The 55,684-nt window shown below is 36.0% G+C and carries 65 protein-coding genes and 1 tRNA gene (2 of these 66 only partly in view); 30 read left to right on the plus strand and 36 right to left on the minus strand.

The annotated features are described in order from the left end of the window. A protein-coding gene (locus tag PWU04_RS02940; RefSeq protein ID WP_274474318.1) for a cytochrome-c peroxidase crosses the window boundary here: on the plus strand, nucleotides 1–936 show its 3' portion. 114 nt of this gene lie to the left of the window's left edge; only the last 936 of its 1,050 coding nucleotides appear in the window; its start codon lies beyond the left edge, outside the window; it ends in the stop codon at nucleotides 934–936. Further along, nucleotides 914–1,903: a transporter family protein gene (locus tag PWU04_RS02945; RefSeq protein WP_274474319.1), complete on the plus strand. Its 990-nt coding sequence runs from the start codon at nucleotides 914–916 to the stop codon at nucleotides 1,901–1,903. Before PWU04_RS02940 ends, PWU04_RS02945 begins: the two co-directional genes overlap by 23 nt. A 38-nt stretch (nucleotides 1,904–1,941) precedes the next feature. Here the strand turns inward: PWU04_RS02945 and PWU04_RS02950 are convergent, their stop codons facing one another. Then, complete coding sequence (locus PWU04_RS02950) at nucleotides 1,942–2,886, minus strand: LysR substrate-binding domain-containing protein (RefSeq protein WP_274474320.1); 945 nt, start codon at nucleotides 2,884–2,886, stop codon at nucleotides 1,942–1,944. A 109-nt stretch (nucleotides 2,887–2,995) separates the two neighbouring features. Here PWU04_RS02950 and PWU04_RS02955 point away from each other — a divergent pair, with 109 nt between their 5' ends. Further along, nucleotides 2,996–3,475: a Dps family protein gene (locus tag PWU04_RS02955; RefSeq protein WP_274474321.1), complete on the plus strand. Its 480-nt coding sequence runs from the start codon at nucleotides 2,996–2,998 to the stop codon at nucleotides 3,473–3,475. A gap of 48 nt (nucleotides 3,476–3,523) precedes the next feature. Here PWU04_RS02955 and PWU04_RS02960 read toward each other — a convergent pair whose 3' ends face one another. From PWU04_RS02960 to PWU04_RS02990, 7 genes are all read right to left on the minus strand, one after another. Then, complete coding sequence (locus PWU04_RS02960; RefSeq protein ID WP_274474322.1) at nucleotides 3,524–3,961, minus strand: DUF2141 domain-containing protein; 438 nt, start codon at nucleotides 3,959–3,961, stop codon at nucleotides 3,524–3,526. Between the two features lie 95 nt (nucleotides 3,962–4,056). Beyond that, the gene (locus PWU04_RS02965; RefSeq protein ID WP_274474323.1) at nucleotides 4,057–5,328 is read right to left on the minus strand and encodes a DUF58 domain-containing protein; all 1,272 of its coding nucleotides are present in this window, start codon (nucleotides 5,326–5,328) and stop codon (nucleotides 4,057–4,059) included. A 75-nt stretch (nucleotides 5,329–5,403) separates the two neighbouring features. Continuing rightward, nucleotides 5,404–6,381, minus strand: a complete 978-nt coding sequence (locus tag PWU04_RS02970) for an AAA family ATPase (RefSeq protein ID WP_274474669.1) — start codon at nucleotides 6,379–6,381, stop codon at nucleotides 5,404–5,406. An 87-nt stretch (nucleotides 6,382–6,468) separates the two neighbouring features. Next, a complete protein-coding gene (locus tag PWU04_RS02975) occupies nucleotides 6,469–7,665 on the minus strand; it encodes a DUF4350 domain-containing protein (RefSeq protein WP_274474324.1) in 1,197 nt (398 codons plus the stop codon). Continuing rightward, nucleotides 7,662–8,423, minus strand: coding sequence for a DUF4129 domain-containing protein (locus PWU04_RS02980; RefSeq protein WP_274474325.1), 762 nt, complete (start codon nucleotides 8,421–8,423; stop codon nucleotides 7,662–7,664). The genes PWU04_RS02975 and PWU04_RS02980 overlap by 4 nt, the downstream gene beginning before the upstream one ends. Beyond that, nucleotides 8,416–9,360 (minus strand): hypothetical protein, encoded by a 945-nt coding sequence (locus PWU04_RS02985; RefSeq protein WP_274474326.1) that lies wholly within the window; start codon nucleotides 9,358–9,360, stop codon nucleotides 8,416–8,418. Before PWU04_RS02985 ends, PWU04_RS02980 begins: the two co-directional genes overlap by 8 nt. Further along, the gene (locus PWU04_RS02990; protein WP_274474327.1) at nucleotides 9,347–10,324 is read right to left on the minus strand and encodes a stage II sporulation protein M; all 978 of its coding nucleotides are present in this window, start codon (nucleotides 10,322–10,324) and stop codon (nucleotides 9,347–9,349) included. Before PWU04_RS02990 ends, PWU04_RS02985 begins: the two co-directional genes overlap by 14 nt. A 24-nt stretch (nucleotides 10,325–10,348) precedes the next feature. Between PWU04_RS02990 and PWU04_RS02995 the strand changes: the two genes are divergently transcribed. Beyond that, nucleotides 10,349–11,095: an RDD family protein gene (locus PWU04_RS02995; protein WP_274474328.1), complete on the plus strand. Its 747-nt coding sequence runs from the start codon at nucleotides 10,349–10,351 to the stop codon at nucleotides 11,093–11,095. After that, on the plus strand, nucleotides 11,095–11,709 hold the full coding sequence (locus PWU04_RS03000; RefSeq protein ID WP_274474329.1) for a trimeric intracellular cation channel family protein: 615 nt from the start codon (nucleotides 11,095–11,097) through the stop codon (nucleotides 11,707–11,709). The genes PWU04_RS02995 and PWU04_RS03000 overlap by 1 nt, the downstream gene beginning before the upstream one ends. On the opposite strand, the gene PWU04_RS03005 is transcribed toward PWU04_RS03000, so the two are convergent. Further along, nucleotides 11,699–12,409: a peptidylprolyl isomerase gene (locus PWU04_RS03005; protein WP_274474330.1), complete on the minus strand. Its 711-nt coding sequence runs from the start codon at nucleotides 12,407–12,409 to the stop codon at nucleotides 11,699–11,701. The genes PWU04_RS03000 and PWU04_RS03005 overlap by 11 nt on opposite strands. A 1-nt stretch (nucleotide 12,410) precedes the next feature. Here PWU04_RS03005 and PWU04_RS03010 point away from each other — a divergent pair, with 1 nt between their 5' ends. Both PWU04_RS03010 and PWU04_RS03015 read left to right on the plus strand, forming a co-directional pair. Then, nucleotides 12,411–13,052 (plus strand): NUDIX hydrolase, encoded by a 642-nt coding sequence (locus tag PWU04_RS03010; protein ID WP_274474331.1) that lies wholly within the window; start codon nucleotides 12,411–12,413, stop codon nucleotides 13,050–13,052. 66 nt (nucleotides 13,053–13,118) lie between these two features. Then, a complete protein-coding gene (locus tag PWU04_RS03015) occupies nucleotides 13,119–13,916 on the plus strand; it encodes a lysophospholipid acyltransferase family protein (RefSeq protein ID WP_274474332.1) in 798 nt (265 codons plus the stop codon). Here the strand turns inward: PWU04_RS03015 and PWU04_RS03020 are convergent, their stop codons facing one another. The 3 genes from PWU04_RS03020 to PWU04_RS03030 form a co-directional block, all read right to left on the minus strand. Beyond that, on the minus strand, nucleotides 13,917–14,555 hold the full coding sequence (locus tag PWU04_RS03020; protein ID WP_274474333.1) for a hypothetical protein: 639 nt from the start codon (nucleotides 14,553–14,555) through the stop codon (nucleotides 13,917–13,919). 4 nt (nucleotides 14,556–14,559) lie between these two features. Next, complete coding sequence (locus PWU04_RS03025) at nucleotides 14,560–15,054, minus strand: RNA polymerase sigma factor (protein WP_274474334.1); 495 nt, start codon at nucleotides 15,052–15,054, stop codon at nucleotides 14,560–14,562. 106 nt (nucleotides 15,055–15,160) lie between these two features. Continuing rightward, the gene (locus tag PWU04_RS03030; protein ID WP_274474335.1) at nucleotides 15,161–15,844 is read right to left on the minus strand and encodes a lysoplasmalogenase; all 684 of its coding nucleotides are present in this window, start codon (nucleotides 15,842–15,844) and stop codon (nucleotides 15,161–15,163) included. Nucleotides 15,845–16,023: 179 nt separating this feature from the next. On the opposite strand from PWU04_RS03030, the gene PWU04_RS03035 reads away from it, so the two are divergent. The 3 genes from PWU04_RS03035 to PWU04_RS03045 are packed head-to-tail and all read left to right on the plus strand — an operon-like array spanning nucleotide 16,024 to nucleotide 18,525. Then, entirely contained in the window at nucleotides 16,024–17,379 is a 1,356-nt protein-coding gene (locus tag PWU04_RS03035) for a 2TM domain-containing protein (protein ID WP_274474336.1), read from the plus strand. 12 nt (nucleotides 17,380–17,391) lie between these two features. Continuing rightward, entirely contained in the window at nucleotides 17,392–17,742 is a 351-nt protein-coding gene (locus PWU04_RS03040; RefSeq protein ID WP_274474337.1) for a 2TM domain-containing protein, read from the plus strand. Nucleotides 17,743–17,769: 27 nt separating this feature from the next. Continuing rightward, entirely contained in the window at nucleotides 17,770–18,525 is a 756-nt protein-coding gene (locus PWU04_RS03045; RefSeq protein ID WP_274474338.1) for a LytR/AlgR family response regulator transcription factor, read from the plus strand. Nucleotides 18,526–18,528: 3 nt separating this feature from the next. On the opposite strand, the gene PWU04_RS03050 is transcribed toward PWU04_RS03045, so the two are convergent. After that, on the minus strand, nucleotides 18,529–19,725 hold the full coding sequence (locus PWU04_RS03050) for an LETM1-related biofilm-associated protein (protein ID WP_274474339.1): 1,197 nt from the start codon (nucleotides 19,723–19,725) through the stop codon (nucleotides 18,529–18,531). 135 nt (nucleotides 19,726–19,860) lie between these two features. Then, the gene (locus PWU04_RS03055; protein ID WP_274474340.1) at nucleotides 19,861–21,192 is read right to left on the minus strand and encodes an adenylate/guanylate cyclase domain-containing protein; all 1,332 of its coding nucleotides are present in this window, start codon (nucleotides 21,190–21,192) and stop codon (nucleotides 19,861–19,863) included. Nucleotides 21,193–21,657: 465 nt separating this feature from the next. On the opposite strand from PWU04_RS03055, the gene PWU04_RS03060 reads away from it, so the two are divergent. The 8 genes from PWU04_RS03060 to PWU04_RS03095 all read left to right on the plus strand — a co-directional run bounded on the left by PWU04_RS03060 (nucleotide 21,658) and on the right by PWU04_RS03095 (nucleotide 29,844). Next, nucleotides 21,658–22,542 (plus strand): SdiA-regulated domain-containing protein, encoded by an 885-nt coding sequence (locus PWU04_RS03060; protein ID WP_274474341.1) that lies wholly within the window; start codon nucleotides 21,658–21,660, stop codon nucleotides 22,540–22,542. A 432-nt stretch (nucleotides 22,543–22,974) separates the two neighbouring features. After that, a complete protein-coding gene (locus tag PWU04_RS03065; protein ID WP_274474342.1) occupies nucleotides 22,975–24,525 on the plus strand; it encodes an arylsulfatase in 1,551 nt (516 codons plus the stop codon). Nucleotides 24,526–24,672: 147 nt separating this feature from the next. After that, nucleotides 24,673–24,864, plus strand: a complete 192-nt coding sequence (locus tag PWU04_RS03070; protein ID WP_274474343.1) for a hypothetical protein — start codon at nucleotides 24,673–24,675, stop codon at nucleotides 24,862–24,864. Between the two features lie 280 nt (nucleotides 24,865–25,144). Continuing rightward, nucleotides 25,145–25,315 (plus strand): lmo0937 family membrane protein, encoded by a 171-nt coding sequence (locus tag PWU04_RS03075; protein ID WP_274474344.1) that lies wholly within the window; start codon nucleotides 25,145–25,147, stop codon nucleotides 25,313–25,315. Between the two features lie 149 nt (nucleotides 25,316–25,464). Continuing rightward, on the plus strand, nucleotides 25,465–27,183 hold the full coding sequence (locus tag PWU04_RS03080; RefSeq protein WP_274474345.1) for an amidohydrolase: 1,719 nt from the start codon (nucleotides 25,465–25,467) through the stop codon (nucleotides 27,181–27,183). Between the two features lie 229 nt (nucleotides 27,184–27,412). After that, nucleotides 27,413–28,270 (plus strand): VOC family protein, encoded by an 858-nt coding sequence (locus tag PWU04_RS03085; RefSeq protein ID WP_274474346.1) that lies wholly within the window; start codon nucleotides 27,413–27,415, stop codon nucleotides 28,268–28,270. A gap of 23 nt (nucleotides 28,271–28,293) precedes the next feature. Then, nucleotides 28,294–28,473 (plus strand): hypothetical protein, encoded by a 180-nt coding sequence (locus PWU04_RS03090; protein ID WP_274474347.1) that lies wholly within the window; start codon nucleotides 28,294–28,296, stop codon nucleotides 28,471–28,473. Nucleotides 28,474–28,968: 495 nt separating this feature from the next. Then, nucleotides 28,969–29,844, plus strand: a complete 876-nt coding sequence (locus PWU04_RS03095) for a helix-turn-helix domain-containing protein (RefSeq protein ID WP_274474348.1) — start codon at nucleotides 28,969–28,971, stop codon at nucleotides 29,842–29,844. 84 nt (nucleotides 29,845–29,928) lie between these two features. Here PWU04_RS03095 and PWU04_RS03100 read toward each other — a convergent pair whose 3' ends face one another. Both PWU04_RS03100 and PWU04_RS03105 read right to left on the minus strand, forming a co-directional pair. Beyond that, a complete protein-coding gene (locus PWU04_RS03100) occupies nucleotides 29,929–30,297 on the minus strand; it encodes a rhodanese-like domain-containing protein (protein WP_274474349.1) in 369 nt (122 codons plus the stop codon). A gap of 31 nt (nucleotides 30,298–30,328) precedes the next feature. Further along, nucleotides 30,329–30,697, minus strand: coding sequence for a DsrE family protein (locus PWU04_RS03105; RefSeq protein WP_274474350.1), 369 nt, complete (start codon nucleotides 30,695–30,697; stop codon nucleotides 30,329–30,331). Between the two features lie 208 nt (nucleotides 30,698–30,905). Here PWU04_RS03105 and PWU04_RS03110 point away from each other — a divergent pair, with 208 nt between their 5' ends. After that, complete coding sequence (locus tag PWU04_RS03110) at nucleotides 30,906–31,889, plus strand: phosphotransferase (RefSeq protein ID WP_274474351.1); 984 nt, start codon at nucleotides 30,906–30,908, stop codon at nucleotides 31,887–31,889. 40 nt (nucleotides 31,890–31,929) lie between these two features. Here the strand turns inward: PWU04_RS03110 and PWU04_RS03115 are convergent, their stop codons facing one another. The 3 genes from PWU04_RS03115 to recF are packed head-to-tail and all read right to left on the minus strand — an operon-like array spanning nucleotide 31,930 to nucleotide 33,746. Next, on the minus strand, nucleotides 31,930–32,226 hold the full coding sequence (locus PWU04_RS03115) for a DUF721 domain-containing protein (protein WP_274474352.1): 297 nt from the start codon (nucleotides 32,224–32,226) through the stop codon (nucleotides 31,930–31,932). Beyond that, on the minus strand, nucleotides 32,226–32,642 hold the full coding sequence (locus PWU04_RS03120) for a hypothetical protein (RefSeq protein ID WP_274474353.1): 417 nt from the start codon (nucleotides 32,640–32,642) through the stop codon (nucleotides 32,226–32,228). Before PWU04_RS03120 ends, PWU04_RS03115 begins: the two co-directional genes overlap by 1 nt. A 15-nt stretch (nucleotides 32,643–32,657) precedes the next feature. Continuing rightward, nucleotides 32,658–33,746, minus strand: coding sequence for a DNA replication/repair protein RecF (recF, locus tag PWU04_RS03125; protein WP_274474354.1), 1,089 nt, complete (start codon nucleotides 33,744–33,746; stop codon nucleotides 32,658–32,660). A 132-nt stretch (nucleotides 33,747–33,878) separates the two neighbouring features. On the opposite strand from recF, the gene PWU04_RS03130 reads away from it, so the two are divergent. The 8 genes from PWU04_RS03130 (at nucleotide 33,879) to PWU04_RS03165 (ending at nucleotide 40,525) form a co-directional block, all read left to right on the plus strand. Continuing rightward, on the plus strand, nucleotides 33,879–34,652 hold the full coding sequence (locus PWU04_RS03130; protein WP_274474355.1) for a tetratricopeptide repeat protein: 774 nt from the start codon (nucleotides 33,879–33,881) through the stop codon (nucleotides 34,650–34,652). A 1-nt stretch (nucleotide 34,653) separates the two neighbouring features. After that, nucleotides 34,654–35,139 (plus strand): 6,7-dimethyl-8-ribityllumazine synthase, encoded by a 486-nt coding sequence (gene ribH, locus PWU04_RS03135; RefSeq protein WP_274474356.1) that lies wholly within the window; start codon nucleotides 34,654–34,656, stop codon nucleotides 35,137–35,139. Between the two features lie 218 nt (nucleotides 35,140–35,357). After that, nucleotides 35,358–35,609 (plus strand): hypothetical protein, encoded by a 252-nt coding sequence (locus tag PWU04_RS03140; RefSeq protein ID WP_274474357.1) that lies wholly within the window; start codon nucleotides 35,358–35,360, stop codon nucleotides 35,607–35,609. A gap of 16 nt (nucleotides 35,610–35,625) precedes the next feature. After that, a complete protein-coding gene (locus PWU04_RS03145) occupies nucleotides 35,626–35,916 on the plus strand; it encodes a riboflavin synthase subunit beta (protein ID WP_274474358.1) in 291 nt (96 codons plus the stop codon). Next, nucleotides 35,917–37,794, plus strand: a complete 1,878-nt coding sequence (mutL, locus tag PWU04_RS03150; protein WP_274474359.1) for a DNA mismatch repair endonuclease MutL — start codon at nucleotides 35,917–35,919, stop codon at nucleotides 37,792–37,794. Next, nucleotides 37,795–38,619, plus strand: a complete 825-nt coding sequence (locus PWU04_RS03155; protein ID WP_274474360.1) for a rhomboid family intramembrane serine protease — start codon at nucleotides 37,795–37,797, stop codon at nucleotides 38,617–38,619. Next, nucleotides 38,616–39,491: a rhomboid family protein gene (locus PWU04_RS03160; RefSeq protein WP_274474361.1), complete on the plus strand. Its 876-nt coding sequence runs from the start codon at nucleotides 38,616–38,618 to the stop codon at nucleotides 39,489–39,491. The genes PWU04_RS03155 and PWU04_RS03160 overlap by 4 nt, the downstream gene beginning before the upstream one ends. Before the next feature lie 5 nt (nucleotides 39,492–39,496). Further along, nucleotides 39,497–40,525 carry an endonuclease/exonuclease/phosphatase family protein gene (locus PWU04_RS03165; protein WP_274474362.1) on the plus strand — a complete coding sequence of 343 codons (1,029 nt, stop codon included), beginning with the start codon at nucleotides 39,497–39,499 and terminating at the stop codon, nucleotides 40,523–40,525. Here PWU04_RS03165 and PWU04_RS03170 read toward each other — a convergent pair whose 3' ends face one another. The 13 genes from PWU04_RS03170 to PWU04_RS03230 all read right to left on the minus strand — a co-directional run bounded on the left by PWU04_RS03170 (nucleotide 40,526) and on the right by PWU04_RS03230 (nucleotide 52,777). Further along, nucleotides 40,526–40,837: a DUF6122 family protein gene (locus tag PWU04_RS03170; RefSeq protein WP_274474363.1), complete on the minus strand. Its 312-nt coding sequence runs from the start codon at nucleotides 40,835–40,837 to the stop codon at nucleotides 40,526–40,528. Nucleotide 40,838: 1 nt separating this feature from the next. Continuing rightward, entirely contained in the window at nucleotides 40,839–41,462 is a 624-nt protein-coding gene (locus tag PWU04_RS03175) for a WbqC family protein (RefSeq protein WP_274474364.1), read from the minus strand. A 17-nt stretch (nucleotides 41,463–41,479) separates the two neighbouring features. Further along, nucleotides 41,480–43,099 carry a signal peptidase I gene (lepB, locus tag PWU04_RS03180; RefSeq protein ID WP_274474365.1) on the minus strand — a complete coding sequence of 540 codons (1,620 nt, stop codon included), beginning with the start codon at nucleotides 43,097–43,099 and terminating at the stop codon, nucleotides 41,480–41,482. Between the two features lie 60 nt (nucleotides 43,100–43,159). Continuing rightward, nucleotides 43,160–43,861: a 4-hydroxy-tetrahydrodipicolinate reductase gene (gene dapB / locus PWU04_RS03185; RefSeq protein WP_274474366.1), complete on the minus strand. Its 702-nt coding sequence runs from the start codon at nucleotides 43,859–43,861 to the stop codon at nucleotides 43,160–43,162. Between the two features lie 2 nt (nucleotides 43,862–43,863). After that, on the minus strand, nucleotides 43,864–44,463 hold the full coding sequence (locus PWU04_RS03190) for a DUF5683 domain-containing protein (RefSeq protein ID WP_274474367.1): 600 nt from the start codon (nucleotides 44,461–44,463) through the stop codon (nucleotides 43,864–43,866). Next, complete coding sequence (locus tag PWU04_RS03195; RefSeq protein ID WP_274474368.1) at nucleotides 44,453–45,358, minus strand: ParB/RepB/Spo0J family partition protein; 906 nt, start codon at nucleotides 45,356–45,358, stop codon at nucleotides 44,453–44,455. The genes PWU04_RS03190 and PWU04_RS03195 overlap by 11 nt, the downstream gene beginning before the upstream one ends. A gap of 3 nt (nucleotides 45,359–45,361) precedes the next feature. Further along, on the minus strand, nucleotides 45,362–46,126 hold the full coding sequence (locus PWU04_RS03200) for a ParA family protein (protein WP_274474369.1): 765 nt from the start codon (nucleotides 46,124–46,126) through the stop codon (nucleotides 45,362–45,364). A gap of 119 nt (nucleotides 46,127–46,245) precedes the next feature. After that, a complete protein-coding gene (locus tag PWU04_RS03205; protein ID WP_274474370.1) occupies nucleotides 46,246–47,127 on the minus strand; it encodes an SDR family oxidoreductase in 882 nt (293 codons plus the stop codon). An 86-nt stretch (nucleotides 47,128–47,213) separates the two neighbouring features. After that, nucleotides 47,214–49,340 carry a methylmalonyl-CoA mutase gene (scpA, locus tag PWU04_RS03210; protein ID WP_274474371.1) on the minus strand — a complete coding sequence of 709 codons (2,127 nt, stop codon included), beginning with the start codon at nucleotides 49,338–49,340 and terminating at the stop codon, nucleotides 47,214–47,216. After that, nucleotides 49,333–50,709, minus strand: coding sequence for a methylmalonyl-CoA mutase subunit beta (locus PWU04_RS03215; protein ID WP_274474372.1), 1,377 nt, complete (start codon nucleotides 50,707–50,709; stop codon nucleotides 49,333–49,335). The genes scpA and PWU04_RS03215 overlap by 8 nt, the downstream gene beginning before the upstream one ends. Then, complete coding sequence (locus PWU04_RS03220; protein WP_274474373.1) at nucleotides 50,702–51,031, minus strand: FtsB family cell division protein; 330 nt, start codon at nucleotides 51,029–51,031, stop codon at nucleotides 50,702–50,704. The genes PWU04_RS03215 and PWU04_RS03220 overlap by 8 nt, the downstream gene beginning before the upstream one ends. Continuing rightward, nucleotides 51,031–51,636 carry a uridine kinase gene (gene udk, locus PWU04_RS03225; protein ID WP_274474374.1) on the minus strand — a complete coding sequence of 202 codons (606 nt, stop codon included), beginning with the start codon at nucleotides 51,634–51,636 and terminating at the stop codon, nucleotides 51,031–51,033. Before udk ends, PWU04_RS03220 begins: the two co-directional genes overlap by 1 nt. Nucleotides 51,637–51,670: 34 nt before the next feature. Further along, nucleotides 51,671–52,777: a PQQ-dependent sugar dehydrogenase gene (locus PWU04_RS03230; RefSeq protein ID WP_274474375.1), complete on the minus strand. Its 1,107-nt coding sequence runs from the start codon at nucleotides 52,775–52,777 to the stop codon at nucleotides 51,671–51,673. An 86-nt stretch (nucleotides 52,778–52,863) separates the two neighbouring features. On the opposite strand from PWU04_RS03230, the gene PWU04_RS03235 reads away from it, so the two are divergent. From PWU04_RS03235 to PWU04_RS03240, 3 genes are all read left to right on the plus strand, one after another. After that, nucleotides 52,864–52,938, plus strand: a tRNA-Pro gene (locus PWU04_RS03235). A 334-nt stretch (nucleotides 52,939–53,272) separates the two neighbouring features. Continuing rightward, entirely contained in the window at nucleotides 53,273–53,401 is a 129-nt protein-coding gene (locus tag PWU04_RS13310; protein ID WP_406600937.1) for a class I SAM-dependent methyltransferase, read from the plus strand. Between the two features lie 42 nt (nucleotides 53,402–53,443). Further along, nucleotides 53,444–53,689 carry a hypothetical protein gene (locus tag PWU04_RS03240; protein ID WP_274474376.1) on the plus strand — a complete coding sequence of 82 codons (246 nt, stop codon included), beginning with the start codon at nucleotides 53,444–53,446 and terminating at the stop codon, nucleotides 53,687–53,689. Nucleotides 53,690–53,727: 38 nt separating this feature from the next. Here PWU04_RS03240 and PWU04_RS03245 read toward each other — a convergent pair whose 3' ends face one another. The 4 genes from PWU04_RS03245 to PWU04_RS03260 all read right to left on the minus strand — a co-directional run. Then, nucleotides 53,728–54,594, minus strand: coding sequence for a sigma-70 family RNA polymerase sigma factor (locus PWU04_RS03245; RefSeq protein WP_274474377.1), 867 nt, complete (start codon nucleotides 54,592–54,594; stop codon nucleotides 53,728–53,730). Between the two features lie 10 nt (nucleotides 54,595–54,604). Continuing rightward, nucleotides 54,605–55,345 (minus strand): NYN domain-containing protein, encoded by a 741-nt coding sequence (locus PWU04_RS03250; protein ID WP_274474378.1) that lies wholly within the window; start codon nucleotides 55,343–55,345, stop codon nucleotides 54,605–54,607. A 5-nt stretch (nucleotides 55,346–55,350) separates the two neighbouring features. Beyond that, on the minus strand, nucleotides 55,351–55,545 hold the full coding sequence (rpsU, locus tag PWU04_RS03255) for a 30S ribosomal protein S21 (protein WP_274474379.1): 195 nt from the start codon (nucleotides 55,543–55,545) through the stop codon (nucleotides 55,351–55,353). A gap of 65 nt (nucleotides 55,546–55,610) precedes the next feature. Further along, nucleotides 55,611–55,684: the final stretch of a cold-shock protein gene (locus tag PWU04_RS03260; protein ID WP_274474380.1), read on the minus strand. The gene runs 121 nt beyond the window's last position; the window shows 74 of its 195 coding nt (coding positions 122–195); its start codon lies off the right edge, out of view; the stop codon is at nucleotides 55,611–55,613.

The raw sequence follows: 55,684 nt of genomic DNA on the forward strand, positions 1-55,684 counted from the left end.
TTTCCTGAGCTGCTTTATAATGTTGACTTAAATCCGCCAACACAGGAAGGTTTTGAATTGGGAAAGACTTTATTTTATGATGGAAACCTATCATCTAATGGAGTAATCTCCTGTGGGTTTTGTCATGAGCAGGCTTTTGCTTTTACTCACCACGGACATACTGTAAGTCATGGAGTAGATGGGGGTTTGGGATTCAGAAACTCGCAGCCTATACAAAATTTGGCGTTTTTCAATGAGTTTACTTGGGATGGTGCAGCCATTCATTTAGATATGCAGCCTGTTATCCCTGTAACCTCTCCTTTTGAAATGGGGGAGACAATATCTTCTGTGCTGGATAAACTACGTGCAGATGCCAATTATAAGAAACAATTTGAACGTGCCTTTGGTGATTCTGAGATAAATTCAGAACGCATGCTTAAAGCATTGTCACAGTTTATGGTAATGATGATTTCCTCAAACTCTAAATACGATAAGTACGTACGTCAAGAGGATGGAATAACATTGACTCAAACCGAACTTGACGGGAAAAACACCTTTGAGCAAAAATGCGCTAGTTGCCATGCAACAGATTTGTTTACCGATCAGACATACCGTAATAATGGCTTACCATTTAACAGTCAATATCCAGACGAGGAGGGGAGGCAACGCGTTACGGGTTTTGCTTCCGACTTTTACAAGTTTCGTGTGCCAAGTTTGCGTAACGTGGAGCATTCGTATCCATACATGCACGATGGTCGTTTTGGAAGTTTGGAAGTTGTATTGGATTTCTATGACAGTGGAATGGTAGACAATGGTAATGTAGATCCTGCATTGCAACGTGAGGACGGCACTTTTGGAATAGAGCTTAGCGATTACGAAAAGAACTCTATAATCACCTTCCTTAAAACTTTAACAGATAATGAATTTTTAAACGATGAACGTTTTTCAGAATATTAAAAGAGTATTTCTAGTATTTGTATTGGGTCTATTGAGTTTCCAAAATTATGCTGGAAACAATCCGCCAATCTATCCTTGGGATTACCCAGAGGAGTTTTTTTGCGACCTGTGTGGTTGTTCTACCAGCAGTGGGAGTTTTGGTTTTGGAACTTTGAATAATACCAACTTTTTAGGAGCTCGATATATTTATCAGACTTTCGAATCGAAAGATGGTATTTTTAACAACTCACCAAACAGCAACGAAAGTTTTAATACCTATCAGGTTTGGGGACAGGTGCCTATTTACAAAACGTTTTATGCTACTGCTATTGTGCCTTATCAAGACCTTTACAGGAATTTTGAAGACCACCAAGAACATATCAAGGGCTTGGGGGATATAAACCTAATGGGGTGGTACCGTTTAACGTTCTATAAAAAGAAGAAGGAAGGTGAACTGTATTTAACAAATGAGCCTGAAGAATCTGGACATAAACTTCAGTTTGGTATTGGTGTGAAACTGCCAACTGGTGAGTTTGAAAATGCCTATGCCGATAGGATTAATCTTGGTTTTCAGGTTGGGACCGGAAGTTGGGACGGCATTTTTTCCATTGCTTATAATTATAGCGGAAAACGATTTGGACTAAGTACATTGACTACCTATTATCTAAAGGGGGAGAACAAGTATGACTACCGTTTTGGAAATCAATTCAGTTATTCTGCTAATGTGTTTTATAACATAGCAGGAAAAAAGACAAGTGTTATGCCATTTGTTGGTTTAAATGGAGATGTTTATGATTCAATAGTTCAATACGATCAGATAGTGCCAAATACGAACGGAGGAATTACCAACGGAACTTTAGGCGTTGAGGTAATACTGAAGAAGTTTGTAATAGGCGGGAATTTTACCAAGCCTATATATCAAAAGTTGTTTGGGGGAAATGTTACTTCTAAAAATAGGATGTCGATATATCTTAATTACCAAATATAAAACTTAAAAGCCGTTTCTAATTTGAAACGGCTTTTATTTTATTTTTTTGTAGGCAAGGGGCTGATGATTTGTACATTATGAAAAGCAATAGCGCCTCTGATTATTCCACTAATGACATCTCTGATAGCTTCTATGATCTGCATTTTTAGTTCGCTTTTGTGATAAATAATACTTACTTCTCTTGCTGGCGAAGGTTCGTTAAAATGGTGCAGATAAACTTTTTCCTGTTCTTTAATATCTAATGTATGCAAATAGGGTAGTAGGGTCATTCCAAGTCCTTCGTTAGAGAGTTTTATTAGGGTTTCAAAACTTCCGCTTTCCAATTGGAATTTTTCATTTTCAAGGTCCTTAAACGTTTTGCAGAGGTTGATAACACCATCTCTAAAACAGTGTCCGTCCTCCAATAATAACATATCGTTTAGGTCTAAATCTGAAGTGTCTAAATTCTTTTTGTCATGTAATCTATGGTTCTTAGGGACATAGCCTACAAATGGTTCGTAATAAAGTACACGTTCTTTAATGGACTCATTCTCTAAAGGGGTTGCAGCTATAGCCGCATCAAGATGGCCATCGTTTATTCTGGCAATGATTTCTTCTGTAGTAAGCTCTTCAATTTTGAGTTTCACCTTAGGAAACTTTTTAATGAAGGTTTTGAGGAACATTGGCAGTAAGGTAGGCATGACGGTTGGAATAATGCCGAGTTTAAATTCCCCACCGATAAATCCTTTTTGCTGATCAACAATATCCTGAATTCTATACGATTCGTTGACAATGTTTCTGGCTTGGTTTACTATTTTTTTTCCTACTTCAGTAAGTTCAATGGGTTTTTTGGACCGGTCAAAAATCAGTATGTCCAGTTCGTCTTCCAGCTTTTGTATTTGCATACTTAAAGTAGGCTGGGTTACAAAGCATTTTTCGGCTGCTTTGGTAAAGTTTTGGTGTTCTGCTACAGCAAGAACGTAATATAATTGAGTAATTGTCATCTTAATTGGTTTGGACTATAAAAATATAAAAACTATCAATAAAACTTATGATTGAAAACGTTTATTATAGGCTACCTTTGTTATAAATAAAATAAAAAAACAATTAATTATGACATTAAACAGCTTAGGATTAGATATTAAAAAGACAAAAGATTTAGCAAAAGACCTAAATGTTCTTTTGGCTAATTTTCAATTGTATTATCAAAACCTGAGAGGGATACATTGGAATATTAAAGGGAAGCGATTTTTTGATCTGCATGTGAAATTTGAAGAACTTTACACCGATGCCAATATAAAAGTTGATGAAATTGCTGAACGTGTGCTTACACTAGGTGAAACTCCATTACATACATTTGAAGACTATACCAAAGCAGGGAAGGTACCCGTTGGAAAAAATATATCACAAGATGAGAAAGCAGTAAAATTGATTGTAGACTCATTAACAGAGCTATTAAAGATAGAGCGTGATATTCTGGAAAAATCAGGTGATGCCAATGATGAAGGTACTAACTCAATGATGAGTGATTTTATTACAGAACAAGAGAAAACTGTTTGGATGATGAAGGCTTGGTTAAACGAAACCGTTTAAGAGCCAATTGATAGTGTGAAAAAGCGGCTAGTAGCCGCTTTTTTGTGTTTAAAAACGAATGTGGATATCTAGATTTTCATCTTTTAATTCAAACTTACCGTCGCTGAATATCGGTGGACCAAACAGCATACTATTGTTGGAAATTCCATATGATTCCTGTGGCATACCATTTGGACCAAAATCCATACGGCGATTATCGTTTTCGTCGTGGAGCACTAGGATAGCATAAGTTCCGGGAGATACATTTTCGAAAGTAATCGTCATAGCTCCTTTTTCGGCTTTAAGTTTGCTGTGCATAATACCAGGACCTTTCATAAAGGTTTCTACAGTATGTAAAGAAATTAAAATATTGCCATTATCGTTAAGGACATTATCGACTGTAACGGTAATTGTTTTTGTGTTTAAAGTATCTGTTCTAGTAGTGTCTTGGGCATTTGAGACTAAAGATCCTAATATAAAGGTGAGCAATAGCGAAATGGTTTTCATGATTAGAAGTTTTTAAGTTATAGAACAAATATCCAACGTATTATAGTCTGTTAAAAGAAAACTCTACCGAACTGTGGTTAATAAGTGATGAGTTGTTATAGCAGTCCTCTAGCCTTAATCTCCAAATACTTGTTAATAGTATCAATGGTTAGGTTTTCGGGGGTAGTTAAAATAGAATGAATTCCGTATTTTCTTAGCTCGTTAACAATAAGACGTTTTTCGAAAGCGAATTTTTCAGCAATAACTTTATCGTAAACATCCTGAATGGTTTCTACTTTGTTGTCTATGAAGTTGTTAAGTTCAGTATTCTTGAAAAAAACAACTACTAGTAGGTGACTTTTAGCAATCCCTTTGAGATAAGGTAGTTGTCGATTTAAGCCGTCCAATGTTTCGAAATTGGTATACAACAGAATTAAGGATCGTTGGGTGATATTACGTTTTATATCGGCATACAATCGGCCAAAATCACTTTCAAAAAAATCAGTGTTTATATTGTATAGGGTTTCCAGAATCAAGTTCATTTGAGAAGTGCGACGTTCGGCCACTACCATGTTCTCAACTTTTTTAGAAAAGGCAAAAATACCTGCTTTATCCTGTTTTTTAAGTGCAACATTTGAAATCACCAATGAGGCATTGATAGCATAATCCAACAATTTTAAACCATGAAAGGGCATTTTCATTACACGGCCTTTGTCGATTACAGAATACACCGGTTGTGACTTTTCATCCTGAAACTGATTGACCATCAAATGGTTTTTCTTGGCTGTGGCTTTCCAGTTTATGGTGCGTAGGTCATCACCGCTTACATACTCTTTGATCTGTTCAAACTCCATGGTATGGCCAATACGACGAACTTTCTTTATACCATATTGATGTAGATTATTGCTAATGGCCATTAAATCGTACTTGCGTAATTGGATAAAGCTTGGATATGTTGGAACCATAGCGTTATCGCAAAAGCTATAGCGTCTTGCAATTAAACCAAAGGGAGTAGTGATGTAAATGTTTAATTTCCCAAAATGATACCTCCCTCGTTCAGTAGGTCTTAATTCATACTGTAAAGTGGTTTTTGAAGCAGCTTTTAGTTTTCTGAAAATCTCAAAGTCTCGTTGCTGGAATTGTTCTGGTATTTCATCAATTATTAAGGCGTTTACAGCAAACGTGTATCTGTTTTCCAAAGTGATTTCGATGGGGTTTTGGTCGCCATTCGATAGTTTTTCAGGGAGGGTTCTTTCGGCATGAAGACCTTTTCTAGCCATGAACAGTATCAAGGTGTCCAAAAAAGAAAAGGCTAACAATGCCAATAGGAGTAATTTGATGATGTTAAACCATTTAGGATATATATAACTAATTACAAACAAGACCATGATGCCTATTATGACATAGAAAAATCTGTTCTGTATATAAAATGGTTTAAGTCGCTTTAGCATGAGGTATGTGCCTTATCTTGGGATTTCAACAGTTTCTATAATCTGTTTAATGATTTGTTTGGTGGTAACGCCTTCCATTTCGCGTTCTGGAGTAACAATCACACGGTGCTGTAATACCGGAACAGCAGCTTGTTTAATGTCTTCTGGAGTCACAAAATCACGACCTTTCATGGCTGCAAAAGCCTTACTGGCACGTAACATGGCAATAGAAGCTCTTGGTGATGCTCCTAAGTACAAAAACGGATTGTTACGAGTGTTCACAATAATATCTGCGATATACTTTATTAGATGAGATTCTACTCTTATTTGGTTTACCAATGCTTGGAATTTGGCAATTTGATCTTTTGATAAATGAGCAGTTACTTGATTAATTTTTGTTGCGCCCTGAAGAGTTTGTTCTCTGTTAATAATCTCGATTTCTTCATTAAGATTTGGATAATCGATATCTATTTTGAAAATAAAACGATCTAATTGCGCTTCAGGTAGGCGATAGGTTCCTTCCTGCTCAACAGGGTTTTGAGTTGCCAGTACAATAAATGGTAAATCCATAGTGTATTTTTTACCATCAATGGTAATCTGACGTTCTTCCATCACTTCGAACAGGGCGGCCTGTGTTTTTGCTGGAGCCCGGTTTATCTCGTCGATAAGTACCATATTCGAAAATATTGGCCCGTGTTTAAACTTAAATTCTGATGATTTCATATCAAACACCGATGTTCCCAAAATATCACTAGGCATTAGGTCTGGGGTAAACTGTATGCGACTAAAACCAACATTCAACGATTTGGCCAATAACTTCGCAGAAATGGTTTTTGCAACACCAGGTACACCTTCAATAAGTACATGGCCGTTGGCTAGAATAGAAGCGATAAGCATATCGATCATTCCTTTCTGCCCAACGATAACCTTGCTAATCTCCTCCTTGATTAAATCTATTCCTTTTTGGAGTCCAGAAAGGTCTATTCGGTTTTCAAAATGCAGGTTTTCCATGCCGTTGTCTGGGTGTGATAATGGTGATTCTTGTTGTGAAGAAGTTTTGTATTCCAAAGGGGAGGTGTTTTCTGTATGCTCCATAGTCTATTTTTTATGAAAATCCTCGATTACATTATTTAAGCGTAACAAGTCATCTTCCGTACACTGTTGTTTTGCTTTGAGGTGTAATATGAGGTCTATTAATTTTTTTGTTTGAAAGTGATCTCTTCCAGATTTTAACGCTAGGGTTTTTATGAATTTTTCATCCAATAATTGTGTGTCCAAATAGTAGGCGTTACGAAGGTATTCTAGAAAGTAATTGATTTTCTTTCCTATTAGATTGTCGTGATCTTTGGTTTCAAAATAAAGGTTTCCAATGGTTTTTGTAAAGGCGATGGTTGTATTTTCCAAAGGCTTTACCACCTTAATTACCCGCTGTTTTCTTTTGGCGTTGAAAATCATGAAAATCACTAAAGAGATTAATCCTAATGTCCAAGCCCAACGTAAAGCAGGTTGACTCAATATAAACCTTACAGGTGAGTCTCCCAGATCACGACCTTTTTTTGACTTCGAATCGAAATAAATGATATCATCAGCTAAATAGGATAGGGCAGCGGCTGTATAGTCACTATTATTATCCTTTAATAAATTATAGTTAGTGAAGGTAATAGGTTGTAAATGCAACAGGACATTCCCTAGACCGTATTTAACTTTTATAAAGTTTATACGCCTAATGGAGTCTATGGTTTGGTAGCCAAGAACAGTAGTGTTTTTTGAATCTAGTTCGCTAAAGTAAATGTTGTCAATACCTTTGTTCAGTGTAATGCTTCGGTCTTCAAATTTAGGGTTTGATAAACTAAAAGTAGCAGTTCCTTTATAGCTAAAGTTGTGTTTAGTATCTGCTTTTAGGCTATCCATTAACAGCTGGGGGGGGTAGGGCGAAGCAATAAAAATAGTATTGCCCTGACTGGCAAAGTTCAATAACTCTTCAGCAGATATGTCATCTATAACAGAATGATTTTCAATGCTAATATAGTTTCCTGTGGTAAGGTATGTGCTGTCTTCCCAAACGTAAAGCTCATCAAAATATTCATAAGGAGAGACCGTTACATTTTCAATTTTACTTTTAGGGAACAACTCAGGTAGTTGATCGTACAAAACATACGTGCCAAATGGGATTTTGTGTTTTTCGTTATAAGTTTTAGACCAATCTATTGGTGTTGGTGTTGAAAGTTCGAAAGCTACTCCTGCCACTAAAAGCACAATCAACAAAGCAAGATATATTTTCAGCGTTTTGTTCATGATCTTACAGAATTTAAGAATTGATCAAAAGCTGTTTTGGCCTTGTAAAATTGCTCGTCAGTAACATTAAATTCACCGTACCATATATAGTTGTAGAGATATGACGTGTATGCAAACTCTTCCCGAATAGATTTTGATTTAATTTCGTTTTGGTAATCGCTGTTGGTTTTCTCAACATCATATTCTATCCATTCTGCTTCGGTCATTACTTTCAGTAGCCATAAGTAGTAATATCTAATGGCCAAGCGAAAGTTGTTGACGCTTTCGGCCTCGGCAATTAAGCTCTTAAAATCTGTAGCGTGTATGTTGTTTTCAATATCGGTTACCGGAATAATTTTTTTAGCTGAGGATTTTCCGAAAACCCATTGTCCTTCATTATTCATAACCGCTTTTACAATAAAATAGATTACCAATAAGAAAATAACAACGTAAAAAATTTTCATACCAATATCTGCCATTTTGGAAGCTTCTCCAGCACTTTTAAGGTTGAAAAGGTCTTGTATGAAATCGATAAACCATTGTTTGAACCGAGACCATAAGCCATTATTGTTTATGGTTTGATCGTAATTAAATTCATCTGAACCATATCGTTCCTTTAAATTTGAAAAGAATTTAGGGGTAATGTTTGATTGATCTATCGTTAGAGAGTCCTTCACCAAACCCATATCCTCAGAACCATTGTTAATGGCTTGAGTTGAAGCACTGCATAGCAGTCCAATACAGAGTAAAATGCTATGTGTCCATTTAAGGTTACTCACCAGCACCTATTTGATCGATAATACTTTTAGATCCAATATTTTCGTTTTCCTCCTTAAGACCATAGAAAACGATACCTTGATTGATTTCTATTAATTGTCCAACAAAAATGCTAAGCATGGAGTTTAAAATAAACATAATTAGCATCATAGTTGTCATGGTTGAGCCGACTTGAGTAGTGGCATTAACGCCACTTTCCTCAATGGTAGTAAAAATACTGACCATTCCAAAAATGTAAGGAATCATGGAAATAAGGGTTTGGCCAATGTAACACATCAGGAAAAATAGCCCTACACTACCTATTGCCGCCCAGAATTTCTTGGTCATTAAAGACCAAGAATAGCCATAGCATTCAAAAATTCCCTTATCACCTTCAATATATTCCATAAAGGTCATACCATAGAATAACATAAGTGCTCCAAATAATACCGGAATCAATAAGATGCCAATTATAGTAATTGCCAAAATCATCCCAATGATACCGACAACAATTATCAAAGGAATACTTATAAGAAGACTTGATATTAGAAAAACGAATAGTTTTCCAATATTTGATTTATAAATGTTTACAATTTCATTGGTGCCAAAATTCTTACCTCCGTGTTCATTATACAGCTTTAAATAAATAGGGGAATAGGCATATAGAATTAAACCAGAAAGCAATCCAACAGTAAGGAATAAGATGATAAGTAAACCAAACATTCCAGCATTATCATTTAAATAGCTGTCCATCACCAAACCTTGATTTGCTCCACTTAAGGCTGAATTAAAAATACCTGTGTACATTTTGGTCATGAAATAACCTAGGGTCATTAAAATCAAAATGAAGAAACCGGTAACAACAAAAAGGTGCTTAAAGTAATGGCCTCCACATAATTTTATAAATGTAAAGGTGTCTTGAAAAAAGCTGCTAAAATCTCGCGATTTATATAATTCCATATTTAGAGGTTAGTTTTTTATGTAGAATAAAGGGGTAAATCAAATAATAAAATGCAATAATACCTAATGTTATTAAAATGATACCTATGGATAGTGCATTGGGCATTGTGTTAGAGTAACGTGTGATGTATCCTTCCAGAAAGCCTGCTGCAATCGTAAAGGGAAAAGTACTTATCAATATTTTTACGCCATCTTTAAAGCCTAGTTTAAATGAAGTCATTCTGGAGTAGGTTTTAGGAAAAAGAATGCTTGCTCCCAAGATAAGCCCTGCAGCTCCCTCAATAACAATAGCGAAAATTTCCATGGAACCATGAATCCAAATGCCACGCACACTTTCCCAAAATACACCTTGTTCGTAGAAAAAGTATTGAAAGGCTCCTACCATTATACCGTTGTAAAGCATCACTAAACCTGTACCAAAACCTCCAAAAACACCAAAAATGAAGTTTTTAATTCCTACATAGAGGTTGTTCAGCGTTATGCCAATAAAGCTTCCCCAATTGCTACCACTTTTGTATACAGCGACAGGATCGCCAGCTTCAATGTTCTCTAGTGTTTGGTTTACATAATGGTCACCAAGAATAAGTCTTACAAAAGTGTCATCGTGGGCAGCAGAAAGTGCTCCCATAGCTAAAAAGCAACCAAAAAGCAAGAATGCATAGAGCACATACCTTCTGTTTTGATATACTATTAAGGGAACTTCGGTTTTCCAGAACCGAACAAGAGCATTAGTGTCTTCACGCTTGGTTTTATAAATTTTCTGAAAAGCCTTGGCTGCTAAATTGTTTAAGTAAAGAATTGTTTTACTTTTGGGATAGTAAGTTTGGGCGTAGGATAGGTCGTTTACCAAATGAATGTACAAAGAGGCGAGATCGTCAGGGTTTTTCAGGGATTTTCCAAAAATTGCCTTTTCAAAACTCAACCATTTTTCTTTGTTTTGTTTAATAAATGCTACCTCTCTCATAAGCCATCCAAAATAAAAGAATTAATGGTAGAGTTACAAATAAACACCACTCAAAATGTTAATATAAACTTTACGGCCGCTAGTATTGGTGAGCGTATCTTGGCCTATATAATTGATTTAGTAATAAAAATCGCATATTTAGTGGTAATCTACCAAATTGTATTTAACCTCTTCGAGTTAGACAAATGGATGAATACATTAGATAATTGGTCTCAAATGGCTGTGGTAGCATTATTTGCCATGCCTTACATATTCTACACTTTATTATTTGAAACATTATTAGATGGACAGACACTTGGGAAACGAATTCTAAAAATTAAGGTTGTAAAAATTGACGGCTATCAAGCTAAGTTGGGCGATTTTGTTGTTCGATGGTTTTTCAGAATTGTTGATATCGATATTATGTCTGGTTTAATAGGTATGTTTTCTATTATTTTAAGCGACAAGAACCAACGTTTAGGGGATATGACTGCAGGAACTTCGGTTATCAGTGTTAAAAATAAAGTCGATATTAGCCATACCATCTTAGAAGAACTTGAAGACAATTATATACCAACTTATGCTAGTGTTATAAAGCTAAGCGATAATGATGCTCGAATTATCAAGGAAACTTATAAGAAGGCTAAAGAGTCGAAAGATTACCCTACCTTAATAAAACTTCGCGATAAGATTATGGAAGTAACGGGCATTAAGGAGAGATTACATGCTGATGATATTTCCTTCATAGATTCTGTTTTAAAAGATTATAATTACTATACCCAAAACATGTAATGTTTTACACTATAGACATTTTAGGTACTATTGCTTTTGCTATTTCTGGGGTTTTAGTTGCATTAAATAAGCGATTTGATCCCTTTGGAATTTTAATTATTGCTTTTGTAACTTCTGTTGGAGGGGGAACATTGAGAGATGTACTTATTGGTCAGACACCAGTAAGCTGGATGCAAAACATAACATATACCTATGCTATTTTAGGAGCTACGGTTTTTGCTGTTGTTTTTAGGAAAAAAATAGATTATCTACGGACTTCGCTTTTGCTTTTCGATACAATTGGGATTGGCCTTTATACAGTGGTTGGTGTTGAAAAGGGGATTTCAGCAGGACTCAATCCACTTATTTGTATTGCTTTGGGAACTATGTCGGCCTGTTTTGGTGGAGTAACCCGAGATATTTTATGTAATCAAATTCCGGTAATATTCCGAAATGAAATTTATGCCACAGCCTGTATTCTTGGAGGGGTAACTTACTTTTCGTTAAGTGAATTGCCTATAGATAACAGTTTAGTGTTTATTATCTCCGGTTTGGTAGTTATTATTGTAAGATTGCTGGCTATTAGGTTTAAGATAAGTTTGCCCAGTCTTTATAAGGATGAGACTATTCAATAATTTCTGTTTTATTAATAAATATGTTTTCCAAAGGCCATTCTCTACCATCAGTTGGTTGGTTACAGATAGAGTCTACTACATCCATTCCGGAAATGACTTTTCCAAAAATAGTATAATTTCCATCCAGGTGATGGGCACCTCCCTTTTGGGTTACAATAAAGAATTCATAGGGTGAAGCTAGTTTGTGAGGATTGTCAATGTCGCTACTGGGCATGGAAATTACGCCCCTATCGTGTTTAAATCCTTTTTTAGTGTCATTAGGAAGTAAATAACGCCCTATATCAGAACGTCTTTTTGCTACTTCAGGATCATCAGTGTTTCCTCCTTGAATTATAAAGTTCTTCACTACCCTGTGAAACTGAGTATTGTCGAAATAATGTTGTTTAGTCAAGAAGATAAAGTTAGAACGATGGAATTTTGTTTCATCAAACAACAAAATATCAATATTACCATAATCTGTATAGAGGCGTACTTTATTTTCTTTATTGCGCTTGTCGTAATCCATAAAGAAATCCATAACATTTTTGTCAGTAAGTTTGATGAATTCTTTTTCAGATGTATCAACAGTGTCCTTTTTTATGATTCTTGGCTCTTTTTTTACAGAGGTTTGGGGCTCTGAGGTACTCTTCTTTTTCTTAGATTGACTATCTTCACAGTTCGAAACAAGCAATAAAAGGCAAAGTAAAAGTATAGGTCTCATAATGAATTTTGATACGTTCTTAAAATCGATTTCAAAAATAGAAAATATACCGCTACCGGCCGAAGCTTCGCAGTTTAAAATGTCTCCGCCATTTAGGGAGCAGCTCATGAGCCAAAAAGGAGATGTTGTTAAGAAAGCGAAGCAAGCGGGTGTGCTAGCTTTGTTTTACCCTGATAGTGGCCAACAAACCTCATTAATCTTAATTTTAAGGAAAACTTATAAAGGGGTTCATTCTGCACAGGTAGGATTTCCAGGGGGGAAGGTTGAGAAACTGGATAATAGCATTATGGAAACTGCAATTAGGGAGACATATGAAGAAATAGGAGTACCCAGCAAGGAAATAGAAGTTTTAAAAACGCTAACCAAATTATATATCCCTCCCAGTAATTTTTATGTGCATCCATTTTTGGGAATTTCACGAGTAACTCCTAACTTTATTAAGCAAGATGATGAAGTTGAAGATTTGATAGAAGTGCCTCTTTATCAGTTTCTTGATGATGCTAATGTGATTACCCAAGTAGTGTCGACCTCTTACAAGGTAGATGTTACTGTACCGGCCTTTAAACTGTGCGATTATACAGTGTGGGGTGCAACAGCGATGATGCTCAGTGAAATAAAAGACTTATTAAAAGTGATGTTATAACTGTCAGATTCCTTACTTTTGCACTAAATTTTAACTGACTATTCTCAATAACGCAAAACACCGATTATGGGCTTGTTCAAGAAAAATCCCTTTGGACATTATTTATTTCTTAAAAAATGGCTCATCAGGGTATTTGGTGCCTTAACTCACCGTAGGTATAGAGGGTTTAATGAACTTCAGATAGAGGGGTCGGAAATTATTAAAGACCTTCCAGATACCAATGTGTTATTTATATCCAATCACCAGACCTATTTTGCAGATGTTGTGGCTATGTTTCATGTATTCAATGCTAGTTTGAGCGGCAGGGTAGACTCTATTAAAAATATTGGATACTTGTGGCAGCCAAAATTGAATTTATATTATGTAGCTGCTAAAGAGACTATGAAGTCTGGATTACTTCCAAAAATATTAGCTTATGCGGGATCAATAAGTATTGAGCGTACTTGGCGCTCAAAAGGACAGGAAGTGAACCGTCAGGTTAAAATGAGTGATATTTCGGCAATTAGAAAAGCCTTGGATGATGGTTGGGTTATTACCTTTCCGCAAGGAACTACAACGCCCTTCAAGCCAATAAGAAAAGGTACGGCACACATCATAAAACATTACCAACCTATAGTTGTCCCTATTGTAATTGACGGTTTCCGTCGTTCATTTGACAAAAAAGGAATACGAGTGAAGAAGAAAAATATTCTTCAATCTATGGAAATAAAACAACCTTTGGATATCGATTACGAAAATGATAGTATTGCCGATATTGTTGAGAAAATAGAATACGCTATAGAGCAACACCCTTCTTTTTTAAAGGTAATTCCAAGAGCAGAACTTGAAGCTCAGGAAAAACTCAACGAAAAACGCCGTTGGTAGTTATACCTCTAATTTTTTTAATTCGCGATAGTTTTTGTTGAGGCGTTTCAATAGAATACCGTAAACAAGCCAGTAAAACAGTAGCAAAACACCTATTGTTACAACCAATAGAACAAGTGTTATACCTATTATTTTGGCATAAAACATTAAGATATCTCCATTGGCTGCAGCAGAGTTTACTTGCTCAATCAGGAGATTATCTTTTTTGAATTCGATAACTAAAACTACTATTGTAGATATTACCAGATAGATTAGGTTAAAAGCTACATATTGTTTAACAGTTCTTCTGGTCCGTAAAATATTTTCCATAAGTATTTTTGCGCTATCTGTAGAAGAAATGGTTCTATAGTTTTTGTAAAATAAATAAAAAAAGTAGGCCAAGATAATATATCCTATTACAGCCAAAGGAATCATGATGGATTCTGCATTGTAGGTTTTAAATCGTTGCATGGATTCACTGTCCTTAAAGGCAAATGCTATAATTGCCCAAAACGCAAATTCAAGTAAGCTGATAATAAATATCCATTTTACAATTGAAGACGATTTTTTTAAGATCATCTTGTAAATATCGTTATAAGACAGTTTAGGAAACTGGTCCTGCTTTTTCCAATCTTTTTTGAGCAAATCTAATTCATCCATAGTATCACGGATTTAAAATGGTTTTTAGTTTGGTTTTTACCCTGTTCATCTTCACTCGTGCATTAACCTCGCTAATACCCAATGTTTCACTTATTTCGCGGTAATTTTTGTCTTCTAAATACAAAAACACCAATGCTTTTTCAATATCGTTTAGTTGGTGAACGGCTTTGTACAGTAGCTTTAGTTGTTGCTCCTCGGTGTCGTCGTACTCTTCGGCTTTTATTTTGAATTGTACGCCGTCGAAATCCTGTGTCTGTACCCGTCGTTTTGATTTTCGATAGAGGGTGATCGCGGTATTCAAACCAACGCGGTACATCCATGTGCTAAATTTGGAGTCGCCTCTAAACTTAGGGTAGGCTTTCCAAAGCTGAATAGTGATTTCCTGGAACAAATCGTTATGTTCATGGTAGGTATCAGTATATATCCGACATACTTTATGGATAATATTCTGATGCTTTTCCAGTAACTCAACAAAGCTATGTTCTAACTCTTTATTCAAATGGATTGATTAGTTGCCTTATTGGTATCGATATTGTAATGAGTGTTACAGTCCGGAATAAAAAAATGTAAAAATTTTCTTGTTGACTATATTAAGTGATTGATTTTTATATTCTTGCTAATTGTTGTTTTTGAATGCCTAATACAATCAGTAACTGTGCTATAGCATAGGTTACAATAATACTAATATTAGCAAATGGTAAGGGATCGTGAAACTTGTTAATAGCCAAAAGGCTATCGGATACCATAAAAAGTATTGCGCCATTAAACACCAATATAAAGCTTAATGAAGGTACATGTCCCTTTCTTAAAAAAGCCGTAGTGGCCATTGCCATTATTGTTGCCATGTAGATTATAACAGGTATCATTAGGTTTCCAAGTTTATCTTTAAGAAGGTAAAATAAAGCGCATGCATAAACTACAGTAAACAGTAAAAATGGTATTCCTTTACGCATAGGACTTTTGTTTTTTGAAAAAACGTAAATGTAAATTACATGGGTTAACAGAAATGCAATTAGACCTATAATGAAAAACATTTGATTGAAATGGGTAAACATAAGTAAAATGTCTCCCAAAACTGATGCGCAAAGTGCTAGCATGGTAAGGCGACGGATTGCAGAAGGGAGGTGCTTGCTGTTTTTCCAAAAAAACAATAGCAAGGAAGCCATTAAAGCAGGTTTTGTAAGATAATGAAGCGAGAATAGTTTCTCTGAACTGCTAAAGATAATTTCTGCAATTAGGATAAGAAAAAATCCCAAAGCAAACTTTTTGTCGTTGATGGTTAGTGTCATAGGATGAGTTATTAGTTTTATAAATATATTCAATTCATCTTGAAAAACTTACAATTCGGTTTATTTCATTTTAAATTTATAAGCCACAACTCCATCTTTGCTGTAAAATTAAAGGTATTGGAAGACATTAGTTTGATTACCTTTAAAGCAAGAAATTTCCTTTTTATTAAGTTTAATCTATGAAGAAGATCATAAAGCAAATAATTCTATTACTCTTTATTGGAACACTTATTTTTTTTGTAGGGATTGCTTTTACGGGAACAACCCATATAAAAAGTGTAAACGGCTGGATTCTGCATTTTTTGTTTTACCAGTTGTATACTTTCGTTTTAGGGTTTTCCAATTTGGCATTCTTCAGAAAGATGGACCAATTGCAATGGAAAGGCAAAGAACCGAACCGAACCATACGCAGAGTTCTTATTGGGATAATAGGCTCGGTTGTTATTACGCTCACGGGCTTATTTGTATTAAGATTACTCACTGATGTATTTGTAAATGGAAATACACTAGGTGAATTCTTAAGTGAAGAAAAACTGAAAAATTATGTGTTTGGATTGTGGATAACCTTAACCGTTGTGATAGCTTTCCATGTGGTCTATTTTTATAATAAGTACCAACAGCAAAAACTAAAGCAGTCACAGTTTGTTGCAAAAACTGAAACGGCTAAGTTCGATGCCTTAAAGAATCAATTAGATCCTCATTTTTTGTTTAACAGTCTAAATGTATTGACAAGCCTTATAGATGAAAACCCCAAGAGTGCTCAGGAGTTTACAACGGGATTATCTAAAGTATATCGTTATGTCTTGGAGCAAAAAGATAAAGAGTTGGTAACGGTAGATGAGGAATTGGACTTTGCTAGAACCTATATGTCGCTTTTAAAGATGCGTTTTGAGGACAGTTTAATGTTTACTATCCCTGAGCGATCTCAAAATCCTGAAAGTAAGGTCGTACCATTGTCATTACAGTTATTGTTGGAGAATGCTGTAAAACACAATGTCGTGACCTCTTCAAAACCGTTGCATATAACAATCTATGAAGAAGCTAATAATTTGATAGTAGAGAATAACCTTCAACCCAAACAAACGTTAAAAAAAAGCAGTGGTGTGGGGCTCAGCAATATAGTACAGCGTTATGCCTTGCTAACTTCCAGAGAAATAAATATCAATCAGAATCAGAGCAGGTTTAGTGTTGCTATTCCAATGCTCACAAAACAAGTAAGTATTATGAAACCATTAGAAGAATCTAGAATAGACAATAATTACCTTTACGCTAGAAAGCGTGTAGAAAGCATTAAGGAGTTTTACACAGGGTTAATCGCCTATTGTTTGGTAAACCCTTTTCTTATCTTTATTAACTTCAAGACCTATTGGGGATTTCAATGGTTTTGGTTTCCGTTGTTGGGTTGGGGAATAGGCTTGGCCATTCACGCTTACATGGTTTTTGTTAACGATGGTTTTTTTGGCCGTAGTTGGGAAAAGCGCAAGATAGAGCAGTTTATGAAGGAAGAAGAACAAGGGAATAATCGTTGGAGTTAATTTGATAGAAAGATGGAAAATTACAGTAATAAAAAGAAAAGTTTAGGCTATGACCAGCGTTCCATTGGTCAGGATGAAGCTTATTTAAGGGCAAAAAAGAAGGTGAATAAGATACTTGGGTTTTATAAACACGCTGCAGTTTATGTTGTTATCAACCTGTTTTTAATTGCACTGGTAGCAATAAATACAGATTCTGAAGCTTCATTTTGGTCCTTTGGAACCTTTTCTACTGCTTTCTTTTGGGGCATAGGTTTGGCTTTTCACGCCTTGGGTGTTTTTGGTTCAGACCTGTTTTTTGGAAAGAAATGGGAAGAGCGCAAGATCAAGGAATATATGGATCGCGACAAACAGTTTTGGGAGTAGACTTTAGTTATAATTATAATTTTTTAAATGAACATAATAATTATTGAAGACGAAAAACCATCCGCTAGGCGTTTACAACGTTTGGTCGAGGGGTTGGGAATGGAGGTGAAAACTCTGTTGCATTCGGTTGAGGAGTCTATTGAATGGTTTGAGAGCAATATCCATCCCGATTTAATATTTTTAGATATTCAGTTAAGTGATGGCTTATCTTTTGAGATTTTTGAAACTATATCTATTTCATCTGCAGTAATATTTACTACAGCTTACGATGAGTATGCCCTCCAAGCATTTAAACTTAATAGCATCGATTATCTTTTAAAACCAATTGATGGAGGGGAGCTTGCTAAAGCCATAGATAAATACAAGACAAGGATTCCTGAGAAACAGGTTGTTAATCTTGATTTTAACGATATAAGAAAACTGTTGGTTAATCCAATTGATAGAGAGTTTAAGCAGCGCTTTTCGGTTAAGGTTGGGCAACATTTAAAATTGGTGGCTATTGATGAGGTTGAGTGCTTCTACAGTGAAAATAAGGGGACTTATTTGTACACGAATGATGGGAGGAATTATCTTTTGGATACCATTTTAGAGGAACTGGAAGAAGAGCTGGATCCCAAAGCTTTTTTTAGGGTAAGCAGAAAGTTTATTGTAAACGTTGAGGCCATTAGGGATATTATAAGTTATACCAATTCTCGACTGAAAATAAAACTCCAGTCGTATAATGAGCAGGAAATAATCGTATCCCGAGAACGGGTGAAGGATTTCAAGGGGTGGTTAGAATAAAGTCTAGTTTTTGGTGGTCTTTTTCTTTTCCTCGATTATTCTGTTGTCGTCAAAGGCAGAAGGTAATAGTTTAGGAATAAATTTTACGAAAAGAGGTAATAGTATAGCTCCTCCCGGCAGAATGAATATAGCCAAGCTTGGAATGGATTTAATAATATCCATAACTTGCTCCTGCACTTTTTTCTGTTCTTCATCAGTAAGTTCGCGAACGGTACTTTGTGTAATCAAAACCATAAGCTCCTTACTTTCCCTTAACTCTTTTAGAAGACGTTTACTGTTTCTGGAAATGAGTTTGCCTACCATAGCACTGGAGTTGTTGTAAAAACTCTGAACCAGGTTTTTAGAACTCAGTAATGGTATTTTCTCATGGTAAGCAGAATAAAACTTGTTAATAGCTAGTTTTGCCTGTTCTATGGATTGCTCCGAAAGATTTAGGGATTTTCCCAGTCTGCTCAAAAATTCATCCTCACTTTTATCGATTTTCAAATCGGTCCAAACGGACATACAGGCAATATCTAAAGCATATCGTGCTTCTATAGGGTTTTTTACAAGACTAACGGTTTGTTTGAAACTGAGTTCTGTTTTGTTTTGATAACGCAACGACGATTCAAAAAGCTTAATTAAACTTCTATCGTATTTACTTTTTCTGTTCTTGGTATTAAGAGCGGCAATAGCAGTGTTAAGAATAATGGATTCAAGTCGCTCTAAATACCTTGAAGTAATCTTACCCGTTTCCAAAAACTCATGAAAGGCTAGAATATCCACATAGAGAAGGGCGTTGGTAAGAAAGTAGTTGAAGTTTTTAGTGATTACGTTGTCGTCTATCTGAACACGCTTATGAATAATTTTCTCCAGTTGTGAAAAAGTGTTTTTCCCTATAAGAAGTCCATCGAAAAACGTTGGCTTGTGGGCGTCGATGGCCTTATAGAAAGCTATGGTGTTCTCAATAAAGTTGTCAATTCCTTTACAGTGGTAATGGGTATGGTAAAGCCCCAGGCATAAATTAAGTTTACTGATTTCTTCCCTCGTAAAATCGTAATTGTTACTAATGCTAACCACGGTCTTTACATTGCTGCCGTAGATAAATCCGCACTCTCTTAAAGCATGGTAAAAGCCTGCTTCGGAAACGGTAAAACTTTCCTTTTGTTTGTCTACTTCTTTAAGAAGTTTTTTAATCCAACCATTGGTAGATGGGTTCATGTGCTCGAAATAATAGGATATAAAGATAAAGTATAATGGAGTATTAAAAAGTAGTTGCCTAAATTTTAGAGTCTATAATAAATGGAAAAAAATAATTTAACATATTGTAACCCCAAATACTCCTTGGTTTTGCTATTATTCTCCAGTATACTTTTTCATTTCATCAGTTACCGAAAGTAAAGCTTTATACCATGCTGTTCCTATTTGTTCGGTATATTGCTCACCCAATTGCTCTTTTATTGTGGCCATTAAACAATCCAAAACTATAGGGTAGTATTCCTCTCGAACGCCATATCTGTAGTGATTCTTTCCAAGAGTTTTTAGCCCCATTTCCAGATATTCTGGTCTACTCATTGAATAAACAATACTGCCCAACATATGGGTTAACAATCGCCCTTGAGCTTTCATATTATGTTTAAAAAGGGCCTCAATCTCATTCGATTTATCAAAAACCCGTCCATAAAACTTTGCGGCAAATTCATCCTCATTTCTGAGTAAATAGTCAAGAGAATGCTGCAGTTCTAATTGGATGTCCATGTCGTGAAACCCAAACAATTCATAAATTTTAGTTAGATGTTCATGTCCCTGTAGTTGGATCTCGAATTCACGTCCAATGTTTAAAGTAGAGGGATTAAAGCTTCTTAGTATGGTTTCAGAAATTAATATATTGGTTCCGGCAGTTTTATTGTAATCTTGTATTCTACTTGTTGTATTTACCGGATCACCAACTACGGCAAATTGCTTGTATTTGGGATGTCCTAAATTGCCAATAAATGCCCTTCCAAAATTAATGCCTATACCAATTTTAATTTCTGTATCGAAATCAACCAATTCAAATTTATTTAAACGTTCAACGGCATATTGCATGCCTAAAGCAGCCCTAACGGCATCACTGCAGGTTTTGTGCTTAACTCCACCAGAAACCCCAAAGAGTCCTATAATTTCATCACCTGCATACTGGTAAATTACACCATTGTTAAACAAAATAGGATCACCAAGTACGGTATAAAACCTATTAAGGATATGTGCGGTATCGAAAGTTTTGTTTTCTAAGGCTATTTTAGTAAATCCTCTGATGTCGCAAAATAAAAACGCGATAGCGCGTTCATCGGCAGTATGGTCTAATAGGGTTTCCAGTTGCAATTTGTTTATCTCTGCACTGTTCCAAACCAAACGTTGGATGGCCACATCTCCGTTGATATAACTTTGACAAGCTAAGCGTATTGAGGGATCCCATTTTCTTAACTGAGCTGTTTCCTGTTCTTTTTGTGTTCTAGGTGATAAATGCTCTAGCCCTGTAATAACACGTACTCGGCATGTTGTACAAAAACCATTGCCCCCACATTCATGCATATGGGGAATTTGGTTCATAATCGAACAATCAAGTAGAGTGCCCTCTTGATCTGTCATTGTAACTTTTTCGTTAATTCCCGTATAGGTTACAATCGGAAACTTAATTTCTGACATACGCTAGTGTAATAAGTACACTAATAAAAATAATAAATTACACTGATATTGTGTAAGTTGTTGGCAGTGAAGTTTTTTGTTGTACTATCTTTATAGGTTAAACTTATCTTTAAGTCAGATAACTATAACTAATCAAAACGCAAAATAATCATGGAGTTAAGAATTGTTTCTTTAATATTATGTTCGTTGATTACAGCAACTGTGTTAGCTCAAGACAAACATAATATATTGGCTATTTGGGGAGACGATTAAGGAGTGTTATACATTACATTATCAAGATTTTCAAAACATCTTTTTTTTGAAATTATTGAAAGTTTAGTATTAGAAAAAGAAATGTGTATAATCGAGCTCTCTTTGAAATTGAAGAAATTGTCAAACTACTCGATAAGGAATTAAAAAGTAAAGGTTAACTAGGAACAGATTGAAAACATCAATCAGTTCTTTAATCAACATATTTATAACTAAATGAAGAATGTAATTGCAGTATTAGTTGTATTAATTTCTTTTGGACTTAACGCTCAGCAGGTACAGTTTTTGGATCTCCCTTCATTTTTTGATAGGGAATTTGAAATTTCAGGATTAACTGGGAATGCCGATAAACTGTTTTTAGCAGCAGAGCGTTGTGCCAAAATATTTGTCATTAAAAAGGAAGATATGACCCATGTTGAAACAATTCATTTAAATATTGATGCAATAAAAGGAGGGATTGAAATAGAAGGTTTAACGATATACAAAGATTTTTTGATAATTTCAGATGAAAAGAACGCTAAAATACTGTCCTATAATCTTAAAGCAAAAAGCTTGAGGAGCTTGAATCCGAGAGGAAAGGACTTGAGTTCGTTTAAAGGTTCGTATGGGATGGAAGGAATTGCGGTTGATGAAACATCGAATATACTGTATCTGCTAAGAGAGAAAAACGAAAAAAAACAAAGCGAAATACACTCTTTCTCAATTTCCGAAAAAGATGGTTCATTGAATTTACATTTCTTAAACCAAACATTAATTCAGCACGAAAGTAAAAACTGGAGATATACAGGATTATCTCTCGACACAGTAAATAAACGACTTCTGTGTTTAAAATCATACTATATAAAAGGTCAGCCTCGTTTGTGTAAACGAGAAATACATTATTTGCAGCTTGATTCTCTTACAACTGGCATCGCATATTCAAACATGTTGATATCACTTACTTCAGAAATCTATTTCATGAGAAGTTCTTTTGCGACTAACGTCGAAGGTATTTATTCAGATGATAAATCTATATATGTTACAAGTGATAATGGTGAAGGCGAAAAAGACTGTGACCAAAAATCCACTAAAACAATAATGATTAAAGTAAAAATGTACTAGTACTATCAAGTTGTATAGTCTTGTTTCAGAACATTTTTACAGCCATTCCCAACATTAATTTTGGATTATGTCTAGCGGTTTTTTTAATAAACTAAAAATAAATCTTAACCAGCTTCTTTAAAAGAAAATCATCAAACTCATTTCAAAGAGCTTTAGATTACAAATTATTTCTTTTTAATTGTATACGTTTTTTTTTTTTTTTTTTGATAAATTAGTGATTATGTGATGGTTAGTTTTGTGTTGTTATGTTATTCCTAATAGAATAAGGGAGACTATTAAAAGTATTCGGGTTCTTGAATTAATCACAGCACTCATAGACCTGAGGATTATACGCTTCATATCTTCTAATATACCAATCACAGTTTATGTAATTAATGTGTTTGTCCCAAAATGTTTTAGAATCAACTATAAATACACTAAATGAATTTTATTATGAGGAACACAGCAAAAATTTTAAAAGTCTTTAGCATTTTATTGCTATTACCATTGGTAAGTTTCGCCCAGGATAAACCAAACATTTTAATCATTTTTCCAGACGATGTTGGCTGGAGTAATGTTAGTGCGTATGGCAACGGAGTAATGGGTTATAATACTCCTAATATTGACAGAATAGCACAAAACGGTATCATGTTTACTGAACACTATGCACAACCATCATGTACAGCAGGTCGCGCAGCCCTTATTACAGGACAATATCCAATTCGCAGCGGTATGACCACTGTTGGGCGACCAGGTGCCGAACTAGGATTAAAAAAAGAATCACCCACATTGGCTGAAGTTCTAAAAGAACAAGGATACGCTACAGGTCAATTTGGAAAAAATCATTTAGGAGATAGAAATGAGCACCTACCAACTGTGCACGGATTTGATGAATTCTTTGGGAACCTTTATCACCTCAATACACAGGAAGAATACCAACAAATGGATTATCCTCAGAATCCCGAATATTTCAAAAAACATGGTACGAGAGGTGTACTACACACATGGGCAACAAATGTGGATGACAATACCGTTGATCCGAGGTTTGGTAAAATAGGTAAACAAAAAATTGAGGACACGGGGCAGTTATCAAGAGAAAGGATGGAAACAGTTGATGAAGAGTTCAAGGAGGCTATGATGGATTTTATTAAAAGATCCCAGAAAGACAACAAGCCCTTTTTTGCGTGGTTTAATCCAAGTAGAATGCACATGTTTACCCGATTAAAAAAGGAGAGTCGCTATTTAGCTTTACCATATACTACTGAACATGATTTTTATGGTAGTGGAATGATAGAGCACGATATGATGGTTGGAGATATTTTGGACGAATTGGAAAAAATGGGACTGCTTGAAAACACAATTGTAATTTATTCTACGGATAATGGCCCAGAGCATAGCGCAAGAACACATGGAGGAACAACCCCTTTTAGAGGAGAAAAAATGACTACATATGAGGGAGGTGTAAGAGTTCCTACCTTGGTTATGTGGAAAAAACAAATTGAAGGAGGAAGAAGGTTACAAGGCATCCAGGCTCATATGGACCTATTCACTACATTAGCTGCAGCTGCCGGTGTTCCCGATGTCGCTCAAAAAATGAAAAACGAGCGAAATCAATATATAGATGGAGTAAACAACCTTGACTATTGGTTGGGAAAATCCGACAAAAGCAATCGTAATAATTTCATCTACTATCATGAATCAGACATTCGTGCGGTTCGAATAGATCAATGGAAAATGCATTTTCAAACCAGCGAGAATTATTATGCCCCTTATGTCAAGCAAAAATTCCCTACTATGTACAATATTCACTTTGACCCATATGAAAGTTTTGACAATTTGACTGACCAATCAGACATGTTACAGCGAAAGCAATTCATTAATGAACCTATGCAGGAATTACTTGCTGATCACATTGAGTCATTAGTTAAATACCCACCTGTTCAAAAGGCAACAAGTTTCGACTTTTCAGAGATAATAAAGCAATTACAAGAAGGAAAACAATAAGAGTTTAGGTTAGATTTAAAATATAAAATTGGAGGCACATCCTTTAAAGTACATCTTGATGGATACAATCAAAGTGATATTTTACTAAGACAGGGAAAAACCAAGCGTAAGGAATTCTTTTACTTTACCGAGACCACATTACACGGCATGCGTTATAGGGATTGGAAAGTATTATTTAGAGATCAAGAAGAATGGTTTAGATCTACACACGATGTATTAACTACACCTTATATTATCAATTTAAAATTAGACCCTTTTGAACGTTTTACGGAATCTCGGGGCTACCACGAGTGGGCCGAAAATAGAAGCTGGATTATTGGACAAGTGGGGGGCATCTGACTAATTTTTTGGAAACCTTTAAGGAGTTCCCGCCAAGCCAAGAAAGTTTTTCTGCTCAGTCAGGAGATTTCAATTCTATGCTAAAAGCTGTTAACGGTAGGTAAGATTATTATGAGTATAGAAATATAATTAATGAGGAACTGAAACGGTCAGGCTATTTCAGTTTCTTTTTTGTTTTAAACAATAAAAAAAAAATAGTTAACAAGCTGTAAATCAAATCCATATTGTTTGTTTGGTTGAATAATTCCTTATCTTTATATGTAAGAAAAAGTTAGAAATTATGAAATCAATACTTTGGCTTGTTGCCGTTATCTGTATTATAGGTTGGGTACTTGGATTGTTGGGAATTATTCCGGGAATGTCTACCGGCAGTCTTATTCATGTGTTATTAGTGATAGCAATAATAATTATTCTATACAATATTATTTCTGGAAGGAAACCTCTACAGTAAAAGGATAAGATTGTTGAGAACCAACTGCTTTTTCAATTTAAGATTGAAAAATAATTGAAAATCAATGTTGAACAAGGTCTTTAGATTTATCGATAAAGACCTTGTTTAATTATAAACTAATAAAGAAAAGGTTTAAAAGTTAATATTAAATGAAAAGAGCACTAATTTATTTAGCAACCCTTGTCTTTGTTGTGGGATGTAAGGATAAAGTCCAAGAACGTAATGAAGTATTATTAGAGAAAGGGAATGAGCAGACTATTTATTTTGGAGGCGATATAATAACTATGAAAGGTGAATCACCTGAGTATGTAGAAGCCTTAGTTGCGAAAGAAGGAAAAATAGTTTTTACGGGCGATAAAGAAGAAGCCTTAACCGTGGCAGGAGATAATGCTATATTGAAAGACTTAAAAGGAAATACTTTACTTCCTGGATTTATTGATGGTCATGCTCATTTTTCAAGTTTTTCCTCTCAAGCCATTGGCGCACAATTGCTACCATCACCAGATGGTAAGGCGAATGATATTTCGACTCTTATTGATATTTTAAAAGAATGGAATGCCCCTGATAATAGAGCCTTAACAGGATGGATTTTTGGAACAGGTTTTGACGATTCAGTATTGGAAGAAAAAAGATTTCCCACAAAACATGATTTGGATCAAGTATCTACAGAATATCCCATTATGATTATACATATTTCTGGTCACTTTGCTGTTGTTAACTCAAAAGGGCTGGAAATGTTGAATATAGACTCCTCAACAAAAGACCCAGAAGGTGGTTTAATAAGAAGGGAAGAGAATAATGAACCCAACGGAGTTTTGGAAGAATTAGCAGGTATACCTCACTATGCTAAAGCGCTAACTCCATCATCAAAAGAAACTGCAGATCTGTTTTTTGAAGCAGGGCAAAAGATGGCGCTTTCTTATGGTTATACTACAGCTCAAGAAGGAAGAGCAATGGAAAATCATGAACAACTTGCTAATGCAGCTGATGCACTTAAACTTAAGCTGGATGTTGTGAGTTATATAGATTATATGTTTGTAGATAAGTATATGGGTAGTAAATGGAACAGTAAATTTTACGACAATCATTACCGTATAGGGGGCATGAAGGTAACTTTAGATGGTTCTCCTCAAGGAAGAACTGCATGGAGAACACAACCTTATATAATCGTTCCTGACGGTGCCAAGAGCGACTATAAGGGGTATCCAGCAATTCCAAACGATAGTACATTAATTTCTCTTTATGATAAAGGATTCAAAAACAATTGGCAGATTTTAACCCATGCTAATGGTGATGCTGCAATGGATCAAATGATAAGAGCCATGAAAAATGTAGTTGAAAATTATGGTAACGAAGGGAGGAGAGATGTCCTTGTTCATGGACAATACGTACGTGAGGATCAATTAGATTCATTTAAAGAGTTAAATGTTATTGCTTCTTTGTTTCCCTTGCATACCTATTATTGGGGTGATTGGCACAAGCAAATAATAGGAGATAGTCTGGGAAACAAAATAAGCCCTACCAAAACAGCTTTAAACAAAGGGCTAAAGATTACCATACACACCGATGCGCCAGTTGCATTACCCAACTTAATGCGGATGGTGGGTATTTCTGTTGAACGGAAGTCCCGTTCCGGTAAAATAATTGGCGAAAATGAAAAGTTAACTCCCTATGAAGCACTTAAAGCGATAACGGATTGGTCGGCTTACCAGCACTTTGAAGAAAACTCCAAGGGAACTTTAGAAGTTGGAAAGTTAGCAGATGTGGTTATCCTTGACAAAAACCCATTAAAAATAGATCCAAAGGAAATAAAAGATATACAGGTATTAGAAACTATAAAAGAAGGAGTTAGTGTTTATGTTAAATAGTTTTTGTTTTTAGTTTGTTATGTAATTTGAAGTGTAATTTTTTGAGCCAATTTTTTACCTCAGCTAATATATCAATACTGAATAATAGCTATGTATAAAGTAAATATTAATGATTTGATTTCTGGCTTTATTTTCTCTAATTCAGAAGTTTTACCCTAGAATACCTTAGTTGAAATGAAAAATAATTAAATAAAAAGAAATATTAGTTAAATGCTTAAACTATGATATTATGAATTTCAAAAAGATTTATTACATCCTTTTTCTATCGATTTTTGCAATCTTGAGCACCAGTTGTGACAGCAGTATTACTTATCCATCAATATCAGAAAAGGCTACAGGAATAAATAATCCAGGCCAATTTGTTTGGCACGATCTGGCAACATCAAACCCAAATGTTGCCATGAAATTTTACGGTGAAGTATTCGGTTGGAAATTTGAGACCTTAGGTAGTGGAAACAATCTCTATTATGTTATAAAAAACCAAGGAAAATCAATTGGAGGTATATTTCAATTAGCACAAAAATATGGTGAGAACAGTGAATGGATTGGTTCTATGTCAGTTCAGAATTTAGAGACAGCCGTTTCATTTAACGAAACTAATGGCGGGAAGACTATTTATAAGATAGCAGATTTTAAAGGTAGGGGGGAAACAGCTTTGATTCAGGATCCTCAAGGCGCTATTGTTGCTTTATTAAAGTCTGCGACCGGTGATCCTGAAAATGGTTCTTTAGTAAACAATGAATGGTTATGGAATGAGCTTTGGACTACAGACCTTGATGGTTCTTTGCGTTTTTATAAAGGTTTAGTTGAATATGAGTCTATGGAAGTGGAGCAATCTAAAGCACCTTACTTTATATTTTCCAACACAGGAAAGAAACTTTCAGGGGCACTTAAGAACCCAGTTCGCGAAGCACGAAGCGCTTGGATGCCATATATTAAAGTTGATGATGTTAATAAGTCAGTAGCTAAGGCTGAGGCAGCTGGGGCTTATGTTGTGATGAAGCCAAATCAGGAAATTAGGAATGGTACGGTTGCAGTATTGATAGATCCCTTAGGGGCACAGTTCACCATTCAGGAATGGCAGTAAGCAAATTAAAAAAACACACAATTATGAGATTTAAGAATAAAAGTATAGTTTACGCTTTCATATTATTAGCAGTATTTGCAATTAGTGCTTGTGCTAATGCCAGATGGGGGACCAGCGCAGGTGTTAGCGTTGATTTTGGTCCCAACGGGCCTAGGGTAAGACCTCACATGGATGTAGGTCTGTACAGTGGAGGTCGATATTAGATTTAAACTCACCAAGCCAATGGTAATTTAAATTATTGATCTATGGGTATAGGTCACTATAATTTGAAACTATTAGTAAACGGTTTATTAAGTGCTAATAAGTATAGATTTTGCTTCTCAATCAATATTTAAGAAAGGTGCCAAAAAAGATTCTTGTTAGTATGAAATTTGGCTTATATGGAGATTTCTGAAAAAAAGCCTTTTTAAAATAGATCTAATTAATATTAGCGATGTAACATTTATCATTCCGCAAAAGCATGTAAGACTTTTTATAGTCTGAATTATGTGTTTTCAATAGGGAATATCTTCATTAGTAACCATAAGAGATTCATTGATGACAGGTTGTATTTTGAAAATTCACAATCAAGGATTTATTAGTGGATTGATTATTTTGAATTTTTCTTACGTCTTATGTTGTTGTTAATCATGTGTTTGAAGTCTATTTTTGCTGGTTTTTCACTAAATTTATATAGGGATTAGTCAATTTTATTTGTCATGTTTGATTCGTATAAGCACTTTTTAGAAACACCAGGTTATCATAAAATAATTGGAGATGACTATTTGATTGTTGAGTTTAAATGCCCTATTAAAGAGGAATTGTTTGATGCTTGGTCTGAGTGCCATAGTATTGTTTATGTGTTAAACGGCCAAAAAAAATGGATTACTCCAACCAAAGCATTTCTGGTTCAGGAGAATCAATCTATTTTCGTAAGGAAAGGGGCTTTTAAAAACCAACAATATTTTGAGGAGAGTTTTTGTGTGCTTATGTTTTTCATGAAAGACGAATTCATAAAGCGATGTATAGAGATAGATATTACACATGAAATTTCAACTCCCCAAAAAATCGATTGTCCAGAATTTATATATAGAATCAATATAGAAGAAAGTTTAAGAGTATCGTATCATTCCTTTTTCTCATACCTACAAAACCAAAATAAAACCCCTCAGAAAATAATTGAGTTAAAGTTTAGGGAAATGCTTTTAAATATATGTTTGGATGCAAAAAATAAGGACATAAAAAATGTATTGTACACCTTAGCTCAAAATTCAGGGGGAAGTATTGAAAAGGTTATGGAGGAGCAGTTTATTTATAATTTAAAAGTAGATGAATTTGCAAGACTATGCGGTAGAAGTATTTCTACATTTAAGAGGGAATTCAGAAAGATTTACAATACTACCCCAGGAAAATGGTTAATGAAGAAGCGACTCAATCTTGCAAGGGAACTTATACTTACAACTGATTTTACTGTGCAACAAATCTGCTATGACTGTGGCTTTGAGAGTGACTCTCATTTTATTAGAAGTTTCAAGTCTGCTTTTGGAGATACTCCACAACATTGGAGAAATAGTAAAATACGTTCTGCAGGTTGATTGTAAAAGAGGAATTAAAAAATCCCTTAATAAATTGAACAACCATTATTAAGGGATTTTGTATTTGGACAGCATAAGATTTTTTTAAGACTTTTTTAATTTTAACCAAGCAGAGTGTCCTCCTTCCAAATTAAATACTCCCTTTACGTCATTTTTTTGGGCGTGGATAGCGGCCATGTATGACATTACTCCCCCAGTACAACAAAAGAGAAAAGGACCATTTCCGTTAAAGATTGACTTTAAATCTTCGTGACGTTTATCAATTTGGGTTTTAACTTCCTCAAGAGGTATGTTTATAGCTTCCGGAATATTACCTTGGTTCTCTATTGCCTGAGGTGATCTCACATCGACAATAGTGTATTGCTTTGATTCAATTATTTTGTCAAGTTGAGAAACTTTAATTTGTTCAATAACTTCATTAGAGCTGTGAAATTTTGATTGTGTATTTTCCATGGTTTTAATTTTTAATGTTAATTTCAGTTTATTAAATGGATATTGTTTCTGCTCCTTCTAAGATTAATTCATGTAGTGCTGGAGATCCTACTAATTCAATGTCATCTATTAAATCGTCAGGGGTATAGCCTCTCACTGCAGAGCAGGGTGGACATACCATTATTCTGGATTTGTTATTAATAACTGTTTCAATCATATCTTTCATAGTAGGGTCTTTAGGATTAAGATGAGCATGATTAAAGGCTCCTTTTCGTACCCAGTCAACTCCAGAGCTAACAAGAAAAATGCTAACCTCTAACCCAGACTTTATACCTCCATTAGCAATACTCCAAGCTACAGAGGCTCTTTCATCATCCATTCCTTTGCTAATTAATACAACTAATTTCTTTTTTGTTTCCATGATAAATTGATTTTTAATCGTTTATATAGCAAAGTAACGGAGATTAATTCCATGAGAGTAGCCTTAAAAGGCCAACAAATTGCCTGAAAAGTTCAGGTAATTCAATGCGACTGTTAAATGATGGATTGTAAATAATACTGAGTGAATGTTATTCGGTTGTAAATAAATTATAGTTTTACTGTTTAAAGATAATCTATCCAAATAAACTATGTCGTTTCCTGTTTTAGCTTCTATTATCACACCCGACTCAATTGCCGAATTATTAAGTACTACTCATGGTTTTAACAATAAGCCTCATTGTAAGATTTTAAAAACTGGAATAAACCACACCTATTCTGTTTTTTCAAATAGAGGGAAATATGTTTATAGAGTCTATAGCTATAATTGGCGTACAAGAGAGCAAATTGAAGAAGAATTAAAGTTACTTCTTAGCTTAAGGGAGAGTGGTGTTTCCGTGTCTTGTCCTATACCTGATAGCTCAGGAGAATTTATACAGGAAATTCAAGCGGCTGAAGGGCATCGCTACGGAGTACTTTTCAATCATGCCGAAGGAGAAAAGGTAAGAGCATTGAGTGTTAAGGACTGTCTTAGTTTAGGAGATTTGATGGGGAAGATGCACCATGCAACTGAAGGAAAAGAAATAGGCAGAGTAGAATATAACGCTTATACCTTAACAGAGCAGCCATACCAATATGCATTGGAACATTTTTCGGAGTCATTGGAAGGGATGGTACTCTTAAAAAGGGCAGGTGAGTATGTTTCTGATGTGTTTGCAGATGCCGATTCAAATCAATTGAGAAAAGGTATAGTTCACCTTGATTTCTGGTACGATAATATGAACATTGATGAAGATTCAAGGATTACCGTCTTCGATTTTGATTTTTGCGGTAACGGTTGGCAATTGTTGGATGTTGCTTATTGTGTAATGCAGCTCTTCAATACCGAACCAAATAAAGAGATGTTTGAACAAAAACTCATGGCGTTTTATAACGGTTATGAATCAGTAACTGCAATTAGTGATGAAGAAAAACGTTTGCTTCCTGCAGCAGGCTTGGCAGTTTGGATTTTTTACCTAGGGGTGCAATCCCAACGTTTTGATGATTGGTCTAACTTCTTCTTATCCAAAAACTACTTGAATCACTATTTAGGTATGGCACAAGCTTGGCTAAATTATAATGGAGTGGAAGTGTAATAATTGATTAATAAATCAGATGTTTTTTGTATGCGAAATTTTACTGCAAAATCAATTTCTTTATAATATCTCCCCCTAACTCATCATTAATCATTTTTATAATTTTATCCTTACCATAGCTCAATTCTTCACGAAGAACACTAGAACTAAGTTGTACATAAAGCGTGTCATTTTTTAAAACAACATTGGTAGTATAAGTGTTTATACCGCTTCCCATTAAATTTTCCCAAGCAGAACGAACATTAACCTTATTTAAGCCTTGTTGCAGGTTGTTGGTTTCAACAAAGTCCTTTAGTAAATCATTAATGCTAAAATGGTCGTTGTTTCGTTTGCTCATTAGTCTAGGTTTAATGGAGTATATCGTTTGTATTGGTATATGTTCTTATCTTGGTTTACAATTTGTAATTGTTGCTCACTTACTTTTAAAACAGTTTCTTTCCAGTTGGTGTAAGGTGTTTTATAGTACAGATTAATACTATCACGCTCTAACTTTACCTGTATTTGCTCCTTATTGTTTGAGGTTTCAAAAGTACCGCTAAAATTTGGTTTGAGCTTAATTCTAAACCCAGTTAAACTATTGGAAATATTAAAATAATCGATAGTTTGATTAAATTTATATTCACGAACAGATCCATCGGCTAAAGTGACTTTTTCTATTTCCCAATAGCCATTAAGTTGTTTAACAGTAGTTTCTGGAGAATTGCTGCATGACAGCATTAAAACTAATAGAAGAAAAGAAACTAAATATTTCATTGAAGTAGATTTAGGTTATTGAGGTTCAATTTTAAAAATCTCGTAGGATTGGTGAACTTGTTTAATGGCGTTTTCGGTTCTGTCTGCATGGGTATCACTAATAAATAATTGGCCAAAGTTCTCATCATCTACCAAACGAAGAATTTGTGTGACACGTTGTTCGTCAAGTTTATCAAAAATATCATCCAGCAGTAATATTGGGTTAACACCACTTTGAGACTTAATAAAATCGAACTGCGCCAATTTTAATGCGATGAGATAAGACTTTTGCTGTCCTTGACTACCAAACTTTTTTATAGGATGGCCTTGTATGTTGAACAATAAATCGTCTCTGTGGATACCAACACTCGTATATTGTAAAGCACGGTCTTTTCTCTGGTTGTCCTTTAATAGATCATCAAGTGTGTCATCTTCTAAATGACTTTTATAAGCCAAATCCACTTCTTCTTTTCCATTGCTAATGGCTTCATACCTTGCTTGAAAAATAGGGGAGAAAGTTTTTAAGAACTCCTTACGTTTGTTGAATATGCGTGAGCCAAACTCATTTAGTTGTTCGTTATAAACTTCGAGCGTGTCCTTGTTGAACGTGTTGTTTAGAGCAAAGAACTTTAATAATGCGTTTCGCTGAGACAAGGTCTTATTGTATTTAATTAGGTCGTTAAGATACTCTTTGTCGCTTTGCGAAATAACACTGTCTATAAACTTACGTCGGGTTTCACTGCCTTCAATAATAAGATCGCGATCGGCTGGGGATATAATGACCAATGGTAAAAAACCAATATGGTCGCTAAACTTATCGTAGGCTTTTCCGTTACGCTTTATTACCTTTTTCTGGCCACGCTTAAGGCTAATGGTTATTTTTTCATTGGAATCGGTTTTGTCATATTCCCCAGTAATAACAAAAAAGTCTTGTTCGTGCCTGATGTTTTGTGATGCTATTGGGTTAAAATAACTTTTGCCAAAAGAAAGATGATAAATAGCATCGAGAACATTGGTTTTACCCACACCATTATTGCCGACGAAGCAGTTTATTTTGTCATTGAAAACAAATGATTGACTGTCAAAGTTTTTGTAATTTAGCAGTGAGAGCGATTTCAGTACCATAAACCGTTAGCTAAGCAATTGATGTGTAGTTGGCTCCAAAGATAATGTACATAATCCTGAAAAATAACAAAACAATAGCCTTTTATTTCTGAAGAAAAATTTTATTTTTGCTCCGCATTAATATAAGAATATATGGCAACTTACAAGAAAAGAGGATATAAACCAAAACCTATTAAAGAATTAGAAGAGGAAGTTGAAGTGATGGAAGAACACTCAACAACAGCTGAAGTTTTTAACACCTTAGACGAGTCGGCTTCTAAGACTGAAGAATGGGTGGCGAATAACCAAAAGTACATTTTTATTGTAATTGGTATAGTAGCTGTTGTGGTGTTAGGATCATTGGGTTATAAGCAGTTTATTTCTGGTCCTGCTCAAGGGAAAGCAATGGACGCTATGTACCAAGCCAAAAAACACTTCAATGAGGCTGTTAGCGGAACCGAAAAGGATTCTTTATACAACTTAGCCTTAAACGGTGGTAGCGGAAAATATGGGATGTTGGATGTTATTAACGAATACAGTGGTACAGATGCAGCTAACCTAGCTAACTACTACGCTGGTATGGCATACCTTAACCTAAAGGATTATAAAAACGCAATATCTTACTTAGGAAATTTCAGTAGTGAAGATGAAGCTTTGGCTCCAATTGCTAAAGGAGGTATAGGTGATGCTTTTGTTCAGTTAAACCAATTGGAAGATGCACTTGGTTATTACGATGAAGCAGCTAATATGAGAAACAACGAGTTCTCTACACCTATGTACTTATACAAGGCTGGAACTATCGCTTTAGAGTTAGGTAAGACAGAAAGAGCTTTAGGGTACTTCAATAGAATTAAAACTGAATTCCCAGAATCTACTGAGGCTACTGACGTAGATGTATTTATCGGAAAAGCACAAGCATTGAAATAAGATGGCTACTGCAAATAAAAATTTATCGGATTACGATAAAACTTCAATCCCAAACGCGAGCAACTTTCGGTTTGGGATTGTTGTTTCAGAATGGAATGACACTATTACAGAAGGACTTTTTAATGGTGCGTTCGAAACTTTAGTAGAACACGGAACTTCTCCAGAAAACATTGTCCGTTGGAATGTGCCTGGAAGTTATGAGTTAATCTACGGTTCTAAAAAAATGCAACAGCAGGCTGTAGATGCAGTCATTGCTATTGGTAGTGTAATTCAAGGGGAAACAAAACATTTTGATTTTGTTTGTGAAGCGGTTTCTCAAGGAATAAAAGACCTTAACGTAATGGATGAGACTCCCGTGATTTTCTGTGTGCTTACAGATAACAATTTGCAACAGGCAATTGATCGTTCAGGAGGAGTGTACGGAAACAAAGGAACCGAAGCAGCTATTGCAGCTATAAAAATGGCTGTTCTTCGTCACGGAGCTTAGACGATTTTAAATCTAATACAGAATGCCGAAAAGAGTAATTTCAATCTTTTCGGCATTTTTTATTGCTGCTTTTTTGTCTGACATTTTATTGTTTTCTTTTTATAAGAATGTCTTTGGCTCGGTAATTGTCAAACTGTTCATGTTAACAAATTTTGGCAAGACGGGATGGGGATTTCGTTCTAATTTGAGTATTTTTGAAAAGATACAAATCCTGTCCTTTGAGTACTAATTTTTTTAATCAACGAGAGCGAAAGCGCTTCAATTACAATCCTAGATTTTCGGAAGAAGAGGAAGAGTCTACTTTGGGTAATTCAGGAGAGAATGATAATTCTATCAGTTCTTTTGAAGTTAGATGGAATCGGGCACGACGTTCAGTTAGAGGGAAGACCCGTAAAGGGGTTTCTCTACCTATCCTTTTTATAACGTTGGTGCTTGTCCTTGTTGTAATGTACTATTTAAGTAAAAAATAATCTTTCAAATTGTAGTATGGGACTTTTCAAACAGAGACAGAATAAAAAATTCAGTTATAAACCACGCCATTACAAGTACGATGGGGAGGGAAGTCCGTTTGAAATGAGACATAAGTTCGATGACTTCCGTACCACAGTAGGTAAGCAAGGAGGTTTAAAAACAAGGTTTAAAACCGCTTGGAACGAATTCAGGGAATCTTCCGATCGTGAAACCAACCGTAGAATTTTGATTATAGTTTGTGTCTTAATATTACTTTTTCTTTTTATAATCGACTTTGATTTATCCATATTCTTTTCAAAACAATAGATGTCAGATATAATTCAACTCTTACCAGATCATGTAGCCAACCAAATAGCCGCAGGGGAAGTGGTGCAACGCCCAGCCTCCGTAGTGAAGGAATTAATGGAAAATGCTATTGATGCGAAGGCTACATCAATCAAATTAATAGTTAAGGATGCCGGAAAAACACTGATTCAAGTTATTGATGATGGTGTTGGCATGAGCACTACAGATGCCCGGTTGAGTTTTGAACGCCATGCAACTTCTAAAATTCGTCAAGCCGACGATTTATTCCAGTTGCATACCAAGGGGTTCCGTGGAGAAGCTTTGGCTAGTATTGCTGCTATTGCCCACGTGGAAATGAAAACCAAACAGGAGAATAATGATGTTGGGACACTTATTGAAATGGAAGGCAGTGAAGTGAAGTCGCAAGAGGTTGTTGTTACTCCTACAGGTACTTCAATTGCCGTAAAAAATCTATTTTTTAATATTCCTGCACGTCGCAATTTCTTAAAATCGAATGCAGTAGAGATACGTCATATTATTGATGAATTTCAGCGTGTAGCTTTGGCGCATCCAGATTTGAGTTTTGTGATGTACCATAATGGCAGCGAAACTTTCAATTTACCGGATAGTAACTACAGACAGCGCATTGTAAATATTTTTGGAACGAAGACCAATGAAAAGTTGGTGCCAGTTAACGAAGAAACTGAAGTTGTAAAAGTATCGGGCTTTGTAGGTAAGCCCGAATTTGCTAAGAAAACAAGGGGAGAGCAGTTCTTTTTTGTAAATAATAGATTTATAAAAAGTTCATATCTAAACCATGCTGTAAGTTCTGCGTTCGAAGGCTTGTTGAAAGATGGTGCACATGCCAGTTATTTTATTAACTTAGAGGTAGATCCTCAAACCATTGATATAAATATTCATCCAACAAAGACCGAAATAAAGTTTGACGATGAGCATACGCTATATGCTATTATAAGAGCTGCCGTAAAACACAGTTTAGGACAGTTTAACATTGCACCTGTGCTTGATTTTGAAAGGGATGCTAATTTAGATACGCCCTATAGTTACAGTAATAAAGGAGCAACAACTCCTAAAATTGAAGTGGACAGAACTTTTAACCCATTTCAAGATGATAGTAATTCGTTTTTTGGTGGAGGAGGTGAGAGTTCGAGCTTTAGAACAGAGAGCCGTCATAAAACCAATACGGCTAGTTGGGAAAGTTTGTATGTAGGATTAGAGTCTAAGGGTACACAAACAGAAGATGACTTTAGTTCAATAGAGTTTGAAAGTGAGGAACAAACAGCAGGTTTGTTTGAAGATGAACAGGCGATTGAAAATCAGCAGACCACATATCAGTTGCACAACAAGTATATAGCTAGCACTATAAAATCGGGGATGTTACTGATTGATCAACATAGAGCACATCAACGAGTACTTTACGAAGATTTTTTGCAACACATTACTGTAAAGGAGGCCGTAAGCCAACAGTTGTTGTTTCCCTTGGAATTGCATTTTTCGCCACAGGAACTTAAAATTATCAAGGACTTGAAATCCGATTTGGAGTACACAGGATTTGCTTTTCAAAATTTAGAAGACGAATGTTTGGAAATTACGGGAGTTCCGGTGAGTGTTCCGGAAAGTGAGGTGTCTATCATCCTTGAACAATTGATAAACGATGTACAACATGAGGTTCCAGATGCCAATTTCAGTTCAGCAGATTTGTTGGCTAAATCCATGGCTAAGAGTTTAGCTATAAAACATGGGCAGGCTTTAACTAAATTGGAGCAGGAACATTTGGTAAATCGTTTATTTGCCTGTAAGGAGCCTAATATGTCACCAGTTAATAAACCAACCTTCATCACCATGACTGTTGATGAAATAGATAAAAAATTTGTGTAGATGTACAGAATGACCGAAACCGTTAAACATTTGTTGATCATTAACGTGATCATGTTTATTGGTACAGTTACCGTTGGGGGTGGCGAATTGTTTTATAACCTTTTTGCATTACATTTTCCTAAAAACAGTTTGTTTCAGCCTTGGCAGATTATTACACACATGTTCATGCATGGTGGTTTAACCCATATCTTGTTTAATATGTTTGCCTTATGGATGTTCGGAACAGCTGTTGAGCAACAGTTTGGAGGAAAGAAGTTTTTGTTCTTCTATATTTCTGCAGGACTTGGAGCCGCTTTGATTATGTTGGGATATAATTATTTGCAATACATTAATGCGGAAAAGGGAATTGAAGGTCTTAATATGGGGAGTGAGCTGGTTAAGAAAATTGTTTCTATAAATGCCAGTGATGGGATGGCCATACGAGGAGATTTGCTTTCACAAAAAATGTTGCCTATTCTTAAGGAGTATAATTTTAATCCAGGATTACTTGATCAGAGTTCTTTTAAGGCATTGTTTGATATGAATGTGATAGGATCAGGAACTATGGTTGGAGCCAGTGGAGCTATAATGGGTGTTTTGGTTGCGTTTGGGATGCTGTTTCCAGAAGCAAAACTTATGCTTATATTTTTACCTATTCCAGTTAAGGCTAAGTATTTTATACCTGCAATTATAGGGTTAGACTTGTTCTCAGCCATAACGGGAACTTCTATATTTAGTCCGAGTAATACGGCTTATGTTGCTCACGTGGGAGGAGCTTTGACAGGATTTTTAATTATGATGTATTGGAAAAAAACTCAGTTTAATAAAAACCGTTGGGACCGATGAGTTTTATAGATGACTTAAAATATAAATATACCAGACTAAATGTACTTGAAAAACTGATAGCCATAAATGGGGCAATTTTTATAATTGGATTACTTCTTAAGCTTTTTAGTTCAATAGTACCAGGGGTTCAGGTGTTGCGATGGTTCGAACTGCCAAGTGATTTTTTTGAGGCTTTAAAGCATCCATGGTCTATTATTTCCTATGGGTTTGTCCATTACGATTTTCTGCATATCCTTTTTAACATGCTATGGCTTTATTTTATAGGTCGTATGTTTATGAACCTGTTCAATCCCAAAACAGGCTTGAATGTTTACCTTTTGGGAGTAATCATTGGTGGATTGATTTTTCTTGCGGGTTACAATATTTTTCCATCATTTTTTTCGGGAACTACCCGTTTAGTTGGTGCATCAGCAGGGGTGAGAGCCTTGTTAATTTTCCTTTGTGTGTATATGCCGCATCAGGAAGTTAGGTTCTTTACGTTTAATATTAAGTTGTGGTACATTGGAGGAGCAATACTGTTTTTTGACTTTATTGGCTTATTCGGGCTAAATGCTGGTGGAAATTTAGCGCATCTAGGAGGTGCAATGTTGGGATATTTTTATGCTGATCAGTTAAAAAAAGGGAACGATATAGGTAAAGGTTTTGAACGTTTAATGGATTGGATAACCAGTTTGTTTAAACGTCCTGAAAAGTCACCTTTAAAGACGGTGCATAGAAAGCAAAAAAATGGATATGCTGGTTATTCCAAAAAAGAGTTTGATGAGTTTAATACCCAAAAACGAGTTGATATCATTCTTGATAAGATAAGCAAGAGTGGTTACGATAGCCTAACTAAAGAGGAGAAGGAGTTTCTCTTTAAGGCTGGTAAATAAACCCCATGAAAAAACTAAACTTTATAGATAAGCTCATTTTTGTGTTAAATAGCATTGTGGCTACATTATTGTTGTTTTCATATGTGTTGCCGTTCTTGCCGCCAAAGACCTTTGCGGTGCTCTCTGTACTGAGTTTAGGGGTGCCTTTGCTTATCCTAATAAATGTTCTGTTTTTTCTATATTGGCTGCTTAAGGTAAAACGACAAATGATCTTGTCCCTTTTAGTGCTTTTATTAGGCTATGCTTCATTTGGATCTGTATATAAGTTTTCAGCAACGAAACAATTGGCAAATGAGTACCAATTATCCATAATGAATTACAATGTGCGTTTATTTAACGTATACGAATGGATTGCTGAAGATGGTATTGAAACTAAGTTGGTCGATTTTGTAAAAAAACAAAATCCTGATGTTCTTACACTTCAGGAGTATCATCCACGTGAGCATGTAGATTTTTCATTTTTCAAGTATAAGTTCGAAAAACTTTCAGGGAATAAGGTTAAGTCTGGCCAGGCGATTTTTTCTAAGTACCCAATAATCAATTCAGGGTCAATTGAATTTCCAAACACTTCCAATAATGCCATTTTTGCGGATATCGTTAAGGGAGATGATACCATTCGCGTTTACAATGTGCATTTACAGTCGTTAAAGATTAATGCCGATGTTAATGCCTTGAAGAAAACAGATTCAGAGCGTTTGTTGCAGCGAGTAGGTAATACTTTTAAAATGCAACAGAAACAAACTGAATTATTTGTTAAGCATAAGGCTGAATGTCCTTATAAAATGATTATCAGTGGTGATTTTAATAACACAGCCTATTCCTATGTGTATAAAGAGGTAAAGGGCGATATGGTTGATACTTATAAGATGGCAGGAAACGGCTTTGGACGTACCTACGATTTTAAATTCTTTCCAGTGCGTATCGATTTTATTTTAAGTGATAAAGCGTTTCAGATTAGCGACTTTAAGACCTACGACGAATTATATTCCGATCATTACCCTATTATGGCTACGGTTAATTTGAAGGTAGAGTAATTACGGAATCATCAAACAATCTACTGTATCGGCTAGAATATGAATAAGTAATCCCAGACCAATTAACCGCGTTTTTTTAGGAAATAGAAGCAATAAGTAAATAACTATAACTGCATAGCTGTGTAGCGGATGGAAATTGATACTGCAACGATTCGGACTGAAAATGGGATTTGCCAATAAGTGATCTAAGTCAATGATGAACATAGAAAACATGACGATTAATGCGAACTTCCATTTAGGTTTATACCAAATGAGGGCTACAGCTAAAGGAACCAAAAAATGAATGCCGTAATGCAGTAAGGAGCGCCACATGTTATATGTTCAATTCTTGGCTTTCCAAATAGTTTAAACTATTTGGACCTTCACTGAACAACAAATCTAAAATACTCAGGTTTGGGATAAAACCATGCTTGTCATCAAACACCTGAATGTATCTGTCAAAACTCTGAGCTATTTCCTTTTTGGAGTTAACCATCCCTCTTAGATCTAATTGCTCCTGTGGGCTTTTGTCAAATACTTTAGTAAAACTTGGCTCAATCTCCAATTGAAGACATTCGCAAATGGTTTGAAAACACGCTATATTGAAATCGTAAATAAAGTCTGTTTTGGTTTCGAAAAGCGGTCTAAGGTCATCTTCATAAAACTCAAAAAAAGGAGAAGACAGATAAGCTGATTGCATAGATTTCCAATGAAGCGATTGCCAATCGGTGGTATTTGATATTCTTACATCACGGTATAACTGACGTTTTTTTTGAGTGTATTCTACAGGAATATTCAATAACAGTTTTCCGTTAGCACCGTAAATATATGTACGCGTTCTGTAGGTTTGCTTTTCAAAATTATCATGCCTTTCAAACACTACTTTATCGGCTTTAACCATTCCGACAAAGTGCGAGATGTTAGGGAAATAGGTGGGATGCAACAAAACGTTGTTCATCTCAATAGTATTTTAGATTAGGCAGCTTTCTTTCTTTTCTTTCTCCATTTGTTACCAATATACCCAATAACAACAAGTACAAGGAATGGTATTAAATACGATTTAGGCTCACCTGTACCATGTACAGTAGTGAACACACGATCCCAACGGACTTTTTGCAAACCAGATTTATTGCTGTCTAAACTCATCCATATGAATACCGGCTTACCAACAACATGGTCGAACGGTACAAATCCCCAAGCACGTGAATCTTGTGAGTTATGACGGTTGTCACCCATCATCCAATAGTAGTTTTGCTTAAAGGTATAACTGCTTGCAGGTTTTCCGTTAATGATAATCTGGTTGCCCTCAATGCGCAATGTGTTTCCTTCATATTCCGTTATAGCACGTTTGTAAACTTCTAAGTTTTCAAGTGAAAGATTAATGCTAGATCCTTCTTGTGGAATAGTGAAAGGGCCCATAAAATCGTTATTCCAATTATAAGCAACATCATGAGGGAAAATTCCAGCATCTCTCTTTCCTGCAGTTTGCTTTATTGGGTTAACACCTGCGATATCTGGATGGTTCTTTAGTCTGCCAATAGCTTCATTAGTTGCTGCGGGAATCATGTACGATATAGGTGCGCCCTCTAAATTAGGATTATATGAAGGACCGTAAGCTAAACCATCTGTAATATCATATCTTGAAAGAATCTCCATAATTTGTGAAGGATGAAGGTTTCTTTTAAAAGTGATTTCGTATGAAAACTGAAGTTTAGTTCTATCCGGTAAATCGTTTTGTTCACCGTTAATGTAAACATATCCGTTACGAACTTCAAAACTGTCGCCAGGTAAACCAACGCAACGCTTAACATAGTTTGTCTTTTTATCGATTGGTTTAAAGTAATTCCTGTCTGTAGTGCGCATTGTAAGCATGGTATCAACAGGCCAATTGAAAACAACAATATCGTTACGTTCTATTTTTTCAAAGCCAGGTAAACGCATATAAGGCAATAAGAGTTTGTTTAAAAGCGATGAATTTTTCTCTTCTGGTTTATCATTTACCAAATACGATTTAATGCCTGTTCCAGGAATGGAATCGTGAACCATTGGTAAAGCCAAGGTTGTTTGTGGGATACGGGCACCATAATTTACTTTACTCACAAACAGGAAGTCTCCTACTAAAAGCGTTTTTTCCAAAGAAGAGGTTGGGATGGTGAATGGTTGAATAAAATAGGTATGTACAATTGTTGCAGCCACTACGGCAAATAAAATTGAACTAACCCATTCGCCTAAGGCAGTTCTAGGGTGTAAACTTCTGTCTTTTACATATTGAACATCCGTAGCGTAGTTTAGGTAATAGTTATATATCCCAAGCGATAGAATAGCAAGAAATGTATCGGTAGGAGAGTTTTTGCCAAAACTTCTGGCGGTTTCAACCCATACTACTGGGAACATAATTAAGTTTACAATTGGGAGAAATAATAAAATAACCCAATACCAAGGACGGTTTATTATTTTCATTAGAACTATAGCATTGTAAACGGGAACAAAGGCTTCCCATGCTTTACGTCCTGCTTTTTGATAAAGTTTCCAGGTACCCAGACCGTGGATTAATTGTACAATTAGAAAAAATATAAACCACCCTAATAGTGTCATAATATGTCTTTTTTAGAATTAGTAGTAAGATGTATCAATAGTTACAATCCGTTGTTTTGATTAACCAATGTTTAACACATCTTTCATGGTAAAAACACCTTTTTTACCAGCTATCCATTCTGCAGCGATTACGGCTCCCAAAGCAAAGCCTTGGCGGCTATGTGCCGTGTGTTGAATGGTAATTGTATCTACATCACTTGAGTAATTTATGATGTGTGTACCTGGTACCTCTGGAATTCGCTTAGCAATAATTGGTAGAGTCCCATTTGATTCATTTTCAAGTTTCCAATTTGAATAGCTTTGATGTTCAACAATGATATCTTCTGCCAATGAGATAGCTGTACCACTTGGAGCATCCAATTTTTGGGTATGATGAATTTCCTCCATGGATACTTTATAATCCTTAAGTGTATTCATCATTTTCGCTAAAGTCTTGTTCAGCTCAAAGAAAATATTCACTCCAAGGCTAAAATTTGAAGCATAAATGAAGGCACCATCATTTTCCTTGCAAATTGAAACTATATCGTCATATTTGTCCAACCAACCTGTAGTTCCCGAAATTACAGGAACACCTTTGTTTAAACAGTTTGAGATATTGTCAACGGCAGAATCTGGTATGCTAAAATCTATAGCTACATCGGCAGTAGTGATATCGTATTTAGTATCTTTTTTGGCTTTTATTACAATAGAGTGCCCACGTTCTATGGCTATTTTTTCAATAGCCTGGCCCATTTTTCCATATCCTAATAAGGCAATTTTCATAACTAAAATTTAAAGTTTAGAGTAAGTCCTAAGTTACTTGAAGCATCCTTTTCATCAAGTTTAAAATGTGGTGCTAATGACAAGTTTTCGTCTACATTGTACTGTAAGAGGTGAGCGTCTACGTTGGCATCAATAATGTTAAGGGCATAGACACCAATAGAAACTAATAACCAGAGATCTCTATTTCTACGAAATTCTTTTTGAGCGTTCCGTAAACCTTCATCAGAAATACGTCCATAAAACTCATCATCAGTATACCCCCCTAATCTACGTTTATAAGCATCTCTAGCACGATTGTAGTTATCATTGTTATAGGTATACGCATATATACTTCCACCTAAGGCAGCATAGACTATAGGGATTTTCCAATATTTTTTATTGTAAGCTTGGCCTAAACCTGGCAAGACAGCCGAATAAAATGCAGCACGGGCAGGAGATAAAGGGTCTATAGGTTTCCTTATGGTTGCTTTAGTGTCTACGTATAGGCTGTCAGAAGTGGTTGGCTTGGCTTTAGGTAAGTCTTCTTTTTTCTTGTCTTGGGCTAAGGCTGTAAGACTTATGCCTAAGAAAAAGAAAACCAATATAATGCCTTTATTCTGCACTTTCCAATAATTTTTTTATACGGATAAAATCGTCCTCAGATTTAAAAGGAATAGTAATTTTCCCTTTTCCGTTTTTGGCAACCTTAATGTCTATTTTATTGCCAAAGAATTTTGAAAACTCTCTCATTCCCTGCTCTGCAAACGAAGGCAGTATAACTTTTTGAGGTTTTGGTACTGAAACCTCATTAGTGCTATTGTAATTTCTAACAAGAGTTTCTGTATCGCGCACCGATAATTTCTCTTGGAGAATTTTTTTATAAATATCTAATTGAATCTCTTGGTCTTCAATATTAATAATGGCACGACCATGTCCCATACTGATGAACCCATCACGCATACCGGTTTGGATTATAGGATCCAATTTCAGCAAACGAAGATAGTTAGCAATGGTTGATCGTTTTTTACCTACACGCTCACTCATTTGCTCCTGAGTCAAACTGATTTCATCAATTAATCTCTGATAAGATAGAGCAATTTCTATAGGGTCTAGGTCCTGACGTTGAATATTCTCAACAAGAGCCATTTCCAAAGATTCCTGGTCGTTGGCAATACGGATGTAGGCCGGAATGGTTTCCAAACCTAAAGACTTGGATGCTCTAAAACGACGTTCACCAGATACCAGTTGGTATTTGTTAAAATCTAGTTTTCTAACCGTAATAGGTTGGATTACACCAAGCTCTCTAATGGATATTGCCAATTCCTCAAGTGTTTCTTCGTTGAAGTTTGTTCTTGGTTGAAATGGATTGACCTCGATAGAATCGATGTCCAATTCGACAATATTACCGATAACTTTATCGGCATTTTTATCTTGTACTGAAGTTATATCGTTTGATGGATCTTTTAATAATGCGGATAAGCCTCTACCTAAAGCCTGTTTCTTCGTCGCCTTCGCCATGTATTAGGAGTTTTTAGTGATAATTTCTTTCGCTAAGCTTAAATAGTTTGTGGCACCCTTGCTGGCTGCATCGTAATTAATAATACTTTCTCCATAACTAGGAGCCTCGCTTAAACGTACGTTTCTCTGAATAATGGTTTGAAAAACCATATCGTTAAAGTGTTTTTGAACTTCTTCAACAACTTGGTTTGATAAACGTAAACGGGAATCGTACATAGTTAACAACAAGCCTTCAATGTCAAGCTCAGGATTATGGATTTTTTGTACACTCTTTACTGTGTTTAGCAATTTCCCCAAACCTTCCAATGCAAAATATTCACATTGAATAGGAATAATAACTGCGTCGGCTGCGGTCAAGGCGTTAAGTGTTAATAGTCCAAGTGAAGGAGCACAATCAATAAGAATGTAATCGTAATTATCTTTTACACTTTCCAATGCTTTTTTTAGCATGTATTCTCTAGAATCTTTGTCTACCAATTCAATTTCGATAGCCACAAGATCAATATGTGCGGGAACAAGATCTAAATTTGGTGTGTCTGTTGAAGTGATAGCGTCTTGAACGGTATGGGTGTGTTCAAGAAGTTGGTAGGTTCCTATCTCAACAGTTTCAACATCAATACCTAAACCAGATGTAGCATTGGCTTGGGGGTCAGCATCGATCAATAATACTTTTTTTTCCAGCACACCTAGTGATGCTGCTAAATTTACCGAGGTTGTGGTTTTACCAACCCCGCCTTTCTGGTTAGCAATTGCAATGATTTTACCCATTAAATGATTTGGTTTTTGTTAGCGTAAAAATACGATTATTTATGAGTTATAAAAACGGAAATTGTTAACAAAGAGTCAACAATTTCTATTAGGGTAAATATGCAATTATAGGGACGTGCTTACGATTGTTTTTTACTTCTTATAAGACGCTCCAATTGGTCCCATAATTCTTCAGGAATTTGGTCTAGAAGATTAAACTGACCTGCACCTTTAAGCCATTCCCCGCCGTCAATGGTTATCACTTCTCCATTAACGTAAGCAGCAAAGTCTGATACTAAATAAGCTGCGAGGTTTGCGAGTTCTTGGTGATCACCAACTCTTTTAAGTGGTACTTTTTTAGCCATGTCGAATTTGTCCTTTAAATCACCAGGTAACAATCTATCCCAAGCACCTTTAGTAGGGAATGGACCGGGCGCAATGGCGTTAAAGCGCATACCATATTTAGCCCATTCTACGGCCAAACTTCTGGTCATGGCAAGTACACCTGCCTTAGCAGTAGCACTAGGTACAACGTATCCAGAGCCAGTCCAAGCGTAGGTCGTTACAATATTTAATACGTTTGTGTTGGTTTGGTTTGTTTTTATCCAATGTTTCCCAAATACCATGGTGCAGTTTTTGGTTCCCTTTAGGACGATATCGATTATGGTATCGAAGGCATTTGAGGACAGTCTTTCGGTAGGGGATATGAAGTTACCAGCTGCATTGTTTACTAAAATGTCAACGGTTTTAAATCTTTCGATGACCTGTTTGTGCATGTTCTCCACTTGCTCATAATCGCGAACATCGCAAGCTAATGGCAAGCAGGTTCCTCCGGTTTGCTCTTCCAGTTCTTTGGCAGTGTTTTCCAGTTTTTCAAGGTTTCTCGAAGTAATAGCTACATTGGCGCCAAGTTCTAAAAAGTATTTGGTCATGGCTTTTCCCAAACCACTACCACCACCGGTAACTACAATTGTTTTGTTTTTTAAGGCATCGTCGCGAAGCATTTTAGCAGTATAATTCATATGGTTAAATTTTCTTAAATATAGATAAAAAAACAGGCTTTCCTCCAAATTGAAGAAAGCCTGTTTGAAATTATAATTGAATACTATTACTCCTCTATAAGGATCTCAAGAATCTTGATAGCTGCATCGCTGATTTTGGTTCCAGGACCGAATACTGCAACGGCACCGGCATCAAATAAATATTGATAATCTTGCTTAGGAATTACACCTCCAACAATTACCATAATATCGTCGCGACCATAAGCTTTAAGGGCCTCGATAACTTGAGGTACCAAGGTTTTATGCCCTGCAGCTAATGAAGATACGCCCAGTACATGAACGTCGTTCTCAACAGCTTGTTTGGCTGCTTCTTGAGGCGTTTGGAACAAAGGTCCTATATCCACATCAAAACCTACATCGGCATAACCTGTAGCCACTACTTTGGCACCACGGTCGTGACCATCCTGTCCCATTTTGGCAATCATTATTCTAGGTCTTCTACCTTCTTCTTCAGCAAAAGCATCGGCTAATTGACGGGCCTTGTTGAATGAATCGTCGTCTTTTATTTCTTTACTGTACACGCCGCTAAATGATTTTATTTGAGCTTTATATCTGCCGAAAACAGCTTCCAAGGCATCACTGATTTCTCCTAATGTAGCACGTTCGCGAGCTGCATTAACAGCTAAAGCCAATAGGTTTTCGTTTCCGTTTTTGGCTTCCTCCGTAAGCGTTTTAAGTGCTGCTTGAACCTTATCGTTATTTCGGTCTGCTTTCAGTTTGTTTAAACGTTCTATCTGTTGGTTTCTTACCGTTTGGTTGTCTACCTCAAGAATATGCAACGGATCTTCCTCTTTTAAACGGTATTTGTTTACCCCAACAATAATATCCTGACCAGAGTCGATTCTCGCTTGTTTTCTAGCTGCAGCTTCTTCAATCCTCAATTTAGGAATTCCTGCTTCAATAGCTTTGGTCATTCCGCCAAGTTCTTCAACTTCCTGAATTAAATCCCAAGCTTTTTGAGCGATATCATGGGTTAGTTTTTCAACATAATAACTACCGCCCCAAGGATCTACGGTATTAGTGATCTTTGTTTCTTCCTGAAGGAAAATCTGTGTGTTTCTTGCGATACGGGCAGAGAAATCTGTTGGTAATGCAATAGCTTCATCCAAGGCATTGGTGTGAAGCGATTGAGTACCTCCAAAAGCAGCTGCAGCTGCTTCAATACAGGTTCTAGCCACGTTGTTAAACGGATCTTGTTCCGTTAAACTCCAACCACTGGTTTGACAATGGGTACGTAAAGCCAAAGACTTAGGGTTTTTAGGATTGAACTGAGCAACCAGTTTCGCCCACAGCATTCTAGCGGCTCGCATTTTGGCAATTTCCATAAAATGGTTCATCCCTATGGCCCAGAAGAATGATAGGCGAGGAGCGAAGGTATCGATGTCCATACCTGCTTCCAACCCTTTTCTTATGTACTCTAAACCATCTGCTAAAGTATATGCCAGCTCAATGTCGCAAGTTGCTCCGGCTTCCTGCATATGGTAACCAGAAATACTAATACTGTTGAATTTAGGCATGTTTTGGCTCGTGTATTCAAAAATATCCGAGATAATCTTCATGGAAGGTGTAGGAGGGTAGATGTAGGTGTTACGAACCATAAACTCCTTAAGGATATCGTTTTGGATGGTTCCAGCCAATTTTTCCGGAGATACACCTTGTTCCTCTGCGGCAACAATGTAAAAAGCCATGATAGGAAGTACGGCTCCGTTCATGGTCATAGATACCGACATTTTATCCAACGGAATCTGATCGAAAAGTACTTTCATATCTTCAACAGAATCGATAGCTACACCAGCTTTACCAACATCACCAACAACACGTTCGTGGTCTGAGTCATATCCACGGTGGGTCGCAAGGTCGAAGGCTACCGAAAGTCCTTTTTGACCTGCGGCAAGGTTACGTCTGTAAAACGCGTTACTTTCTTCTGCAGTTGAAAATCCTGCATATTGACGGATAGTCCATGGTCTACGAACATACATGGTGCTGTAAGGACCTCTCAGGTTTGGAGCCATTCCAGCGGCAAAGTTCAAGTGATCTAAACCATTATAATCCTCTGCAGAGTACGTTGATTTTACTTCAATGTCTTCGGCAGTATTAAATGTGCTCTCAGTTGTTTTTTCGGTAGTGTTTTTCCCTTGGGAAAGACTTATATTTTGGATGTTCTTTCTACTCATCTTCCAGTCTTTTTTGTTCAACGGCTTCGGCTAAACGCTTTTCGATAATTGGTTCGATCAAGGTTTTTCTAGATTCGGTTTTAAAGAATGGATATAGTTCTAAATCCCCTTTCATTTTGTCGTCTGGGTTTGGATGTTTGTTGGTCCCCAACAAAATTTCTTTTCCTTCGTTAAACTGTTCTTGCTCTTTGGTTGCCGATTCCTTGATTTTTCTTTGGATGGTTCCTTCTTTTAATTGTTTTAAAAAGCCTCCGTTAGCTTCTAGATCCTTGAATAATTCCAGAGCTTTTTCTGCTAACTGTTGTGTAATGTATTCAATGTAATAGGAACCATCAGCAGGGTTGTTTACCTTGTCCAGATAACTTTCGTTCTTAAGTACCAAAAGTTGATTACGAGCGATACGATCCCCAAATTCATTGTCTTTATGATAAATGGCATCGTAAGGTAAATTGCAAACTGCGTTAGCGCCACCTAGAACCGCACTCATACATTCGGTAGTTGTACGCAACATATTGGTGTTGTAATCGTAAAGAGTTTTATTGCGCTTGGTTGGCTGAGCGATGATGTTACAAGTTGAAGTGATACTATATTCATTAGCCAAAGATTCCCATAGTAACCTTAAAGCTCTTAGTTTGGCAATTTCGAAGAAATAATTCGTGCCTGCCGAAACCTTAAAAGTCACTTCGGTATCTAATTTACCTTCACTTGTAAAGTGGTTTAAATATTCGTTGCAATGTGCCATGGCATAGGCTAATTGCTGTACCATATTTGCTCCCGCATTTTGATATAAACTTATATCAACTGCCAAAACCGATTTTAAGTTCGGGCTGTTTTTTATAATAGCCTCCAATTCGGCATGATCATCCTGTAAAGTGCTATGCCAGTTTCCGCTTTTTGCCAGATTACCTATAATATCGTTTGTAATATAAAAAGTAGCCTGATGTGTCTTCGAGAATTCATTGAGTTGCTTTATGAAAGCAGCTGAAAGGAATTGCAGTTCAAAGTAGAGTGGAGTTTTGTTTAAGTCTATATTTTTGAAAAGGTCGGTTAGACTTACATCAGACTTAGGTAAAACAAATGTGATGCTCTCGGCACCACGGTTTAGGGCATCAACAGCTTTGGCATTGGCAGCTTCGATGTCATAAACGAAAATAGCTTGGTTTACCAACCATGCTGTAGCTTGAGTGTAGCCGCTTTTAGGAGTGGTGATAATATCTTCCTTATTGTAAAAGGGTTTTATATCGATTCCCTCATTGGTATGATGAATAAGGGTTTCATTATAATCGGCTCCTTTTAAATCGGCTTGGATCTGTTGTTTCCATTGTTTAGCTGAGACTTCAGGGAAATCATTGAACAGCGTTTTATTCATGGTCTTTTATTTTTAAACTGTCTTCGTATTCTATAATGTATATTTCTTCGTTCTCACGTTTCATATAATATTCTTCACGTGCGAATTTTTCAAGGCCTTCATCGGTATTTATTTTCCTAATGGCCTTCTTGTCTTTTTCTATTTCCTTGCGATAATATTCCTTTTCGGCTTCCAAGTCTTTAATGTCTTCATTTAGGTCGCGATGGATGAGCCATGAGTTAGCATCGAAAAAGAGCATCCAAATGGCAAAACAAACCAATGCTAAAATGTAAAGGTTTTTTAAGGGTTTAAGGAATTTACTATTTAAATACTTTTTCTTCATTATAGCTTCTCGTTAATTATGGTACGCACAATATCTATAGCTACTGTGTTGTACCTATTATTGGGAATAATAATATCGGCATATTCCTTTGAAGGTTCAATAAACTGTTCGTGCATGGGTTTTAAAGTGGTTTGGTAACGCATCAACACTTCGTTTAAATCCCTTCCACGTTCTGCGGTATCTCGTTTTAATCGGCGAATGAGACGTTCGTCACTATCAGTATGCACAAATATCTTAATATCGAACAGCTCACGGAGTTCTGCATTCGTCAGTATTAAAATACCTTCAACAATCATCACTTTTTTTGGAGGTGTTGCAACCGTTTCGCCAGTGCGGTTATGCTCAACAAAAGAATAAACAGGTTGCTCTATGGTCGTGCCTGTTTTGAGTTGTTTTAGGTGGTTGGTCAAAAGTTTAAAGTCTATGGAGCGAGGATGATCAAAGTTGATTTTTACCCGTTCTTCATAGCTTAGATGAGAGGTGTCGGAATAATAAGAATCCTGTGAAATCACTGCGACTTCATGTGATGGCAGCTCATTAACGATTTGGTTAACCACAGTGGTTTTACCACATCCCGTACCTCCAGCAATTCCAATAATAAGCATGAATGAGTAATTTGTTGTTAGGGCAAATTTAAGATTATTTCTTTGGAATGATTTTAACGATGCCAACATTTTCCACTCCGGCATAAATATAGCCATCAGGACTTATCTCTACCGATCGTACACGACCAAGTCCATCTATTAAACGTTGCTCGTTAACAATTTTATTTGCTTTAAGCGTAATTAGGTTTAAGTATTGAAATTTTAAAGAGCCTACTAGTAAATGGTTTTTCCAATTGGGATAAACATTACTTGTGATGAAAGTCATGCCGCAAGGTGCTATTGAGGGATTCCAATAATGGATAGGTTGCTCCATTCCCGGTAGAGTGGTATATTTTGAAATTGTAGTGCCACTATAGTTCTTGCCAAATGTAGCCAAGGGCCAGCCGTAATTATTGTTGGGTTCTATAATATTGATCTCGTCACCACCTTTAGGGCCGTGTTCATTTTCCCAAAGTTCCTTGGTAACGGGATTGAAAGCCAATCCTTGCGGGTTTCTGTGTCCGTAAGTGTAAATGGCCTTTTTGGCATTTGGTACATGCACAAAAGGATTGTCGGCAGGGATTTTACCATCGTCGTGTATTCTGTAAATTTTACCGCCATCCCGAGTTACATCTTGCGGATTGGTGTCACGATCACCTCGATCACCTATGCTGAAATAGAGGTAATTGTTTTCGTCGAAAACCATGCGGCACCCAAAGTGTTGACCCTTACTGGTGTCTGGAGTTGCTTTGTAAAGCACTTGTTTGTCAATCAAAGTATCGTCAATAAGCTTGGCACGCATGATGGTTGTGTTGGCACCATTCCCATTCTTATCAGTAGAAGCATATGCCAAATAGATCCATCCATTTTCTTTAAAGTTTGGGTGAAGCTCAATATCCATTAATCCACCTTGACCAAGAACTGTAATTTGTGGTAAGTTTTTTATTGGAGTTTTAAATCCATTATGATATTTTAATAATAGACCTTCTTTTTCGGCTACCAATATGTCTCCGTCAGGGAGAAACACAAAACTCCAAGGGATGCTGAGGCCAGATATGATAATCTCATGTGTATGTTCCGTATTAACAGGGTTTTTGTCCTGAGCACAAGCGAACAAACCACAGTAGATTATCGGGATGAAAAAGAGAGGGTTAATTTTCATAGGGCGCAATCAACAATTTGAAGTTACAAATTAAAAATAAATATTCTTTGTTTTTAAAGAATAAGCTATATATTTGCACCGCTTTTCGGGGTGTAGCGTAGCCCGGTTATCGCGCCTGCTTTGGGAGCAGGAGGTCGCAGGTTCGAATCCTGCCACCCCGACTGAAGAGCCGAACAGTTCCTGTTCGGCTTTTTTTATGTCTTATATTTATGGTGTTTAGTGTTGGGTGTTGGATAGGAGTTTTCAGAGTATAACATATACAGATTAAAATAAAATGGCAGAATATTGGGAATCGAATTTTAAGGATAAGCAGGCCATGTAGGGGGATAAATCTACAGATTCAGCTATTTGAGCGGCTTCTTATTTTCAAGATAAGGGATTGAAAGATGTTTTAATACCAGATTACGGATACGGTAGAAACGCAAAGGAGTTTATTGATAATGGGTATGAGGGACCGGTATTGAAATTTCGGAAACCGTAATTGAAATAACCAAGATGCATTATGGTAATCATATTAATGTTTATTGTGGTTCTGTAGTTGATATGCCTTTTGATGATAAGCCATATGATGGTATTTTTTGTTATGCCTTAATCCATTTGTTGAATGAGAATGAACGTTTATAATTTATTAGTAATTGTTATGCACAGCTAAAACCAGGAGGCTATATGGTTTTTGTAGCCCTTTCGAAAAACGATAACCGATACATAGTAGGGCGTGAAATTCGTAATAATAGGTTTGAAATCAAGCACGAAGCCAAACTGTTTTTTTATGATAGGCCTTCAATAGAGGTAGACTTTGCTGATTATGGTTTTATAGAGGCTAATGAAATAAATAAGCCTGTAAAACCTTTAGCTAATAAACCTATTGAAGTGTTTTGGCAGATTATCAGTAAAAAAGAATTAGTCGGTTAACAGTAAAGGGTTTAGGAGGTAGGGGAATGGAAGCTTGTTTACGAGGCCAGATACTTTAAAAGGATGTCGGCCCTTCCAGAGTTTTTAATGTTAATTATGGCCATTTCTTTTATTTGACGCACCCTTTCTCTTGTTATATTGAACATAACACCAATTTCGCTTAAACTTTTTGCGTTGTCATGACCAATACCGTAATAAAGTGTTATTATTTCGGATTCTCTTTGGGATAGAGAGTTTAGTACCGATTTTAAATCTATTTTGAGGGAAGTGGTTAGTAGCGATTCGTCAGGCGGAGGGGAGTCTTCATTTTTTAAAATATTATACATATTTAGGTTTTCGTCGTCTGATATGGAATCGTCCATAGATACATAATGTCCTGAACTTTTTTTACAAAGATCTATTTCTGCTACAGAGACTTCAATGATATCTGAGATTTCCTCAGAGGAAGGAACTCGATTGTGTTCTTGTTCAAAAACAGCTGTGGATTGTTTGATTTTGTTGAGAATCCCTATCTTATTGAGCGGAAGCCTAACGATCCTCGAATTTTCGGTTAAGGCTTGAACGATGGTTTGTCTAATCCACCATACGGCATAGGAAATAAACTTAAAGCCACGTGTTTCATCAAATCTTCTAGCGGCTTTTAAAAGGCCAAGATTGCCTTCGTTTATCAAATCTGGCAAGGATAATCCTTGGTTTTGATATTGTTTGGCAACCGATATTACAAATCTAAGGTTGGCTTTGGTAAGTTCGTCTAGAGCGAGTTGGTCGCCTTCCTTGATTCTGACTGCCAGTTGGACTTCTCTCTCTGCTGAGATTAGGGTTATTTTGTTTATTTCATTTAAATACTTGTCTAAGGACTGATTATCTCTGTTGGTGATTTGCTTACTTATATGCAGTGGTCTCATGTAGATGGGGTTAAGGAATTATCCTAACATAAATAAGCTTTTGATTGCCCTTATGGTTTTTTCTGGGTTCTATTTCCAATTTGCCAATAGACTTGATTAATGGTGTTAATTTTTGGAAGCCATAATTTCTGGGGTCGAAGTTTGGTTGCTTTTTTTGCAACAAGGCTCCTACCTCTCCCAAAAACGCCCATCCATCTTCATCTTCCAAATCGGAGATTGTAGAGGTTATTAAGTTCTCAACTGCTGGGGTTATTTTATCAATTTTATTCTTATCCTGTTTAAGTTTTAAAGAACCAGTTTCTTCTTGTTTAGGTTCTTTTTTAAGGATTTCCAGATAAATAAACTTATCGCAGGCAACAATAAAGGGATTTGGGGTTTTCTTTTCGCCAATTCCATAAACAATCATACCGGCCTCACGGAGTCGCATGGCCAATTTTGTGAAATCGCTATCGCTGGAAACCAGGCAGAAACCTTTTACTTTACCAGAATATAAAATATCCATGGCATCGATTATCATTGCAGAATCGGTAGCGTTTTTACCAGTGGTATACCCATATTGCTGAATAGGGGTAATAGCACTTTCGAGAAGCACGTTTTTCCATTTGGTTAAATCAGGTTTTGTCCAATCGCCATAAATTCTTTTTATGGTTGGGTTACCGTACTTTGCAATTTCTTCGAGCAATTCCTTAACATAGCCGGAGGGGATATTATCCCCATCGATTAAAACAGCTAAGTGAAGATCAGTTTTCATAGCGCTTAAATTTCCTTAGAGCGCTCGTATTCATCTTTATATCTAGCTTTTGCAATTTCTTCACGTCTTTCTTGAGACTTCTTTGTAAAAAATTGATTGGCTCGAATATTTTGAATCTGTTTGGTTTTTCTAACTTTTTGTTTATATCGTTTTAGTGCGCGATCTATGTTTTCGCCTGGTTTAATGTCTATTATAAGCATGATAATTATGGTTTTAAAAAAAGGTCAATAATCTAAGTGATTAGTGACCTTTAAATTTTTGTTACTTATTTAATAACTTCTACGTTAATTGCGTTAAGACCTTTTTGTCCTCGTTCTGTAGAAAATCTAACCTTGTCAT

The sequence above is a fragment of the Mangrovimonas aestuarii genome, assembly GCF_028767185.1.
Lineage (GTDB): Bacteria > Bacteroidota > Bacteroidia > Flavobacteriales > Flavobacteriaceae > Mangrovimonas_B > Mangrovimonas_B aestuarii.

Coding starts and splice junctions, on each gene's coding strand:
- PWU04_RS02945 (WP_274474319.1), top strand. CDS start 914: ATGAACGTTTTTCAGAATATTAAAAGAGTATTTCTAGTATTTGTATTG.
- PWU04_RS02950 (WP_274474320.1), bottom strand. CDS start 2,886: ATGACAATTACTCAATTATATTACGTTCTTGCTGTAGCAGAACACCAA.
- PWU04_RS02955 (WP_274474321.1), top strand. CDS start 2,996: ATGACATTAAACAGCTTAGGATTAGATATTAAAAAGACAAAAGATTTA.
- PWU04_RS02960 (WP_274474322.1), bottom strand. CDS start 3,961: ATGAAAACCATTTCGCTATTGCTCACCTTTATATTAGGATCTTTAGTC.
- PWU04_RS02965 (WP_274474323.1), bottom strand. CDS start 5,328: ATGGTCTTGTTTGTAATTAGTTATATATATCCTAAATGGTTTAACATC.
- PWU04_RS02970 (WP_274474669.1), bottom strand. CDS start 6,381: ATGGAAAACCTGCATTTTGAAAACCGAATAGACCTTTCTGGACTCCAA.
- PWU04_RS02975 (WP_274474324.1), bottom strand. CDS start 7,665: ATGAACAAAACGCTGAAAATATATCTTGCTTTGTTGATTGTGCTTTTA.
- PWU04_RS02985 (WP_274474326.1), bottom strand. CDS start 9,360: ATGGAATTATATAAATCGCGAGATTTTAGCAGCTTTTTTCAAGACACC.
- PWU04_RS02990 (WP_274474327.1), bottom strand. CDS start 10,324: ATGAGAGAGGTAGCATTTATTAAACAAAACAAAGAAAAATGGTTGAGT.
- PWU04_RS02995 (WP_274474328.1), top strand. CDS start 10,349: ATGGTAGAGTTACAAATAAACACCACTCAAAATGTTAATATAAACTTT.
- PWU04_RS03000 (WP_274474329.1), top strand. CDS start 11,095: ATGTTTTACACTATAGACATTTTAGGTACTATTGCTTTTGCTATTTCT.
- PWU04_RS03005 (WP_274474330.1), bottom strand. CDS start 12,409: ATGAGACCTATACTTTTACTTTGCCTTTTATTGCTTGTTTCGAACTGT.
- PWU04_RS03010 (WP_274474331.1), top strand. CDS start 12,411: ATGAATTTTGATACGTTCTTAAAATCGATTTCAAAAATAGAAAATATA.
- PWU04_RS03015 (WP_274474332.1), top strand. CDS start 13,119: ATGGGCTTGTTCAAGAAAAATCCCTTTGGACATTATTTATTTCTTAAA.
- PWU04_RS03020 (WP_274474333.1), bottom strand. CDS start 14,555: ATGGATGAATTAGATTTGCTCAAAAAAGATTGGAAAAAGCAGGACCAG.
- PWU04_RS03030 (WP_274474335.1), bottom strand. CDS start 15,844: ATGACACTAACCATCAACGACAAAAAGTTTGCTTTGGGATTTTTTCTT.
- PWU04_RS03035 (WP_274474336.1), top strand. CDS start 16,024: ATGAAGAAGATCATAAAGCAAATAATTCTATTACTCTTTATTGGAACA.
- PWU04_RS03040 (WP_274474337.1), top strand. CDS start 17,392: ATGGAAAATTACAGTAATAAAAAGAAAAGTTTAGGCTATGACCAGCGT.
- PWU04_RS03045 (WP_274474338.1), top strand. CDS start 17,770: ATGAACATAATAATTATTGAAGACGAAAAACCATCCGCTAGGCGTTTA.
- PWU04_RS03050 (WP_274474339.1), bottom strand. CDS start 19,725: ATGAACCCATCTACCAATGGTTGGATTAAAAAACTTCTTAAAGAAGTA.
- PWU04_RS03055 (WP_274474340.1), bottom strand. CDS start 21,192: ATGTCAGAAATTAAGTTTCCGATTGTAACCTATACGGGAATTAACGAA.
- PWU04_RS03060 (WP_274474341.1), top strand. CDS start 21,658: ATGAAGAATGTAATTGCAGTATTAGTTGTATTAATTTCTTTTGGACTT.
- PWU04_RS03065 (WP_274474342.1), top strand. CDS start 22,975: ATGAGGAACACAGCAAAAATTTTAAAAGTCTTTAGCATTTTATTGCTA.
- PWU04_RS03070 (WP_274474343.1), top strand. CDS start 24,673: ATGCGTTATAGGGATTGGAAAGTATTATTTAGAGATCAAGAAGAATGG.
- PWU04_RS03075 (WP_274474344.1), top strand. CDS start 25,145: ATGAAATCAATACTTTGGCTTGTTGCCGTTATCTGTATTATAGGTTGG.
- PWU04_RS03080 (WP_274474345.1), top strand. CDS start 25,465: ATGAAAAGAGCACTAATTTATTTAGCAACCCTTGTCTTTGTTGTGGGA.
- PWU04_RS03085 (WP_274474346.1), top strand. CDS start 27,413: ATGAATTTCAAAAAGATTTATTACATCCTTTTTCTATCGATTTTTGCA.
- PWU04_RS03090 (WP_274474347.1), top strand. CDS start 28,294: ATGAGATTTAAGAATAAAAGTATAGTTTACGCTTTCATATTATTAGCA.
- PWU04_RS03095 (WP_274474348.1), top strand. CDS start 28,969: ATGTTTGATTCGTATAAGCACTTTTTAGAAACACCAGGTTATCATAAA.
- PWU04_RS03100 (WP_274474349.1), bottom strand. CDS start 30,297: ATGGAAAATACACAATCAAAATTTCACAGCTCTAATGAAGTTATTGAA.
- PWU04_RS03105 (WP_274474350.1), bottom strand. CDS start 30,697: ATGGAAACAAAAAAGAAATTAGTTGTATTAATTAGCAAAGGAATGGAT.
- PWU04_RS03110 (WP_274474351.1), top strand. CDS start 30,906: ATGTCGTTTCCTGTTTTAGCTTCTATTATCACACCCGACTCAATTGCC.
- PWU04_RS03115 (WP_274474352.1), bottom strand. CDS start 32,226: ATGAGCAAACGAAACAACGACCATTTTAGCATTAATGATTTACTAAAG.
- PWU04_RS03120 (WP_274474353.1), bottom strand. CDS start 32,642: ATGAAATATTTAGTTTCTTTTCTTCTATTAGTTTTAATGCTGTCATGC.
- recF (WP_274474354.1), bottom strand. CDS start 33,746: ATGGTACTGAAATCGCTCTCACTGCTAAATTACAAAAACTTTGACAGT.
- PWU04_RS03130 (WP_274474355.1), top strand. CDS start 33,879: ATGGCAACTTACAAGAAAAGAGGATATAAACCAAAACCTATTAAAGAA.
- ribH (WP_274474356.1), top strand. CDS start 34,654: ATGGCTACTGCAAATAAAAATTTATCGGATTACGATAAAACTTCAATC.
- PWU04_RS03145 (WP_274474358.1), top strand. CDS start 35,626: ATGGGACTTTTCAAACAGAGACAGAATAAAAAATTCAGTTATAAACCA.
- mutL (WP_274474359.1), top strand. CDS start 35,917: ATGTCAGATATAATTCAACTCTTACCAGATCATGTAGCCAACCAAATA.
- PWU04_RS03155 (WP_274474360.1), top strand. CDS start 37,795: ATGTACAGAATGACCGAAACCGTTAAACATTTGTTGATCATTAACGTG.
- PWU04_RS03160 (WP_274474361.1), top strand. CDS start 38,616: ATGAGTTTTATAGATGACTTAAAATATAAATATACCAGACTAAATGTA.
- PWU04_RS03165 (WP_274474362.1), top strand. CDS start 39,497: ATGAAAAAACTAAACTTTATAGATAAGCTCATTTTTGTGTTAAATAGC.
- PWU04_RS03170 (WP_274474363.1), bottom strand. CDS start 40,837: ATGTGGCGCTCCTTACTGCATTACGGCATTCATTTTTTGGTTCCTTTA.
- PWU04_RS03175 (WP_274474364.1), bottom strand. CDS start 41,462: ATGAACAACGTTTTGTTGCATCCCACCTATTTCCCTAACATCTCGCAC.
- lepB (WP_274474365.1), bottom strand. CDS start 43,099: ATGACACTATTAGGGTGGTTTATATTTTTTCTAATTGTACAATTAATC.
- dapB (WP_274474366.1), bottom strand. CDS start 43,861: ATGAAAATTGCCTTATTAGGATATGGAAAAATGGGCCAGGCTATTGAA.
- PWU04_RS03195 (WP_274474368.1), bottom strand. CDS start 45,358: ATGGCGAAGGCGACGAAGAAACAGGCTTTAGGTAGAGGCTTATCCGCA.
- PWU04_RS03200 (WP_274474369.1), bottom strand. CDS start 46,126: ATGGGTAAAATCATTGCAATTGCTAACCAGAAAGGCGGGGTTGGTAAA.
- PWU04_RS03205 (WP_274474370.1), bottom strand. CDS start 47,127: ATGAATTATACTGCTAAAATGCTTCGCGACGATGCCTTAAAAAACAAA.
- scpA (WP_274474371.1), bottom strand. CDS start 49,340: ATGAGTAGAAAGAACATCCAAAATATAAGTCTTTCCCAAGGGAAAAAC.
- PWU04_RS03215 (WP_274474372.1), bottom strand. CDS start 50,709: ATGAATAAAACGCTGTTCAATGATTTCCCTGAAGTCTCAGCTAAACAA.
- PWU04_RS03220 (WP_274474373.1), bottom strand. CDS start 51,031: ATGAAGAAAAAGTATTTAAATAGTAAATTCCTTAAACCCTTAAAAAAC.
- udk (WP_274474374.1), bottom strand. CDS start 51,636: ATGCTTATTATTGGAATTGCTGGAGGTACGGGATGTGGTAAAACCACT.
- PWU04_RS03230 (WP_274474375.1), bottom strand. CDS start 52,777: ATGAAAATTAACCCTCTCTTTTTCATCCCGATAATCTACTGTGGTTTG.
- PWU04_RS13310 (WP_406600937.1), top strand. CDS start 53,273: ATGCATTATGGTAATCATATTAATGTTTATTGTGGTTCTGTAGTTGAT.
- PWU04_RS03240 (WP_274474376.1), top strand. CDS start 53,444: ATGGTTTTTGTAGCCCTTTCGAAAAACGATAACCGATACATAGTAGGG.
- PWU04_RS03245 (WP_274474377.1), bottom strand. CDS start 54,594: ATGAGACCACTGCATATAAGTAAGCAAATCACCAACAGAGATAATCAG.
- PWU04_RS03250 (WP_274474378.1), bottom strand. CDS start 55,345: ATGAAAACTGATCTTCACTTAGCTGTTTTAATCGATGGGGATAATATC.
- rpsU (WP_274474379.1), bottom strand. CDS start 55,545: ATGCTTATAATAGACATTAAACCAGGCGAAAACATAGATCGCGCACTA.